General features: G+C 58.8%; 50 protein-coding genes and 1 pseudogene (2 of these 51 cut by a window edge). 25 read left to right on the plus strand and 26 right to left on the minus strand.

The window, feature by feature from the left end:
* The 3 genes from cobN to RYA97_RS10260 all read left to right on the plus strand — a co-directional run.
* Positions 1–3,026 carry the 3' portion of a cobaltochelatase subunit CobN gene (gene cobN / locus RYA97_RS10250; protein ID WP_117139377.1) on the plus strand. Its footprint begins 739 nt before the window's first position, so the window shows 3,026 of its 3,765 coding nt (coding positions 740–3,765); its start codon lies off the left edge, out of view; it ends in the stop codon at positions 3,024–3,026.
* Positions 3,026–4,054 (plus strand): ATP-binding protein, encoded by a 1,029-nt coding sequence (locus tag RYA97_RS10255; RefSeq protein ID WP_117139376.1) that lies wholly within the window; start codon positions 3,026–3,028, stop codon positions 4,052–4,054. The genes cobN and RYA97_RS10255 overlap by 1 nt, the downstream gene beginning before the upstream one ends.
* Positions 4,055–4,131: 77 nt before the next feature.
* The gene (locus tag RYA97_RS10260; protein ID WP_005745170.1) at positions 4,132–4,719 is read left to right on the plus strand and encodes a vWA domain-containing protein; all 588 of its coding nucleotides are present in this window, start codon (positions 4,132–4,134) and stop codon (positions 4,717–4,719) included.
* 95 nt (positions 4,720–4,814) lie between these two features.
* Here the strand turns inward: RYA97_RS10260 and RYA97_RS10265 are convergent, their stop codons facing one another.
* Complete coding sequence (locus RYA97_RS10265) at positions 4,815–5,081, minus strand: hypothetical protein (RefSeq protein WP_003315350.1); 267 nt, start codon at positions 5,079–5,081, stop codon at positions 4,815–4,817.
* 327 nt (positions 5,082–5,408) lie between these two features.
* Here RYA97_RS10265 and RYA97_RS10270 point away from each other — a divergent pair, with 327 nt between their 5' ends.
* Positions 5,409–6,734, plus strand: coding sequence for a sigma-54 dependent transcriptional regulator (locus tag RYA97_RS10270; RefSeq protein ID WP_117139375.1), 1,326 nt, complete (start codon positions 5,409–5,411; stop codon positions 6,732–6,734).
* Here the strand turns inward: RYA97_RS10270 and RYA97_RS10275 are convergent.
* Positions 6,722–7,255: an AAA family ATPase gene (locus tag RYA97_RS10275; RefSeq protein WP_117139374.1), complete on the minus strand. Its 534-nt coding sequence runs from the start codon at positions 7,253–7,255 to the stop codon at positions 6,722–6,724. The two genes, RYA97_RS10270 and RYA97_RS10275, sit on opposite strands and share 13 nt — an antisense overlap.
* On the minus strand, positions 7,252–7,815 hold the full coding sequence (gene pnuC, locus RYA97_RS10280) for a nicotinamide riboside transporter PnuC (RefSeq protein ID WP_005731787.1): 564 nt from the start codon (positions 7,813–7,815) through the stop codon (positions 7,252–7,254). The genes RYA97_RS10275 and pnuC overlap by 4 nt, the downstream gene beginning before the upstream one ends.
* A gap of 251 nt (positions 7,816–8,066) precedes the next feature.
* On the opposite strand from pnuC, the gene RYA97_RS10285 reads away from it, so the two are divergent.
* The gene (locus RYA97_RS10285; protein ID WP_054078925.1) at positions 8,067–8,897 is read left to right on the plus strand and encodes an undecaprenyl-diphosphate phosphatase; all 831 of its coding nucleotides are present in this window, start codon (positions 8,067–8,069) and stop codon (positions 8,895–8,897) included.
* A complete protein-coding gene (locus RYA97_RS10290; RefSeq protein WP_002553267.1) occupies positions 8,894–9,328 on the plus strand; it encodes a DUF1294 domain-containing protein in 435 nt (144 codons plus the stop codon). Before RYA97_RS10285 ends, RYA97_RS10290 begins: the two co-directional genes overlap by 4 nt.
* Here RYA97_RS10290 and RYA97_RS10295 read toward each other — a convergent pair.
* Positions 9,323–9,679: an MmcQ/YjbR family DNA-binding protein gene (locus RYA97_RS10295; RefSeq protein WP_002553268.1), complete on the minus strand. Its 357-nt coding sequence runs from the start codon at positions 9,677–9,679 to the stop codon at positions 9,323–9,325. The two genes, RYA97_RS10290 and RYA97_RS10295, sit on opposite strands and share 6 nt — an antisense overlap.
* 126 nt (positions 9,680–9,805) lie before the next feature.
* Here RYA97_RS10295 and pcaD point away from each other — a divergent pair, with 126 nt between their 5' ends.
* The 4 genes from pcaD to RYA97_RS10315 all read left to right on the plus strand — a co-directional run bounded on the left by pcaD (position 9,806) and on the right by RYA97_RS10315 (position 13,722).
* Positions 9,806–10,597, plus strand: a complete 792-nt coding sequence (gene pcaD, locus RYA97_RS10300; RefSeq protein ID WP_005745164.1) for a 3-oxoadipate enol-lactonase — start codon at positions 9,806–9,808, stop codon at positions 10,595–10,597.
* A gap of 79 nt (positions 10,598–10,676) precedes the next feature.
* Complete coding sequence (locus tag RYA97_RS10305) at positions 10,677–11,636, plus strand: LysR substrate-binding domain-containing protein (protein ID WP_057405060.1); 960 nt, start codon at positions 10,677–10,679, stop codon at positions 11,634–11,636.
* Between the two features lie 74 nt (positions 11,637–11,710).
* Positions 11,711–12,319 carry an FMN-dependent NADH-azoreductase gene (locus tag RYA97_RS10310; RefSeq protein WP_004658567.1) on the plus strand — a complete coding sequence of 203 codons (609 nt, stop codon included), beginning with the start codon at positions 11,711–11,713 and terminating at the stop codon, positions 12,317–12,319.
* 362 nt (positions 12,320–12,681) lie between these two features.
* Positions 12,682–13,722, plus strand: coding sequence for an alpha/beta hydrolase family protein (locus tag RYA97_RS10315; RefSeq protein WP_005745161.1), 1,041 nt, complete (start codon positions 12,682–12,684; stop codon positions 13,720–13,722).
* Positions 13,723–13,729: 7 nt separating this feature from the next.
* Here RYA97_RS10315 and RYA97_RS10320 read toward each other — a convergent pair whose 3' ends face one another.
* The 10 genes from RYA97_RS10320 to glgA all read right to left on the minus strand — a co-directional run bounded on the left by RYA97_RS10320 (position 13,730) and on the right by glgA (position 27,815).
* The gene (locus RYA97_RS10320; protein WP_002553273.1) at positions 13,730–14,383 is read right to left on the minus strand and encodes a glycosyltransferase; all 654 of its coding nucleotides are present in this window, start codon (positions 14,381–14,383) and stop codon (positions 13,730–13,732) included.
* Positions 14,352–14,978 (minus strand): class I SAM-dependent methyltransferase, encoded by a 627-nt coding sequence (locus RYA97_RS10325; RefSeq protein WP_117139371.1) that lies wholly within the window; start codon positions 14,976–14,978, stop codon positions 14,352–14,354. Before RYA97_RS10325 ends, RYA97_RS10320 begins: the two co-directional genes overlap by 32 nt.
* Positions 14,975–15,748, minus strand: coding sequence for a PIG-L deacetylase family protein (locus tag RYA97_RS10330; protein ID WP_117139370.1), 774 nt, complete (start codon positions 15,746–15,748; stop codon positions 14,975–14,977). Before RYA97_RS10330 ends, RYA97_RS10325 begins: the two co-directional genes overlap by 4 nt.
* A gap of 13 nt (positions 15,749–15,761) precedes the next feature.
* Positions 15,762–16,775, minus strand: coding sequence for a hypothetical protein (locus tag RYA97_RS10335; RefSeq protein WP_060407070.1), 1,014 nt, complete (start codon positions 16,773–16,775; stop codon positions 15,762–15,764).
* Positions 16,772–18,955, minus strand: a complete 2,184-nt coding sequence (glgX, locus tag RYA97_RS10340; RefSeq protein WP_004667555.1) for a glycogen debranching protein GlgX — start codon at positions 18,953–18,955, stop codon at positions 16,772–16,774. The genes RYA97_RS10335 and glgX overlap by 4 nt, the downstream gene beginning before the upstream one ends.
* 158 nt (positions 18,956–19,113) lie before the next feature.
* Positions 19,114–19,512, minus strand: coding sequence for a DUF2934 domain-containing protein (locus RYA97_RS10345; protein ID WP_005756649.1), 399 nt, complete (start codon positions 19,510–19,512; stop codon positions 19,114–19,116).
* 17 nt (positions 19,513–19,529) lie between these two features.
* A complete protein-coding gene (locus tag RYA97_RS10350) occupies positions 19,530–22,313 on the minus strand; it encodes a malto-oligosyltrehalose synthase (protein WP_117139369.1) in 2,784 nt (927 codons plus the stop codon).
* On the minus strand, positions 22,310–24,388 hold the full coding sequence (malQ, locus tag RYA97_RS10355; protein ID WP_005780307.1) for a 4-alpha-glucanotransferase: 2,079 nt from the start codon (positions 24,386–24,388) through the stop codon (positions 22,310–22,312). Before malQ ends, RYA97_RS10350 begins: the two co-directional genes overlap by 4 nt.
* Complete coding sequence (gene treZ, locus RYA97_RS10360; RefSeq protein WP_057405055.1) at positions 24,378–26,201, minus strand: malto-oligosyltrehalose trehalohydrolase; 1,824 nt, start codon at positions 26,199–26,201, stop codon at positions 24,378–24,380. The genes malQ and treZ overlap by 11 nt, the downstream gene beginning before the upstream one ends.
* A gap of 15 nt (positions 26,202–26,216) precedes the next feature.
* Positions 26,217–27,815, minus strand: a complete 1,599-nt coding sequence (gene glgA / locus RYA97_RS10365; protein WP_004658556.1) for a glycogen synthase GlgA — start codon at positions 27,813–27,815, stop codon at positions 26,217–26,219.
* A 635-nt stretch (positions 27,816–28,450) separates the two neighbouring features.
* Between glgA and RYA97_RS10370 the strand changes: the two genes are divergently transcribed.
* Positions 28,451–28,942, plus strand: coding sequence for a GNAT family N-acetyltransferase (locus tag RYA97_RS10370; protein WP_004658555.1), 492 nt, complete (start codon positions 28,451–28,453; stop codon positions 28,940–28,942).
* A 158-nt stretch (positions 28,943–29,100) separates the two neighbouring features.
* Here RYA97_RS10370 and RYA97_RS10375 read toward each other — a convergent pair whose 3' ends face one another.
* A complete protein-coding gene (locus RYA97_RS10375; protein ID WP_002553283.1) occupies positions 29,101–29,274 on the minus strand; it encodes a DUF6026 family protein in 174 nt (57 codons plus the stop codon).
* A 315-nt stretch (positions 29,275–29,589) separates the two neighbouring features.
* On the opposite strand from RYA97_RS10375, the gene gnd reads away from it, so the two are divergent.
* The 4 genes from gnd to RYA97_RS10395 are packed head-to-tail and all read left to right on the plus strand — an operon-like array spanning position 29,590 to position 34,767.
* Entirely contained in the window at positions 29,590–30,564 is a 975-nt protein-coding gene (gnd, locus tag RYA97_RS10380) for a phosphogluconate dehydrogenase (NAD(+)-dependent, decarboxylating) (RefSeq protein ID WP_004664947.1), read from the plus strand.
* Positions 30,564–32,096 (plus strand): glucose-6-phosphate dehydrogenase, encoded by a 1,533-nt coding sequence (zwf, locus tag RYA97_RS10385; protein WP_117139368.1) that lies wholly within the window; start codon positions 30,564–30,566, stop codon positions 32,094–32,096. The genes gnd and zwf overlap by 1 nt, the downstream gene beginning before the upstream one ends.
* On the plus strand, positions 32,089–32,898 hold the full coding sequence (locus RYA97_RS10390; protein ID WP_057405053.1) for a Cof-type HAD-IIB family hydrolase: 810 nt from the start codon (positions 32,089–32,091) through the stop codon (positions 32,896–32,898). The genes zwf and RYA97_RS10390 overlap by 8 nt, the downstream gene beginning before the upstream one ends.
* Before the next feature lie 51 nt (positions 32,899–32,949).
* The gene (locus RYA97_RS10395; RefSeq protein ID WP_117139367.1) at positions 32,950–34,767 is read left to right on the plus strand and encodes a glycoside hydrolase family 15 protein; all 1,818 of its coding nucleotides are present in this window, start codon (positions 32,950–32,952) and stop codon (positions 34,765–34,767) included.
* Here the strand turns inward: RYA97_RS10395 and alkB are convergent, their stop codons facing one another.
* Genes alkB through RYA97_RS10410 form a run of 3 tightly spaced genes read right to left on the minus strand, consistent with a single transcriptional unit; the run spans position 34,768 to position 35,981 of the window.
* A complete protein-coding gene (gene alkB, locus RYA97_RS10400; protein ID WP_117139366.1) occupies positions 34,768–35,454 on the minus strand; it encodes a DNA oxidative demethylase AlkB in 687 nt (228 codons plus the stop codon).
* A 24-nt stretch (positions 35,455–35,478) separates the two neighbouring features.
* Entirely contained in the window at positions 35,479–35,661 is a 183-nt protein-coding gene (locus RYA97_RS10405) for a hypothetical protein (RefSeq protein WP_002553289.1), read from the minus strand.
* A 14-nt stretch (positions 35,662–35,675) separates the two neighbouring features.
* Positions 35,676–35,981 (minus strand): DUF1883 domain-containing protein, encoded by a 306-nt coding sequence (locus RYA97_RS10410; RefSeq protein WP_002553290.1) that lies wholly within the window; start codon positions 35,979–35,981, stop codon positions 35,676–35,678.
* Between the two features lie 166 nt (positions 35,982–36,147).
* Between RYA97_RS10410 and RYA97_RS10415 the strand changes: the two genes are divergently transcribed.
* Entirely contained in the window at positions 36,148–36,498 is a 351-nt protein-coding gene (locus tag RYA97_RS10415; RefSeq protein ID WP_002553291.1) for a hypothetical protein, read from the plus strand.
* Between the two features lie 55 nt (positions 36,499–36,553).
* Here the strand turns inward: RYA97_RS10415 and RYA97_RS10420 are convergent, their stop codons facing one another.
* Positions 36,554–36,835, minus strand: coding sequence for a hypothetical protein (locus tag RYA97_RS10420; protein ID WP_029240846.1), 282 nt, complete (start codon positions 36,833–36,835; stop codon positions 36,554–36,556).
* Positions 36,836–37,231: 396 nt separating this feature from the next.
* Here RYA97_RS10420 and galU point away from each other — a divergent pair, with 396 nt between their 5' ends.
* From galU to RYA97_RS10435, 3 genes are all read left to right on the plus strand, one after another.
* Positions 37,232–38,071, plus strand: coding sequence for a UTP--glucose-1-phosphate uridylyltransferase GalU (galU, locus tag RYA97_RS10425; protein ID WP_002553293.1), 840 nt, complete (start codon positions 37,232–37,234; stop codon positions 38,069–38,071).
* Between the two features lie 102 nt (positions 38,072–38,173).
* Positions 38,174–39,532 (plus strand): glutathione-disulfide reductase, encoded by a 1,359-nt coding sequence (gene gorA / locus RYA97_RS10430; protein ID WP_004664951.1) that lies wholly within the window; start codon positions 38,174–38,176, stop codon positions 39,530–39,532.
* A gap of 70 nt (positions 39,533–39,602) precedes the next feature.
* Entirely contained in the window at positions 39,603–40,901 is a 1,299-nt protein-coding gene (locus RYA97_RS10435) for a PAS domain-containing hybrid sensor histidine kinase/response regulator (protein ID WP_162882935.1), read from the plus strand.
* Between the two features lie 10 nt (positions 40,902–40,911).
* Here the strand turns inward: RYA97_RS10435 and RYA97_RS10440 are convergent, their stop codons facing one another.
* The gene (locus tag RYA97_RS10440; protein ID WP_057404621.1) at positions 40,912–41,922 is read right to left on the minus strand and encodes a DNA-binding protein; all 1,011 of its coding nucleotides are present in this window, start codon (positions 41,920–41,922) and stop codon (positions 40,912–40,914) included.
* A 177-nt stretch (positions 41,923–42,099) separates the two neighbouring features.
* Between RYA97_RS10440 and RYA97_RS10445 the strand changes: the two genes are divergently transcribed.
* The 3 genes from RYA97_RS10445 to ahpF all read left to right on the plus strand — a co-directional run bounded on the left by RYA97_RS10445 (position 42,100) and on the right by ahpF (position 45,420).
* The gene (locus RYA97_RS10445; RefSeq protein WP_005780326.1) at positions 42,100–43,059 is read left to right on the plus strand and encodes a site-specific integrase; all 960 of its coding nucleotides are present in this window, start codon (positions 42,100–42,102) and stop codon (positions 43,057–43,059) included.
* A 110-nt stretch (positions 43,060–43,169) separates the two neighbouring features.
* A complete protein-coding gene (gene ahpC / locus RYA97_RS10450) occupies positions 43,170–43,733 on the plus strand; it encodes an alkyl hydroperoxide reductase subunit C (RefSeq protein WP_002553298.1) in 564 nt (187 codons plus the stop codon).
* A gap of 124 nt (positions 43,734–43,857) precedes the next feature.
* On the plus strand, positions 43,858–45,420 hold the full coding sequence (ahpF, locus tag RYA97_RS10455) for an alkyl hydroperoxide reductase subunit F (RefSeq protein WP_004658541.1): 1,563 nt from the start codon (positions 43,858–43,860) through the stop codon (positions 45,418–45,420).
* A gap of 102 nt (positions 45,421–45,522) precedes the next feature.
* Here the strand turns inward: ahpF and gloA are convergent, their stop codons facing one another.
* On the minus strand, positions 45,523–46,044 hold the full coding sequence (gloA, locus tag RYA97_RS10460) for a lactoylglutathione lyase (protein WP_002553300.1): 522 nt from the start codon (positions 46,042–46,044) through the stop codon (positions 45,523–45,525).
* A gap of 101 nt (positions 46,045–46,145) precedes the next feature.
* On the opposite strand from gloA, the gene RYA97_RS10465 reads away from it, so the two are divergent.
* Positions 46,146–46,754 carry a DUF4946 domain-containing protein gene (locus RYA97_RS10465; RefSeq protein WP_316892239.1) on the plus strand — a complete coding sequence of 203 codons (609 nt, stop codon included), beginning with the start codon at positions 46,146–46,148 and terminating at the stop codon, positions 46,752–46,754.
* 485 nt (positions 46,755–47,239) lie between these two features.
* On the opposite strand, the gene RYA97_RS10470 is transcribed toward RYA97_RS10465, so the two are convergent.
* The 5 genes from RYA97_RS10470 to mexE form a co-directional block, all read right to left on the minus strand.
* Entirely contained in the window at positions 47,240–47,602 is a 363-nt protein-coding gene (locus RYA97_RS10470) for a histone-like nucleoid-structuring protein, MvaT/MvaU family (protein WP_002553302.1), read from the minus strand.
* 485 nt (positions 47,603–48,087) lie between these two features.
* On the minus strand, positions 48,088–49,182 hold the full coding sequence (locus tag RYA97_RS10475) for a tetratricopeptide repeat protein (RefSeq protein ID WP_117139365.1): 1,095 nt from the start codon (positions 49,180–49,182) through the stop codon (positions 48,088–48,090).
* A gap of 143 nt (positions 49,183–49,325) precedes the next feature.
* Positions 49,326–50,723: an efflux transporter outer membrane subunit gene (locus RYA97_RS10480; RefSeq protein WP_005780332.1), complete on the minus strand. Its 1,398-nt coding sequence runs from the start codon at positions 50,721–50,723 to the stop codon at positions 49,326–49,328.
* Positions 50,723–53,914 (minus strand): efflux RND transporter permease subunit, encoded by a 3,192-nt coding sequence (locus tag RYA97_RS10485; protein WP_005745134.1) that lies wholly within the window; start codon positions 53,912–53,914, stop codon positions 50,723–50,725. Before RYA97_RS10485 ends, RYA97_RS10480 begins: the two co-directional genes overlap by 1 nt.
* Before the next feature lie 12 nt (positions 53,915–53,926).
* Positions 53,927–55,168, minus strand: a complete 1,242-nt coding sequence (mexE, locus tag RYA97_RS10490; RefSeq protein ID WP_002553305.1) for a multidrug efflux RND transporter periplasmic adaptor subunit MexE — start codon at positions 55,166–55,168, stop codon at positions 53,927–53,929.
* Positions 55,169–55,483: 315 nt separating this feature from the next.
* On the opposite strand from mexE, the pseudogene RYA97_RS26485 reads away from it, so the two are divergent.
* Both RYA97_RS26485 and RYA97_RS26490 read left to right on the plus strand, forming a co-directional pair.
* A pseudogene (locus RYA97_RS26485) lies at positions 55,484–56,506 on the plus strand (methyl-accepting chemotaxis protein); the annotation flags it as partial.
* 201 nt (positions 56,507–56,707) lie between these two features.
* Positions 56,708–56,754, plus strand: the beginning of a protein-coding gene (locus RYA97_RS26490; protein ID WP_369812055.1) for a methyl-accepting chemotaxis protein. It continues 658 nt past the right edge of the window; 47 of the gene's 705 nt are visible here — the first part of the coding sequence; its start codon is at positions 56,708–56,710; its stop codon lies off the right edge, out of view.

The following is a 56,754-nucleotide window of genomic DNA, read 5'->3' on the forward strand; positions in this document are numbered from 1 at the left end:
TCACTCAGGTGGAGAACTGGCTGGACGAGGCTGAAACCGAGCTGATCCTCAACACCACAGGCTTTGCCCAGTCGAGCCCGGAAGCGCCGCATCTGCGCCCGTTTCGGCGCAACGTGCCGGTCATTCAGGCGATCTGCGCGCAGGACAACGAACCTGCCTGGCAGGCCAGTGAACAGGGCCTTGGTGCGCGCGATCTGGCGATGCACATTGCCTTGCCGGAGCTGGACGGGCGGATCATCAGTCGACCGATCAGTTTCAAGGACCTGGCCTGGCGCAGCGAGCGCAGCCAGTCGGACGTGGTGTGTTACCGCGCCCAGCCGGACAGGATGGATTTTGTCGCGCAACTGGCGCGGCGCTGGATCGAACTGGCGCGGCTGCCCAACGGCGACAAGCGTGTGGCGTTGATCCTGGCCAACTATCCGACCCGCGACGGGCGCATCGGCAATGGTGTGGGGCTCGACACGCCTGCTGCGGCGCTGAACATCCTGCGCGCCATGCAGGCCGAGGGTTATCCGCTGGCACAGTTGCCGGACAGCGGCACCGAGCTTATCCAGCAATTGCTGGGTGGCGTGACCAATGATCTGGACAGCATTGACCTGCGGCCCTGCCAGCAAAGCATGGCACTGGAGGAATACCTGGCGGCGTTCAACGAGCTGCCGCAGGAAAACCGTGATGCCGTGAATGCCCGCTGGGGCGCGCCGGACAGCGATCCGATGTTTCGCAGTGGCAGAATGATGATTGCCGGGCTGCGCTTTGGCCTGACCTTCGTTGGCATTCAGCCTGCGCGTGGCTACCAGGTCGACCCCAGCGCGGTGTACCACGACCCGGATCTGGTTCCGCCCCACGGTTATCTGGCGTTTTACTTCTGGCTGCGCAAGGCGTACGGCGCTCATGCCGTGGTGCATGTCGGCAAACACGGCAACCTTGAGTGGCTGCCGGGCAAGGGCGTCGGCCTGTCCCGAACCTGCTGGCCGGACGCCGTACTGGGCGCCATGCCGAACATCTATCCATTCATCGTCAATGATCCGGGCGAGGGCGCACAGGCCAAGCGGCGCACCCAGGCGGTGATCATCGATCACTTGATGCCGCCCCTGACCCGTGCGGAAACCTATGGCCCGCTGCGCAATCTGGAACTGCTCGCCGACGAGTTCTATGAGGCGCAACTGCTGGATCCGCGCCGCGCGCGCGAGCTGCAACGGGATATTCTTGAACTGGTCCGTGAAACCCATATAGATCGCGAGCTGGCTCTGGGCGAAAACCTCGACAGCGACGCCGATGCGGCGCTGTGGCTGCCGCGTCTGGACACTTACCTGTGTGACCTGAAAGAGTCGCAGATTCGCGATGGCCTGCACATCTTCGGTCAGTCGCCGCGAGGCCGCCTGCGCACCGACACCTTGCTGGCCCTGCTGCGCATCCCGCGCGGCGACGGGCGCGGCGCGCAGTCGAGTCTGTTACGGGCGCTGAGCAAAGCGTTCGGTCTGGATTTTGACCCGCTGGATTGCGAACTGGCCGAGCCCTGGACCGGCGCGCGTCCCGCTGCGTTGCTGGTGGTCAGCAGTGACCCGTGGCGCACTGCCGGTGATGCGCGTGAGCGGCTTGAGCTTTACGCCGCTGCCCTCATCGAACGCGTGACCCAAGGCGAAGCGCTGCATGACCTGCCGGTCGACGATGATCTGGCACTGATTCTCGACAGCCTGCGTGAAGTGGTCGCGCCGCGTCTGGACGCCTGCGGCACCGGCGAAATGCAGGGCATGCTGGATGCTCTGAGCGGCCGCTTCGTTCCTGCAGGCCCCAGCGGCGCGCCGAGTCGGGGGCGTCTGGACGTTCTGCCCACGGGGCGCAACTTCTTTACCGTAGATGTCCGCAATCTGCCGACCACCACGGCGTGGCGTATCGGTTTCCAGTCCGCCAGCCTGTTGCTGGAAAGGCATCTTCAGGACCATGGCGACCACCTGCGTCAGTTGGGGCTGTCGGTCTGGGGCACGGCGACCATGCGCACCGGTGGTGACGATATCGCTCAGGCGATGGCGTTGATGGGCGTACGCCCGGTCTGGGCGACGGGCAGCCAGCGGGTCGATGATTTCGAGATTCTGCCGGTCAGCCTGCTGGACCGTCCGCGAGTGGACGTGACATTGCGGGTGTCCGGCTTTTTCCGTGATGCCTTCGCCAACCTTATCAAGCTGTTCGACGCTGCGGTGCAGGCAGTTGCCGCGCTGGACGAGCCGGACGACCTGAACCCGCTGGCGGCCAGGGTGCGAGAAGAACGACAAGGTTTTATCGCAGAAGGGTTGAGCGAAGACGAAGCGGCACGTCAGGCGGGCTGGCGGATCTTCGGCGCCAAGCCCGGTGCCTATGGCGCTGGCGTGCAGGGCGCGATCGACGGCCGTCTGTGGCAGAGCCGTGAGGACCTTGCCGAGGTTTACCTGAACTGGGGCGGCTACGCCTATGGCGCGGCCGATGAAGGTACGCCTGCGCGGCAGCGCTTTGCCCAGCGTCTGTCTCAGGTGCAGGCCGTGCTGCAGAATCAGGACAATCGCGAACACGACCTGCTCGATTCAAACGATTATTACCAGTTCCAAGGCGGCATGCTCGCGGCTTCGGAAACCCTCAGCGGGCAGAAGACCGCCAGTTACCATGGCGATCACAGCCAGCCGGACCTGCCGAAAATCCGCACCCTGAAGGAAGAGCTGAACCGGGTGATACGCTCGCGCGCAGCGAATCCGAAATGGATCGACGGGGCCAGACGTCATGGCTACAAAGGCGCGTTCGAGATGGCCGCCACGGTGGATTTCCTGTTCGCCTTCGATGCGACGACCGAGCTGATCGATGATCACCAGTACGCGCTGCTGGCCGACGCCTATCTGCTTGACCCGGCCACGCGTGATTTCCTCGCCGAGCACAATCCCGATGCCTTGCGCGACATGACCGAGCGCATGCTCGAAGCCCAGCAGCGCGGCCTCTGGCAGGAGCCGGGCGAGTATCAGCAGGCGCTGGAAGACCTGCTCCTGGACATAGAAGAGAACTGATGACCTTGCCTGACCCGAACATCACCGAAACTCCACATTTTCCGCTGGCCGCTGTGGTCGGTGCCGATGACCTGAAGCTGGCGTTGTGCCTGACCGCCATTGACCCGCGCATCGGCGGCGTATTGATCGAAGGGCCTCGGGGCATGGCCAAGTCGACGCTGGCGCGGGGGTTGGCCGATGTGCTGGCCAGTGGTCAGTTCGTCACCTTGCCGCTGGGTGCTACTGAGGAGCGTCTGGTCGGCACGCTGGATCTGGACGCCGCGCTGGCCGAGGGTCGTGCACAATTTTCCCCGGGTGTACTCGCCAAGGCCGACGGCGGTGTGCTGTATGTCGATGAGGTCAATCTGCTCGCCGACCATCTGGTCGACCTGTTGCTGGACGTTGCTGCCAGCGGCGTCAATATGGTCGAGCGGGATGGTATTTCCCATCGCCATGCAGCGCGCTTCGTACTGATCGGCACCATGAACCCGGAAGAAGGCGAATTGCGCCCGCAGTTGTTGGATCGCTTTGGCTTGAACGTCGCATTGAGTGGCCAGACCCAGCCTGCCGAGCGCAGTCAGATCATCCGTCGCCGTCTGGATTTCGACAGCGATCCGGTAATGTTTTGCCAGCAATGGCAAGCGCAGCAGGACGCCTTGAGGCTTCGTTGTGAGCAGGCGCGTCAGCTGCTGGCAGGTATCGAGCTGGATGACCACTCGTTGGCAATGATCACCGAGCGATGCTTTGCTGCAGGTGTCGACGGTATGCGCGCCGATCTGGTCTGGCTGCGCGCCGCGCGCGCCCATGCTGCATGGCGTGGTGCCGGTCGAATTGAAGAACAGGACATCGAAGCGGTCGCCGAGTTTGCCTTGCGTCATCGACGGCGCGAGCCAGCCCCGCCACCACAAAACCCGGAAGCGCCGCCGCCCGGATCGTCCAGCAGGCAGGCCGACCCTGAAAGCGGGCAGGGCAACTGGGGCGAGCTGCCCGCCCAGGCCGTCACTACCGGCGCACGCCGCGAAGTGCCGAGCTGGCCAAAAAAGCCTTAGGCATCCGCCCTCGTATCGCGCAGGGGGCGGATGCCGTTCCCCGTCCTGGTCGACTGGCCACTGGCAGACAAGGGGCCATGCGTGCCGGTGCTGATGGCCCGGTGCAATGGTTGCCCACACTGTTGCGCGGTCGGCCGAAAAGCCGCAAGGACCTGATTCGCCAGCCGCGCAGCAGCCGTCCCAGTGAGTTATTGCTGGTGATTGTCGATGCTTCAGCTTCTACACGGCGCCATCAGGCGTTGAGCCAGGCCAAGGGGCTGTTGTCGCAATTGTTCGACGATGCGTATCGACGCCGCGCGCGTCTTGCCTTGCTGACCGCCAGCGGTGACACGCCACGCTGGCAACATCAGGGCCTGAAAGCGTCCTCGGCATTGAGTCCATGGCTGGATGCACTGGGTGCGGGCGGCGGCACGCCACTGTCTGCAGCGCTTCAGCAGGCCGGTGAATGGCTGGCAAAGCGGCAAAAACGCTATCCGGCCGAGCAGCAGCGGGTTCTGGTGCTGACCGATGGCAGGATCAAGCAGTTACCCGTTCTGCCTGCATTCAATTGCGCGAGTGTGTTGATCGATATCGAGAAAGGCCCGATCCGCTTGGGCAGGGCGCGGGAACTGGCGTCCAGCCTGGGGGCTGATTATCAGCACATTGATGAGCTGAAACCGGTTTGAGCTATCAGGTCTGGCAGTTCTGGAACTGCGTGCCAATGCGCTGAAGCATTGGCACGACAGTCAGTTGCAGTGCACGGGCAACGCTCAAACCTGCGTCAGGCTGGCATGGTCCAAGGCTCAAGGTCGTAGCCTTCGTTGCTGATTTCTGCACGCGCCTGTTCCAGAGCGCTGGCCAGTTGCCGCTTGTCTGAATAGGTGCTGCTCGGGATCTGCTTGCGACCGATACGGTTGCTGGTGCGGTCGATCACCGTCAGGCTCAGTTCGCCGTTACCATCCTGTGGTGCCCAGGCAACACACTGGAAGGGTTCAAAAGCGTGTCCAGCGATCAAAAGTGCATCGTTGAAGCGCAGTGGGGCGTTCATGGTTTTTTCCTCAAGTGCCCATATCAATTCAGTCACGGCGGCGGGCTGACCGTCCGGCTGGTTACTTGTGTTGATGAACGACAAGGGGGCATGAGTCACACCCTTCAACGAAAAATATGCGAATTTTTTTCAAGGGTCGCCCGCGTGACCTTGCAAATAAACATCCTTCAGCAGCGACGGCGTTAGTGACAGAGGGTTATGAGCGTTAGACCCAAACGGTACAACGCTGCGTCAAAAAGTTGCTAGGGTGATAGTTGGGCTCGCCAACATGCTGTTTATGAAAAGCTTTTAAAAATCCAACTCCACGTCGGGCGCCAAGGAAACTTCATGCATGGATCGGCCCCAACGCGACGTCTGCTAATCATCGACGGCGGTGACGACTGTCATCCTCTGATTCCTGCTTTGAGTGATGCCGGATGGACGGTGCAGGAAAGCACCTCAGGTTCTACCTTCAGTCCCGATCATGACGTGGGCCTGATTCGACTGACGTCCGGTCATTTCGAACAATTGCCCAGGCTTCAAGAGCTTGTCGCCCATAGCAACATGCGCTGGGTTGCAGTGCTGTCAGCCAACGATCTGCAACGCGAAAAAATAGGCGATTTCGTTTGCCAGTGGTTTTTCGATTTTCACGCCCTTCCTTTCGATGCAACGCGGTTGCATGGCACGCTGGACAAAGCGTTCGCGGCTGGCCGCCCCGAAGCGCAAGGCGGGCTGGCGCTTTCCGAGGCCGAGCCCGAGCTGCTGGGCGACAGTCGGCCCATTCGTGAGCTGCGCAAGTTGTTGAGCCGGCTGGCACCTATCGATTCACCGGTATTGATTCGGGGCGAGCGAGGTACGGGCAAAGAGCTGATAGCACGCAGCCTGCATGTGCAGTCTCAGCGACGCGGTAAACCGTTTGTTGTCGTGGATTGCGGTGCATTCACCGGGCATTCGATCCAGTCCGAGCTGTTCGGTCATGAGGATGATGCGTTTGATGGTGCTCAAGCGCACAGGATCGGGCTGCTTGAAGCTGCTGACGGCGGCACGCTGCTGCTTGACGAGGTCGGTGATCTGCCGCTGGAAACCCAGACGTCGCTGTTGCGCTTTCTGGAAGACCGGCAAATCGAGCGTCTGGGCGGCGGTGAGTCGATTGCAGTGGATGTGCGGGTGCTGGCCGCGACCCGTGAGGATCTTGAAACGGCTGTGCGGAAAAAGCGCTTTCGTGAAGACCTGTATTACCAGCTCAATGTGCTGCAGGTCGGGGTGGCGCCGTTGCGTGAGCGTCATGGCGATCTGGCGTTGCTGGCCAATCATTTCGCCCATTTTTACAGTCAGGACAGCGGCAGGCGAGCACGCAGTTTCAGCCAGGATGCGCTGGTGGCGCTGGGCAAGCACGACTGGCCGGGTAATGTGCGGGAGCTGGCCGGTCGGGTACGGCGCGGGCTGCTGCTGGCCGAAGGCCGACAGATAGAAGCGGCAAACCTGGGCTTGCTGGGCGAAGAGGACAGTGCTGGCAGCATGGGCACGCTGGAGGAATATAAATCGCGTGCCGAACGTCAGGCATTGTGCGACGTATTGACCCGCCACAGTGACAATCTGAGTGTGGCGGCCAGAGTTCTGGGCATATCGCGACCGACCTTCTATCGGCTGTTACACAAGCATCAGATTCGCTGAACTCCCAGCAACTGGGAGACAGCCGTCATCGCCTGCTCGCGGCGCTGCGGCCAGTCACCGCCCAGCACCTTATAGGCCTGCCGATGGTGGTCCAGCCATTCCCGGCTGCTGTCGAAGAAGGCCTGGCGTTCGCGCAACTGCGGCTGGCAGCGTTGCCCGTCGCTGATCCAGTCCACGCCCTCGGGCGACAGCAGCAGGTGCAGGTCGTAGGAGCGGTTCAGCAGTTGCTGTTCGATCCACGCCGGGCAGTCGCCGAACAGGGTGCGGCTCCAGAGCACATTGCTCAGCAAGTGTGTGTCGAGTATCAGCAAGTGCGGCTCGCTGGCGCGGGCAGTATCCTCCCAGTCCAGCTGGCCCCGAGCAATGGCCGGAATATCGGCGTAGTGGGTATCGCGCCCCTGTTGATCAATGAAATGACGTACATATTCGCCGACCAGCAAGCCGCCGAACCGATTCTGTATTTCGGCCGACAGCCAGCTCTTGCCGCTGGACTCAGGCCCGGTCAGGACCAGGACTTTCATCGCGCCAGCGCCAGATCGTTACGCCACTCGCGCCAGCCCTGCACGGCCAGCAGGGTGAACAGCGCATAGAGTGCAGCGGTCAGGTACAGCTCTTTGTAGATGAACAGGCCGACAAAAATCACATCCAGCACAATCCATAGCGGCCAGCACTGAACGCGTTTGTGTGCCATCCACACTTGTGCCACCAGGCTGAAGCCCGTGAGTGCTGCGTCAAGCCAGGGCTGTGCGGCGTCGGTGAAATGCGCCATGCCAGCGCCCAGCGCGAGGCTGATGACTGCGCCGACAGCCAGCCCTTTAAGCACTGAATGGCTCGGCAGCACAGTGACAGCCTTGACCGGCAGGCCGTCGCCATGGCGAGTCCACTGCAGCCAGCCATAGATCTGCAAGCCTGCATAGATGACCTGCAGCAGCATGTCCGAATACAGCTTCACGTCGAAGAATATCCAGATGTAGATCACCACCATCACCAGCCCGATTGGCCAGCACCAGGGATTCTGCTTCACTGTCAGCCAGACCGCGATAACGCCAATGGCGGCAGCGAAGAGTTCAAGCCCGGACATGGCGGCTCCTTGGTTAGGGTTGTGAGGGTCGGGGGCGGCGATTGTATGCGCTTCTGCGCGCGGCGTGGAGCTTGTGTTGCGTCAGGCTGCACGTCGGCAGGCTTTGTGCGCGGAGGTCTGCTAGCATTCCGCGCCTTGCATTTGCGCGACTTTCTTCAAGCTTCGTTCAGGCAGGCGACGGCATAGTGGCAAGCATTTTTTATACGACAACATTAAACAGCGAGCCTGCGGCATCGCTTCATGGGGGAATGATGGATCTTTGGACCGCTGCTCAGGCGTTGATATTGGGTGTTGTAGAAGGGTTGACGGAGTTCTTGCCGATCTCCAGTACAGGGCATCAGATCATCGTCGCCGACCTGATCGATTTTGGCGGCGAGCGCGCCATGGCCTTCAATATCATCATCCAGCTGGGTGCGATTCTGGCGGTGGTCTGGGAGTTTCGGCGCAAGATTCTCGACGTTGTCGTGGGGTTGCCGAAACAGCAACAGGCGCAGCGTTTCACCCTAAACCTGCTGATCGCCTTCATGCCGGCAGTGGTGCTGGGCGTGATTTTCGCCGATACCATCCACCATTACCTGTTCAATGCCATTACCGTGGCAACGGCGCTGGTCGTGGGTGGTGTGATCATGCTCTGGGCCGAGCGCCGCGAGCACACTGTGCGCACCGAAACCGTCGATGACATGACCTGGAGCGATGCGCTGAAAGTCGGGCTGGTGCAGTGCCTGGCGATGATCCCCGGCACATCGCGCTCGGGCTCGACCATCATTGGCGGCCTGCTGTTCGGCTTGTCACGCAAGGCAGCGACCGAATTTTCGTTCTTTCTGGCCATGCCGACCATGGTCGGTGCAGCCGTGTATTCGGGCTACAAATACCGGGACATGTTTCGCCCGGACGACTTCGCAGTGTTTGCCATCGGTTTCATTACCTCGTTCATCTTCGCGATGATCGCAGTTCGCGCGCTGCTCAAGTTCATCGCAACTCATAGCTATGCAGTGTTCGCCTGGTATCGCATCGCCTTCGGCCTGCTGATTCTGGCGACCTGGCAGTTTGGCTGGATCGACTGGGCATCGGCCAAGGCATGACGCGGGCTCGCGAGCCGCAGCGGCCAGCCGGTCGGGGCAGGGCACCGGTCCGGCAATTGCGCCTGAAGGTCTCGGCGTTCCTGCTGCTGTGTGTGCTACCGGTCTACGGCTCGGCGTCGCTGGGGTTCAGGCAGGTCACGTTGATTCCGGCGCTGGCTTTGATAGTCATGAGCCTGCTGGCGTTTGTGCTCTATAGGCATGACAAGCGACAGGCCGGAAACGGCGGTCAGCGTACGCCGGAGAACGTCCTGCATGCCACCGAGCTGCTCGGTGGCTGGCCCGGAGCATTGCTGGCGCAACAGGTGTTTCGGCACAAGACCCGCAAGGTATCTTTCCAGATCGTGTTCTGGCTGATCGTGCTGGCGCATCAGGTGCTGTGGCTTGACTGGCTGTTTCTGGGCAAGCGGCTTTTACAGCTGTTGCCTTTATAGTTTCAAGCCGATCTGCTGTCGTTTCGGTAGCCTGCCGACTACAAGCTGGTGGGAGCGGGTCAGCAGATCACGCACTTCATCGTCGCTCAGTGTGTGCAGGTCTGCCACGCTGATCCAGTGCGCGCGGGCCAGGTAAGGCGCAGGCCGTATGCCGGGTCGATCCACGTAACCCAGAAACAGTTCCGGATGGACCTTGAATGAAAGGTCCTGGCCGACCAGGTCCATGACCGCGAACATCTTTTTTTCGGCAACGGAAAATACGCGCACACCGCCCCATTTGTAATCCTCTCGGGCGCCTGGCAAGTCCAGGCAGAACCGGGCGATGTCTTCTTTGTGACGGGTCTTGTTCATGGAATGCTCCTTCAATGGGGCGTCGAGCGGTAAGCTGTTCGATAGCCGCACGGATATTCGATCAGCGGATTGTATGCTGCTGCGACACTCATTAGTGTGCAGGTTTGTCCTTCTCCGGAGTCTCGAATGTCTGCCGTGCAACTCGCCGATGGTGAACTGAACTACCTACTCGAAGGCCCGGCCGGTGCGCCGGTGCTGGTGTTGTCCAACTCGCTGGGCACTGATCTGCATATGTGGGACAACCAGATTCCTGCGTTCATTCGTCATTTTCAGGTGTTGCGCTACGACACGCGCGGGCATGGCAAATCGCTGGTCAGCGAGGGCAGTTACAGCATCGAGCAGAATGGTCGCGACGTGCTGGCGTTGCTGGATGCGCTGCACATAGACACGGCTTTTTTCTGTGGTTTGTCCATGGGCGGCTTGATCGGTCAGTGGCTGGCGATCAATGCGCCGCAGCGCCTGCGCAAGGTCGTGCTGTGCAATACGGCAGCCAGAATCGGCAACCCTGATATCTGGAACCCTCGCATCGAAACCGTTCTGCGTGACGGGCAGTCAGCCATGGTTGCATTGCGTGATGCTTCTGTTGCGCGCTGGTTCACGCCTTCATTTGCGCACGCCGAGCCTGCTGTGGTCGACACGGTTGTCGGTATGCTGGCCCGCACATCGCCACAGGGATACGCAGCTAACTGCGCTGCGGTGCGTGATGCCGATTTCCGTGAGCAGATTGCCTCCATCCAGCTGCCGGTATTGGTCGTCTGTGGTACTGAAGATGCGGTAACCACTCCCGCGGATGGGCTTTTTATGGTCGAGCGCATTAAAGGTTCGCAGATGATCGAATTGCACGCGGCTCATCTGTCCAGTGTCGAGGCCGGGGAGTCATTCACGGTGCCGGTGCTGGCATTCCTGACGGCCGAGTGAGCTGACGGGATCTGAAACCCGGTATTGAGAGGCTTGCCATGGCGCTGCATACTCGCGGCTCTGAAAGCGAGGTGGCCGGGTGTTTGATCTCAATGATCTGTTTTATTTCGTTCAGGTGGTCGAATGCCTCGGCTTTGCGCCAGCAAGCCGCAAACTGGGGATTCCCAAGTCCAAGCTCAGCCGTCGTATTGCCGGGCTGGAAGAGCGCCTGGGTGTACGACTGATTCACCGCTCGACGCGCACGTTCGCCGTGACCGAGAGCGGGCGCGATTACTACGCTCACTGCGTGGCAATGCTGGTCGAAGCCGAGGCTGCTGAAGAGGCTATTCTGCGTTCCAAGTCCGAGCCGCAGGGCAGGGTGGCGATCAGCTGTCCTCCAGCACTGGCGGCGATGGGCTTCAACGAGACCATTGCCCGGTTCGCGGCCGATCACCCGAAGGTTCAGGTGCAGGTCGAAAGCACCAACCGCCGCGTCGACCCGCTGACGGAGAACATCGATATCGCATTGCGTGTGCGCTTTCCGCCACTGGAAGACGACGGGCTGGTGGTCAAGTTGCTCGGGCACAGTGCTCAACGTCTGGTCGCACGCCCGGATCTGGCTGCCAGGCTATCCGCAACATCGACACTCGAGGCGCTATCATCACTGCCCAGCCTCGACACGCCGTCTTCAAGCCATGAGCATCGCTGGCTGCTGGAAACTACTTCCGGCCACTATGCTGAAATTCGCCACACGCCGAGGCTGATCAGCTCGGATCTGGACATGATGCTGCAGGCCGCCCTGCAAGGGGTTGGGGTGGCGCAACTGCCTGAACTGATTGTCCGGGAAGCCTTGCAGGACGGGCGTCTGGTCGAACTGTTCAGTCAGCATCGGCCAAAGTGCGGCATCGTGCACGCCGTGTTTGCTTCGCGCCGTGGGCTGCTTCCCGCGGTCAGAGGGCTGCTGGATGTGTTCGAAACCTCGTTCAAAGAGCTAAGCCTTAGTCCCGACTCGCTTTATTGTTCTCTTCATAGAACGAACAGTCGCATTCAAGACCACTAATCATCTATTGCGATCAAGGATAGGATGCTCGCCACTTCATCGCTAAGTGGCGATTTTCTTAAAGGAGCTACGTTATGAATTTATTGCACCTCGATTCCAGCATCCTCGGCGATCATTCCGCTTCGCGTCAGTTGACCCATGAGGTTGTTCAGGCCTATCAGCGCTCGCATGCCGACAGCCAGGTAACCTACCGCGACCTCGCCAGCGAAGCCCTCGGGCATTTCTCTGCTGCCAGTCTTGCCGCAGCGGGTACCCCTGTAGAAGCCCGAGATGCGTCCCAGCAACAGGAAGTCGACACTAATGAAGCCACCTTGCAGCAGTTTCTTGCCGCCGACGTGCTGGTGATCGGTGCACCGATGTACAACTTCACTATCCCGTCCCAGTTGAAAGCCTGGTTTGACCGGATCATGGTTGCCGGCCGCACGTTCCGTTATTCCGAAGCCGGCCCTGAAGGCCTGTGTGGCGGCAAGAAGGTTATTATCGTTTCAACTTCCGGTGGCCTGCACGTCGGGCAGCCAACCGGCGCTGGCCACGAAGAACTGCTCAAGGCGCTGTTCGCCTTCATCGGTATCACCGACCTGCAATTTGTTCGCGCGCACGGCCTGGCCTATGGTGAAGAACCGCGTGCCAACGCCATGACAGCCGCGCAGCAACATATCGAGAGCGAGCTGTTCGCCGCCTGAGTCGGTGATGGTCTGAACAAAACGCCACAACCCGCGCAAGCAACGTGCGCCGGGTTGTGGCGTTTTTTTGTGCGCCGCATAAATGCACGCAGTCTTGAGCGTACTCAACCTTGACAGCTTCCTTACAGGTAAGCGGGCTATTCAAGGACTAAACTGCATCTTCGCGGCACTGTGTTTGCGGTTTTGTGGTGCTTTTCACGATTGCTGAAAAGAGCGGGCGGTTTATGGCCCGGCTTGTGCACTATTTCTGTTTTACACACTCTCATCTGGGTGAGAGCGGCGCGCTGGAGCACGATGCTCGACACAAGCGCTGAATGGACTATCCGGGCGAGCCTCCGGATTTGCAAAGGTTGGGCCTTTCGATGGTACGTCTTTGTGCAGTGATGCTGGTTTGCTTGCTCGACAGCCTGATTGCGGTTCACGCTCAGGCCGATGACGCCTGGAGCGCGGGCTATCACGAGCTGAGTTTCCCCGACCCGCTGGATTCACAGCCGGTGCAGGCCATCGCTTTTTACCCGTCGACCGCCAGTGAGCAGTGGAGCACCCTGCACGGCTATCGCGTCGAGGCCGGCGAAAATGCGCCGATTGCAATGGGCCGGTTCCCGTTGCTGCTGCTGTCTCATGGCAATACCGGTACACCGCTGGCGTTGCATGACCTGGCCACATCATTGGCGCGCCAGGGGTTTGTGGTGGTTGCTGTGGTTCATCCTGGCGACAATGATCGTGATCACAGTCGGTTGGGCAGCCTGAGTAACCTGTATGGTCGCCCGCTGCAGATCTCTGAAGCGATCAGCACGGCCTTGCTCGACCCTATGCTTGCCCCTTATCTCAATGCTCGTCAGGTGGGCGTGATCGGCTATTCGGCGGGTGGCGAAACTGCGCTTATTCTTGCGGGCGCGCAGCCTGATCTACAGCGCCTGCGCCAGTATTGCCTCGAACGCCCCACGGACCGTGACGCCTGCAAGACTCAAGGGGAGCTGGTCGCTGACCGCGATGACCTGCATGCCCAGGCTGACCCCAGGGTCGGTGCGCTGATGTTGATGGCCCCGTTGAGCCTGATGTTCGGCCGTCACACGCTGGGCGATGTGCATGTACCGGTGCTGATGTATGCCGGGGATGACGACCAGTTGCTGGCCATCGACCGCAACGCCGAAGCGCTGGCGCGCAAACTGCCGCAGGCACCGGACTATAAGTTGTTGGCGGGGGCAGGGCACTTTGTCTTTATGGCACCGTGCAGTGACGAACAGCGTTCGAGCGCACCGTTACTGTGCAACGACCCTGACGGAGTGGACCGCGAAGACATTCACCGCAACCTGAGCGCAGAAGCTGTGCGCTTCTTCAGCACGGCGCTCAATTCTGCCGACCCTGACCATTCAGGTATGCAGACAGCGCATCACGAATAAGCGCTTTTCAGGCGTTCAGCGAACTCAGAAAGTCGCCAAACCCGCCTCTGGCTTTTGAGTCCAGGCGGGTACTGGTCGTGACCCGCGGGCGGCAGCTCCAGGCGATCCGCGCGCCGATCAGCTCCAGCTGGCGAACCAGATGCACGTCTTCGTGGCAGGCCAGTGCCGGAAACCCGCCTGCACTGATATAGGCAATTGAGCTGACACCCAGGTTGGCACCATGAATGTGCCGATGGCCGTCCCGGTGCTGGTAATGCTTGAGGTAAGCCGCCTGCGCAGCCGCAGAGATATCCTTGTTCCAATCGCCGGGCATGACGGTCCCGCATACCGCATCGGCATCCAGTGCCAGTTGCTCGGCAAGCCAGTCATTCGCCACGGTGCTGTCGCCATCGGTGCAGGCCAGCCAGCGCGCACCTCGGTCGAGGAGAAAAGCTGCTCCTTCGGCGCGTGCCTGTCCGACGTTGCGGGCCGAGACCTCAAGGACCATCACCCCGTGCGCTCGCGCGATGTCTGCCGAGCTGTCGGTGCAACTGTCGAGAACCACCAGTACCTCTACTCGCTCACCCTTGAGATCCGGGTGTTCAGCCGCCTGCTTTATCGTTTCGAGGCACAAATCGAGTAGCTGCTCTTCATTGTGCACCGGGATCAGAATGCCGATCATCGGAGAATTCCTGTTCTGCTACGGAGGTTCCATCACGACTCCACAGGTCCAGCAGAAAATCCTGTTCGTGATGACTGAAAAGGCGGTGCATGGCCAAGCGTTCGGCAAGGATATCGTGTACAGCCTGCGCGTTCAGCGGGCAGCCCTCGATATCAGGGCGCCAGTGACAGGCGAGCAACTGGCCGTCAGGTGAAAGCGAGGATAGAACGCAGTCGATCAGGCGGTGCAGGTCATCGACGTCGAGGTAGTAACCCAGTTCGCTGAAGACGACCAGATCAAATTGTCCCTGCGGCCATTGCTGTGGCAAACGGGCCTGCAACACGCGCACATGGGGCAGGCCTGCCAGACGCTTGCGTGCCAGATCCACCGCCAGATTTGACGTGTCGCAGCACACCAGTGCGTCACAGCGCCCGGCAAGGTCGGCACTGAGTTCGCCATTGGCACAGCCAGGCTCGAATACCGAGCGATAGTGTTCACGGGGCAGCGCGGCCAGTGTCAGCGCACGCTTGCGCCGCTCATACCAGCGTTGCTTGAACGCCCACGGGTCATCGTTGTTGCGAAACAGCTCATCGAAATAGCCGTCTTCGACGCTCATACCAACACCAGTTCAAACGGTTGCAGCAGTCTTTCCAGCACAACGGCTGGCAGAACGGGCGCAAGACTGATGGCCGGGTCACCCTGCAATTGGCTGACGAACGCCTGAGCGGCATTGCGTTTACGAGCAAGGGTCGCCGGGTCCAGCAGCAACTTGCGTGCGCGGTCCCATGGCAGACGCTCATCTTCAGGGTCAGCCCAGTGCCAGGCCCAGACCGGTACTTCGCAAAGCTGCGCCCCGGTAGACGCACAGGCTCTTGCACTGGCGCGGCCAACGGCTTCGTGGTCGCCATGACCATCTTCTGCCCAGGTGGCGAACACCACGTCGGCAGGGCCCAGATGACGTTCAAGAAACTCTGCCAGCTGATCTTCGGACTCGGCCACGGCACCATCCTGCAAGCCGCAGCGCAGCCACTCAAGACGCTCAAGGGGAATATCGAGACGATTCAAGGCTTCGGCGCTTTCCTGGGGCCGGATTGCAGACAGTCGCTCGACAGGCCAGAGCGTGGAGCCCGGATGGCTGGCAGTGCCGTCAGTGACCGAGATCAACAACAGATTGCGTTCCAGCTGCGCCAACTGGCTCATCAAACCGCCGCATGCCAGTACTTCATCGTCCGGATGCGGGGCGATGATGACCGCCCTGCAATTGTTCGGCACCAGCAGGTCTGCAGTAATCGCAGGTACGCTGCGCAGTTTGCCAGAGGCGTTCCAGGCAGCCAGAGGCGTGCCCTGGCCAGACTCGTCGTCGCTGACTAGAAAGCCTTCGCTCATGATAGATACGCTCTCATAGTGACCACGTGCGTAAAGCTGGCAGCCGTTTACCCGTCAATTGACCCAGTGCAGCAAGGTCTTGCTCGGCATGACTCTGGCGCAGAAAAACCGGCAGGTCGGTGATCAGTCGAGCGAAGTGCGGGTCCTTGCAGTAAGGACCCGCACCTACCGCGCGGCCCACGTGCTGAATGACCAGTTCCGCAGCGTGCTCCACGTAGGCACGACAGCGTCTGGCGAGCACCTCGGCATTTTCAGCCGGGGCCTGATCCAGATGCGCAGCGGCGGCACGCAGTACATCGATTGCTGCGTGCAACGCGACATCTACAGCACCCAGGTGCGCAAGAGCGTGTGGCTCTTCGCGTTTGCCGACCTGTGCCAGCAAGCGTTGGGCGATAGCCCGGGAGGCACCATACCAACACGCCGCGATGCCGATGCCGCCTTGCCAGAAGCCAGGCCGTTCCAGGTAGCCGCCCGGCGCTCCAATCGCCTGCCCGGTAGCGTGCTCGAACACGACTTCGACGCTGCCGGTGGCACCCATCCCAACTGCGCGCCAGCCATCACTGGTCATATGCACGCCGGGCTGGTCGAGTTGCACCGCCACCAGTTGCTGGCGATGTTCTTCATCCCACGTGGTGATCAATGCATGGCTCAAGGCCGTAGCACCGGAACACCACGCTTTTCGGCCATTCAGACGAAGTGAATCGCCAGTGCCGCTGATATTCACCCGTGCCTGCGGCGGCTCTGCCGCCCACATGCCCCAGGTGCTGAATTGTTCGGGGGGCGGGGCACCCAGTTCCGCCATGATCGCCAAGGCGTCGGTATGCCCCTCGTACAACTTGCACAACCCCAGATCATGGCCTGCAATGCAGGCCAGCGCCCGCCAGCGCTCAAGTGTCTGACCGCTGGCAGGCAGGGGGAGCTTATCCAGACCTTCGTTGACCAATGCCTGCAAGCACTCGCCCAGCGCACGCGTATCGGCATAACCGTGCTTGCGCCAGTCGAGAAACTCACTCAAGGCATCAATCATTGCTGGTCTTCGCGCTTCAGTTCGAACAGCAGCAGCGAGCGCGGCGTGACGGTATATTGCGAACCGAACGCAAAGTGCTCCTTGCTGCGTGCATCATCCTGATTGGTGTCGATCAGGCACTCATAATGGGTGCCTTCAGGCACTTCCGGCAGGGTGAAGTTGACCCCGTCGTGGTGCGCGTTGACGACCAGCAGCAGCGTAGCGTCGGCACCTGGACGACGGATACCGGTTTCCTGTGCACGGCCATCCATCAACATGCCCAGGCAACGACCATTGGCATCGTGCCATTGCTCGACACTCATCTCGTTGCCATCCGGAGCGAGCCAGGTTACGTCCTTGACGCCGATTTCTTCGTTGTAATCGCCCACCAGGAAGCGACTGCGGCGCAGGATCGGGTAGGTCTGACGCAGCTTGATCACGCGGGTCACGAACTTGAGCAACGCAGCGCCGTCCTCGTCCAGATCCCAGTTGATCCAGCCAATTTCGCTGTCCTGACAGTAGGCATTGTTATTGCCGTGCTGGGTACGGGCGAACTCGTCACCGGCGACGATCATCGGCGTACCTTGCGCCAGCAGCAAAGTAGCGAAGAAGTTACGCATTTGACGCAGACGCAGGGTGTTGATTTCCGCGTCTTCGGTCGGGCCTTCGACGCCGTGGTTCCAGGACAGGTTGTTGTTGCTGCCGTCCTGGTTGTTTTCGTCGTTGGCTTCGTTGTGCTTGTCGTTGTACGACACAAGGTCGTGCAGCGTGAAACCATCGTGCGCGGTGATGAAGTTCACCGACGCCTGTGGACGCCGACCGCGTTGGTTGAACATGTTGCCGGAGGCGGTCATGCGTGCCGCGAAGTCTGCCAATTGGCCTTCGTCGCCTTTCCAGAAGGCACGTACGGTGTCACGAAACTTGTCGTTCCACTCCATCCAGCCTGGTGGGAAACCGCCGACCTGATAGCCACCTGGGCCACAGTCCCAAGGCTCGGCGACCAGTTTGACCTGACGCAGCACCGGGTCCTGACGGCAGGCGACCAGGAAGCTGTGACGTTCGTCGAAACCATCGTGGTAGCGACCCAGAATAGTTGCCAGGTCGAAGCGGAACCCGTCGACATGCATTTCCGAAGCCCAGTAACGCAGGGAGTCAGTGACCATCTGCAGTACGCACGGGTGGCTCAGGTCGAGGGTGTTGCCGGTGCCTGAGTCATTGATGTAATAACGCTTGTCGTCCGGCATCAGCCTGTAATAGGAGGCGTTGTCGATACCGCGCATGGACAGGGTAGGGCCAAGCTCGTTGCCTTCGGCCGTGTGGTTGTAGACCACATCAAGAATGACCTCCAGCCCGGCATGATGCAGGTGCGCAACCATTTCCTTGAACTCGGCAATCTTGCCACTCGCCAGATAACGCGGGTCTGGCGCAAAGAACGCAATACTGTTGTAGCCCCAGTAGTTGGTCATTCCTTTTTGCAGCAGATGCTGGTCGTTGACGAATGCGTGGATCGGCAGCAGCTCGACGGAGGTCACACCCAGCTTGCGGATGTGGTCGACAACGGGAGCTGATCCCAGACCGGCAAACGTGCCGCGCAGCTCTTCGGCAACTTCCGGGTGGCGCATGGTGATGCCGCGCACGTGGGTTTCATAAAAAATGGTCTTGTCCCAAGGCGTACCGACGCGCTGATCGCGGCCCCAGGTGTAAGCCTCGTCGATCACCTTGCTCTTCGGTACAAAGGGCGCGCTGTCACGTTCATCGAAGCTCAGGTCGCCGTCAGGATGACCAATGGTGTAACCGAACAATGCTTCAGACCACTTCAGTTCGCCGACCAGTTGCTTGGCATACGGGTCGATCAACAGTTTGTTGTGGTTGAAGCGATGACCGTTTTTAGGGTCATAAGGGCCGTAGACGCGATAGCCATAGATCAGGCCCGGGTGCGCATCGGGCAGGTAGCCGTGATACGTCTCATCGGTGTATTCCGGAAGTTCGATGCGTTCCAGTTCGATTTCACCGGTCGAGTCAAACAGACACAACTCTACTTTGGTGGCGTTGGCCGAAAACAGGGCAAAGTTGACACCCAGGCCGTCCCAGCTGGCGCCGAGAGGAAAGGGAAGTCCTTCACGAATGCGAGACGGGGTGCTGCCTGGATTGTCTTGCGGGGCTGAATTATCTTCTGCCGTTGTAGTGGACTTCGTATTCATGATGACTTCCTGACGTCGAATGATTTTCTGAGCGGCCAAAGCCGCTATCGAAGCCACAAAGGCTTCAATATTGACGATAAAGTATGGGGGTGTAGCAGGCCTCATCTCCGATCAGAGTGCGACCTGCAACAATGGACTGGCGCCCGGCCAGAAGAGTTTCAAGAATTCGACGGTTTGCGTGGCTTCTTGGCAGCAGGCTTGGCTGGGGCATCAGTTGGCGCGGCGGTAGCCGGCTTGGCTTTGGAAGCAGGCTTGGGAGCCGCCTTGGCCGCTGGCTTTGGCTTGGCTTCAGCTGCGGGCTTGGCCGCTGGCTTTGCTGCTGGTGCTGACTTCGCCACAGGTTTGGCCGCGCCCTTGGCAGGCGCCTTGGCGCTGTCTACTTCAGGCAGCTTGGGCTTGCTTGACTTGCGCACGCTGGACTTGTCAGGTGCCAGGGCTTCTGCTTCTGCAAGCTTGCGCGCCATCTCCCAGTGACGCTCGTCGTGTCCGGAGGGCTTACCCTCGGACTCCCAGATTTGGTAAGCAAAATCGCGAATTCTTTTTTCGTCGGCACTCATCTTGAGACTCCCAGCTATTACATAGTTTGAATAAGCAAATTGACGGAAAATCTTTCAAGCGCTGCACTGAGCGGTATCTCCCGAACGTGTGTTGCGACACCGTCGGAAAAGAGTCCTTTCCAGTCAGATCCAGAATCGGCAAACGGAAGCATAATCCGTGTGTCGCCCCAATTGGCAGCATTAATCAATGGAGTTTGCGCAGTACCCAATAGTTCACTGCTTGTGCGTGGGACTACGATGACAGCGCGCACTCCTTGTGTCTCCCGGGCAAAAGCCATCACGTGCCCGGCGTGGCTACCCTTTATTTCCAGAGGCTGATAACGCCCCTCGCTGAACAGCGTTGGGTGCTCGGCACGCAGGTTCAAAACCTTCGCAATCAGCGCCTGTTTGATGCGGCCATCCTGCCAGTTATCGAGCAGGTCGGCAGCGCTTGCATCTTCTGCCAGCGCTTTCTGTCGGGCTGCATAATCAACCGGTCGCCGGTTGTCCGGATCCACCAGGCTGAAATCCCAGAACTCGGTGCCCTGATACAAATCGGGAACACCGGGTACGGTCAAGCGTAGCAAGGTTTGCGCCAGACTGTTGAGTGCCCCGGCGGTCGCGATACGATTGGCCGTTGCACTCAGTGACTGGCGCAACGCGAGCGCTTCAGGAGCCAGCAGCAAACGTTCAAGAAATTCGCGGCAAGCCGTTTCGTAAGGCTGATTCGGCGCGCTCCAGCTGCTTTGCAGCTTGGCTTCGCGCAGGGCTTTCTCTTGCCACTGCACCATGCGCTTCGCGTATTCCTGGTGAGCTTCTTCGCCCTCCAGGCTCAGCGGCCAGCTGCCCAGCAAGGCCTGATAAAGCATCAGCTCGTCACCCGCACTGATGGCCGGTTCTTCGCCTTTCAGGGGCACTGCCAGCTGTCTCCAGCGTTCTACCTGTTCGGCGTACCACGGCGCACATTCACTCAGGACCGCAAGGCGTGTACGTGTGTCCTCGCCACGCTTGTGATCGTGCGTTGCAGTGGTCAGCAGGTTGTCGGGGAATTTTTCCAGACGCTCCAGGCAGACCTGATGGAAGTCTTCCACCGGCGCACTGAAATGCTGCGGATGAAAGCCTACGTCGTTGCGCGACAACAGCACTGCAGAGCGATAGAACGAGGTGTCCTCAACCGACTTGGCGGCAACCGGGGAGGTCAGTTGCTGGAACCGTACACACGCATTCTTGTACAGCTTGCGCAACGGTCCGCGTGGCAGTTTGCGCCACGCTTCGCCACCCAGCCAGCGTGCCAGATAATCCAGCACTGGCCAGTCGCCTTCGTTCAAAGTGGTGCGAGCGCCTTCCATTGCCTGCTGGAAATACTTGTCGTCCTGCGCCGAGCGGCCGCATACCGAGATATAGGTGCGATAAATCGGAAAATTGACGATCAGCGCGAGCAGGGCACGGCGAATTGCACCCAGCGTGAGGTCACGACTCATCAGGTCGCTGCGTGCAACTTGCAGCAACGACTGCGCGACGTTCTCGAAATCGCCCGCCAGCGTGCCGTGCAGGACCAGATCCCGGGCCACCAGCACTTCTTGATCGAAGTCAGCGGTACGTTCTGTCAGTCGACTCCACAGCTCTCCAAGTGGCTCTTTGCCCTTGGGATCGTGTTGCAGGAGCGAGACCTGATTCATGAACTCGTAGCCGGTCGTGCCGTCCACGCTCCAGTCTTCACGCAACGGCTCATCCGGCCCTAGAATTTTCTCGACGAAAATAGGCAGATGATCAATGCGCGCCTCGGCAGGACGCAGCTTGAGCAGGCTTTTTACCCGGCGATGCAGCTTGCGGCCGTAGCCGCGCGGGTTGGCCAGCCCATCGATATGATCGATCCGCAACCCGTCAACCAGGCCGTCGGCAATCAGCTGGAATATCTTGCCGTGGGTGGCTTCAAATACCTGCGGCCGTTCGACACGCAAACCACCTAGCTCGTTGATGTCGAAGAAGCGCCGCCAATTGATGTCATCACCGGCAGTACGCCAGCTGGCCAGACGATAGTGCTGACGTTCCAGCAACTGATGCAGACGCTGAAAGCCTTCCGGCTTGCTGGAGTCGAAGTGCGCAAGGATCTGCTCGATGCCTTTGAGCACCTGCGGATCTTTCGCCAGCTCGGCCAGCTCGGTTCTGGCCTGACGTGCACGTTCGTAGGCTTGCGGGTATTGAGCAAGCGCAGTGAAGCGCTGGCCCATTTCCTTCAATTGCGGGTGTTCGACTGCCTGAAGCAATGAATCATAGGTCAGCGGGCAGATCGGGAAATGATGCTGGTAGTGCTCGATATAAAACATGCCGCGCTCGGCGTCGAAGCGCAGCGGGATTTCTCCGGCCTGCAGGACGGTGCCGTAATCGCTGCTCAGAAACGGCAGCAGCAACTGGCCTTCCAGCAAGGGATCCGGCGAATTCCACTGAATGTCGAAGAACTCGGCATACGGGCTGCGCCGACCCCATTCGAGCAGGTCCAGCCACCAGGGATTGTCTGCACCACCGACGGCCATGTGGTTGGAGACGATGTCGAGGATCAGCCCCATGCCGTGTTCGCGCAAGGCCGATACCAGACGCAGCAGGGCAGGCTCGCCACCCAGTTCCGGGTTGATTACGGTCGGGTCGACGACGTCGTAACCATGCATTGAGCCAGCACGCGCCTTGAGCAGCGGCGAGGCATAGACATGGCTGATCCCCAGGCTGGCGAAGTAGGGCACCAGTGGCACCGCATCGTCGAGCGTGAAATCTTTATGAAATTGTAAACGCTGGGTAGCGCGCAAAGGCTGTAATGGACGGGTCATTGGTCACGCTCCGCAGCTTGCAGCCGGGATTGGGAGAGCAATTCCAGTCGTCGAGCAGCATTCGGGTTATCAAGCAAGGAGGCCGCATCGCCGGGGAGGCGTCTGCGCCAGTTCGGGTGGCTGTCAATGGTGCCGGGCAGGTTGGCCTGCTCCTTGACACCCAGCGCATCTTCCATCGGTAGCAGCACCAGTGGAGCGCGCGTGTGACCCAGATAGCGGATGCTCGCGTCGATGATCTGCTCAGGGTCTTCGCTGTCGGACGGCAGGCTGTCGACGTTCTGACTCAAGGCTCGGCACAGGCTTGCATATTCGCGCCCGCGTTCTTCACGCCATTGCGATTCATGTTGCTCGTCGATGTGACCAAGCTGTGCATTCCACTCGATATCCAGCTCGCTGAGCCAGCCTGCCAGTGTCGGCAAATCGTGGGTACTGGTGGTGGCCAGTGCCTGGTCCGACCAGTCAAGGATGGGCTTGAACTGACCGTTGTTCTGTTCGAAGAGCAGAACACGCATGCCCAGAATCGCCCGAGCGCTGAGTTTGTCGCTGAGACCTTCGGGCACAGTCCCAAGGTCTTCACCGAGCACGATCGCCTTGTGCCGCCAGGATTCCAGACTCAGCAGGCGAAGCATGTCGTCCAACGGGAAATTCAGATACGCGCCTTCACTTGGAGGCGCCCCCTGAGGGATGACCCATAGCCGCTGCAAGCCCATGACATGGTCGATACGCAACCCGCCGGCATGGGCGAAGTTGGCCCGCAGCATCTCGATGAACGCGCGAAAACCGTTACGCTTGAGGCCGTCCGGTGAAAACGCGGAAATCCCCCAGCTCTGGCCGGCTCGGTTGAGAATGTCGGGTGGTGCGCCAACAGTCAGAGCAGACAGCAACTCGTCCTGACGACTCCAGGCCTGACTTCCGGCACCATCGGCACCCACTGCCAGGTCGGCGATCAGGCCGATGCGCATGCCACTGCTGCGTGCGGCAGACTGCGCACGCTCCAGGCCGCGCGCGATGAGCCATTGAGCGAATGCATGAAAACTGATGTGCTCGCTGTGCGCTTCGGCAAATGCTGCGACGGCGTCACTACGAGGGTCTTTGAACTCTTCCGGCCATTCATGCCAATTGCTGCCGATATTCAACGTTTCGGATTCGGCACACAGCGCTTCGAAGCGGCAGTGGTTCTCCAGGGCCTCGCCACCGCTGTGGCGGAAGCTGTTGAAGTCTTCGTGCAAGGGGTGATCACCCGCACTGAACCCTTCGTACAGCTTGTGCAGCGCTTTCCACTTGGCTTGGGCAGCAGCAGGCCAGTCAATCAACTGCTGTGCTTCCAGTTGCTTCATTTCGTCGCCGACGCGCGCATCTTCTATCGCCTGACGCCATGCATGTTCACCCAGAATGGCACCGGGCGACGCATACAGGCTATTTAGAAACAGTCGGCTGGACGGCGAATAAGGGCTGTAACGGTGTGGATCATTGGCGAACATTGCATGGATCGGGCTGATGCCCAGCGCGTCGGCACCGCGCTCTCCGGCAGCGCGAACAACCTTCTCCAGTGCTTCCGTATCGCCAAAACCGCCATCGCCCTCGCGGCGCAGGCTGTAAAGCTGAGCAGTCAGACCCCAGCCATGCGGCTTCGGCGCATCGGTGGCCATTGCCATGCTGAAACAGGTTTTAGGGGCGACAGCGATGGTCAGATGTTGACCGGCAATCTCCAACTGTTGATAGCCGGGCGGTGCCAGCGCTGGAAGTTCGCCGGACGCGGTGAGCCTGGCGTCCAGCGATGAACCGTCTTCTAGGTGCAGCGTGAATGGCGTTTGCGGCGCAAACCACTCGGACAGATCCAGATTACTGTCCGTGTCGACCGTCAGCAGCGGCGGGGCGCTTTTGCCGTGGCTGGCGTTTTGCAGACTTAACAGGCTGGCATCGATAGCCTCGCCGTTTTCGGCCGGATAGCCCAGCGCCTCCAGAACCTTGCGCAGTACATCAGGGCTGACAGTCTGCGGCCGAGCGTTGGCATCGACCCAATGCACCGATAGCCCTGCCTCGGTCGCAAGCCTCTCCAGTTGCTCATTGTTCATCCTGTTCCTCCAGAACGTCACTTGCTGTCAGGCTGACAATGGCCGTGTAAGGATTGAGGATGGCCTGCGGGGAAAGTTCGGACGATTTTGCGGCGCTGGAGAATATCTGCCGGGCATTTTGCTGCGGCGGAGCATCGACAGCCTGTTCGCTCAGGTTCAGGTCGATACGCAGTTCGCTGCCATCGCCAAGCGCCCAGCGTGCACTGACTGCCTTGTCGCCGAGAATATCGGTTTTCAGGAAGCGTGCACCGGGCAGGCGCGGCATGATTTCTTTGTGCCGCAAAGCCAGCAACTGTGTATAAAAGTCGACCCAGCTGCGGTGATCCAGGCCTTTGTCGGTCTCCAGATCAACTGCCGAAAACGCCGGACGCGATGCCTCGAATGTCTTGATGTCGTTCGGGTCGGGAATGTGCTCGCGCTTTTCCGGGTCGGCGAATGCGGCAAAGTCGGCAAACTCCTTGCGACGTCCTTCGCGCACCGCATCGGCCAGTTCGCCGTGGTGGCTGGTGAAGAACAGAAACGGTTCGCTGGCCGCCCACTCATCGCCCATGAACATCAGCGGAATCATCGGCGAAAGCAGCAACAGGGCGGTTGCGGCCTTCAGCGCAGCAGGCGTGCACAGCTGCGGCAAACGTTCACCGAGTGCGCGGTTGCCGATCTGGTCATGGTTCTGCAGAAACAACACAAAGGCTGTTGGCGCAAGGTGGCCGCTGGGCTCGCCTCGCGTGTGTCCATGCCGCGTCTGTTCGCCCTGATAGACAAACCCTTCGCTGAGCAGGCGCGCAAGCTTTTGCGTAGGCTCCTGAGCGAAGTCGGAATAATAGGCGTCGGTTTCACCGGTCAGCAGCACGTGCAAAGTGTTGTGCCCGTCGTCGTCCCATTGTGCATCGAAGCCTTTCTCCAGAAGACCGGCCTGGTTGAACTCGTTCTCAAGGTTCAGCCACACGTGCCTGCCCGGCTCGATCTGGCCGCGTACGCGAGTTGCGAATTCTGGCAGGAACGTTTCATCGCGAATGGCATGCACAGCGTCCATGCGCAAGCCGTCGATGCGGTATTCCAGCAGCCACATCAGCGCATTGTCGACGAAGAAGTCGCGCACCTGCGGGCGGCGAAAATCAATGGCATCGCCCCACGGGGTATGCAGATCGCTGCGGAAAAACTCCTTGGCGTAACTTCCCAGGTAGTTGCCGTCCGGGCCGAAGTGGTTGTACACCACGTCCAGAATTACCATCAGGCCAAGACCGTGAGCTGTATCGATCAGGTGCTTGAGCTCTTCCGGAGTGCCATAGGAAGATTGCGGGGCGTAGTGCAGAACGCCGTCGTAGCCCCAGTTGCGATCACCGGGAAACTGCGCAAGCGGCATCAGCTCGATCGCGGTAACGCCCATTTGCGCAAGGCGCGGCAGGTGTTTTTCCACCGCAGCATAGCCGCCCATCGCACCTACGTGCAGCTCATAGATCACCGCCTCATGCCACGGCCGACCTTGCCATGAGGTGTTTTGCCATGAATAGGCCAGAGGGTCCACTACGAAGCTTTGAGAATGGACATCGTCGACCTGCGCGCGGGAGGCGGGGTCAGGCACTTCCAGTTCATGGTCGATTTTGAAGCTGTATCGAGTGCCCGCTTCGCAGCGGGCCTCAAGGACGAACCAGCCGTCCGGCTGGGGCAGCATGGCCAGTGACTGAACACCCTGGCCATCCTGGAGTTCGACATTTACGTAGTTGGCATCCGGTGCCCAGAGGGCAAACCGGGTGTGTTCGAGGTCTAGCAAGACGGCGCCGTGGCGCCAGTTATCGTCTGTACGCAGTGGCATCCATTGATCCTTAAACTAGTAGTTGCTGGAAATGCTCACGTTTTTCTTCAACAGGTCACGGTAGAGATCTGCGTAGGGCTCTACTGCCTGATGCCAGTTGAAGGGAGCCGCCATTGCACGGCAGCGCATGGCGTTGAGCAGCTCACGGTGGGCGAATACCTGAAACGTGCGGTTCAGGGCTTCGGTGTAGCTTTCGATGGTTGATTCTTTGAACAGGAAGCCGGTCACGCCGTCCTCGATTGTGTCCGCCAGGCCGCCGGTGTTGCGTGCGACAGGCAGGGAGCCGAAGCGTTGCGCGTACATCTGGCTCAGACCGCAGGGTTCATAGCGCGATGGCATCAACAGAAAATCACTGCCGGCGAACATGCGTCGAGCGTCGGTTTCATTGAAGCCGATACGCACACCAATGCGCCCCGGGAAGCGTGCGGCCAGCTCGCGCATGGCATCTTCTTCCTCGGGCTCGCCGCGACCGATAATTGCGATTTGTCCGCCGTTGTTGACGATGTGCTCGGCAACCCCGATGGTCAGGTCCAGGCCTTTTTGATACACAAGGCGCGAAACCACTGCATACAGGGGCCCGGTCGAGGCATCCAGCTCAAACAGCTCACGCACATAGTCGGCGTTGATTTCCTTGCGCGTCCATTCGTTGGGCGCAAAGTGGCAGATCAGGTGTTCGTCGGTCGCTGCATCCCAGCTTTCGTCGATTCCGTTAGGGATGCCGCTGAGCTGACCCTTGTTAGCCTTGCTCTGCAGAAAACCTTCCAGGCCGCAACCAAACTCTGGCGTGGTGATTTCCCGAGCATAGGTGGCACTCACGGTCGTAATGTGGCTCGCGAAGGCCATGCCTGCCTTGATGAAGGACAGCTTGCCGTAGAACTCCATGCCTTCCGGGGTGATCGCTTCATCCGGAATGCCCAGTTCACGACTCGAAGCGGTACTCACGGTCCCCTGATAGGCCAGATTGTGAATAGTAAAGATGCTTGGCGTGGACTGCCCGCGCCAGCGCATGTAGGCAGGCGCCAGGCCGGCAGGCCAGTCATGGGCATGGACCAGCTCGGGGCACCATTGGCTTTTCACTTCGCCAGCCGCAAATTCGGCAGCCGCGAGCCCCAGACGGGCAAAACGAATATGGTTATCGGACCAGTCGCGGCCATCGCTGTCGGCGTAAGGCGTGCCTTCACGCTCGTAAAGCTCAGGGCATATCAACACATAGATCACAAGGCCATCTTTCATGTCCATGCGACCCACCTTGCAAGGTGGCAGTGCAGCATGCCCGCCCAGCTGGCTGATGATATGGATCGGGTTTCCGCTGTTGATGACCTGCGGATAACCTGGAATAAGAACCCGCACGTCATGCAGGTGGCGCATTGCTCGTGGCAATGCGGCGGATACGTCGCCCAGCCCACCGGTTTTCACCAGGTCGGCCAATTCCGAGGTCACGAACAACACTTTGCGTCTGCTGACCTGAGACATGGTCGGCGTAGGCTGAATTGTCGAGGTTGGTAATTGCAGCAAAGGAACGCTCTTGGTAGAGAAGACTGGCAGATGAGTCAGCTCGCCGACAGGCTGGTTAAAACTCTCTCCCTTCTGGGTTTTGACAGCGGCGCTAATCATCGATTTTTCCCCTTAAAACAGTCTTGGTGCATCACTTGATTTTTATTGGCCATTTCCTATGGCCGGGTACACATACGTGCACTACGCAAGATCAATACCCGTTTGGACCATGCGTAGTGACAAAGCCGCGTGATGTCGCCATTACCGGATGTCAGCCAATAGCATAGATGCTCCATTCACCTGACCGGGGCGTTTTGGAGAAGTTTCGACTTTTTTCTGCGCGAATGTCTGGCAAGGGCTTTGAAGCCGCGCTTGTTGGCACGCTGCAAGGGCCAGCCCGGCAGTCGTTGCGCTTTTTTATGGGTTAAATTCGAGTCCCGAGGGCGCATGACCGGTCGTCGGATCGTTCGACAATCGAGGTCATGCGTTTCTTTTTTATCGAAAAAAACGGGTGAGTGGAGGTGCTCATGATCCCCATCGGTGCGTCGCGCCTTTTGTGGGTGCGTCTGGCGGTCAATCTGTGGGCGTGGCGAGAAAATTCCTACCTCCGCGCTGGAACATTTTGCAGCGAGGCAGGATAGAATCGGGCTGGACGCTCTAGTCACAGAGCTGGCTTGAAATAACGTGCTGGTCTGAAAGAGTTACCCTTTGACTGATTTTACAGAATCACTTTTATTGAATTGACGAGGATGGAAATGGAAGCCCCCGAGGTATTGGTACTGCAAGCGAGTTACACGAATCCCGTGCACGCTGATGCAATTGGATTTGTGCTGAACGAATATTCGATGGATGTCATGGGTACAGGTCGGCCGCTGTCGAGCGATGCGCGTCAGCAGTTGGCTATCGAGCTGGCCAAACGTCCCTACGCTTTCAGTGTGCTGGCGTTCATTTCCGGAGAGCCGGTAGGGCTGGTCAATTGCTTTGAGGGTTTTTCAACCTTTGCCTGTCGTCCGCTGGTCAATATTCACGACGTTGCGGTCGTCGCTCAATACCGCGGCATGGGCATCAGCCAGAAAATGTTGCTCAAGGTGGAAGAGATTGCACGCCAGCGAGGTTGCTGCAAACTGACACTTGAGGTTCTGGAGGGCAATGAGGTAGCTCAAGGTGCCTACAGGAAGCTCGGTTTCGACAATTACCAGTTGAGCCCTGAAATGGGGCGTGCCATGTTTTGGCAGAAGGCGCTATAAAGTACGCAGCAGGTTTGTGTGCAGCCGTGTCGGGTGCAAGGGAAAACTGTTCAGCAGAATCGGACAGGGAAGGGGTGCAGGTTGTGAGGGCAGATCAGGTGGGCAAGCCAGAATATCGGGCTTGCCCTGAAGCGTTTTAAGGGGTGATGCAATGGCAGTCAGGCTTGAAGCATCTTGCCGGGTGCAGACAAGTGGGGTTGCTGCAGCATCGAGCTCAAATGAGCGACCTTTTTCTGCAACTGCTCGCGCTCTTCTTTCAATGCACGCAATTCGTCGCGGCGGATCGTGACATACAGGGTTTGTGGTGCAAGTGCTGGTAGTACAGTGCCCATTGCTCACCTCGCAAATGGCGGATTCAACCTCAGAAAGGTCCGTGGCAATGACTTTCAATCCATGAGCGCCGCTGCTTACCCTCTCTATCGGCACCGATTTTGATTTCTTTTGCATGATTTTGGAACTTTTTTATTTTTAATTGTCGCGAATGTTTATTAATCGCGACAAAATGCACCACAGGAGGGCGTAGACGCCTTCATCTTCTCGCAAGGGAACCGACGTTCCGCCTCGCTTGACTAACCAGCATGCTCGTAACCTGTCGATGCGCTGGACAGCAAGTGCGGCACCTTTTTTACGATTTAAGGAGCACCTTCATGCAACTTGGGATTATTGGACTGGGCCGCATGGGCGGCAACATCGCACGCCGCTTGATGTTGAACGGCCACACGACTGTTGTGTATGACCGCGATGAGGCATCACGCAACGCCCTGGCCAATGACGGTTCGGTTGCAGTCGCAGGCCTGAAGGAAATGGTCGATGCGCTCGACAAGCCCCGCGCCATCTGGGTAATGCTCCCGGCAGGTGCGCCGACCGAAGAGACCATTCAGACCCTCAGCCAGTTGCTTGACGCCGATGATGTGATCATCGACGGCGGTAATACCTTCTACAAGGATGACATTCGGCGCGCTCAGGAGCTCACCGAAAAAGGCTTGCATTACGTCGATGTCGGCACGTCAGGCGGGGTCTGGGGGCTTGAGCGCGGCTATTGCATGATGATTGGAGGCGAGGCTGCTGTTGTCGAGCGCCTGGATCCGCTGTTTGCAACTCTGGCACCAGGTCTTGGCTCGATCGAGCGCACCAAAGGCCGTACCTCGACCGACGATCGCGCCGAACGTGGCTATATCCATTCCGGCCCTGCGGGTTCCGGTCATTTCGTGAAGATGATCCATAACGGTATCGAGTACGGAATGATGCAGGCCTTCGCTGAGGGCTTCGATCTTCTCAAGCAGAAAAACTCCGAGCATTTGCCGGCTGAGCAGCGGTTTGATCTGAACACGGCTGATATCGCCGAGGTCTGGCGTCGTGGCAGTGTGGTGTCTTCCTGGCTGCTGGACCTTACCGCTGATGCCCTGGCGACGGACCCGCAACTGGATGCGTTTTCCGGTTCGGTTGCCGACAGTGGCGAAGGGCGCTGGACCATCGAAGCCGCCATCGAGCAGGCGGTTCCGGTTCCTGTACTGTCCAGTGCGTTGTTTGCGCGCTTCCGCTCACGTCAGGCGAGTTCCTACGCAGATAAAATGCTGTCGGCCATGCGCTTCGGATTTGGTGGCCACAAGGAACCCAAGTAATGGGCCTGTCGCGCGACAGCGCCGAGCAAAAAGCCGAAGTGGCGCCCCCCACGACCCTGTTTCTGTTTGGTGCCCATGGAGATCTGGTCAAGCGCCTGCTGATGCCGGCACTCTATAACCTGTCACGCGACGGTCTGGTGGATGAAGGGCTGCACATCGTCGGCGTCGATCACAATGCGATCAGCGATGCCGACTTTGCGAAAAAGCTCGAGAACTTCATTCGCGACGAAGCCGCCGGGAAGGTTGCCGGTGGCGGCAAGGATCCACTCGATCCTGCGCTGTGGAGCAATCTGGCTGAGCGTATCAGTTATGTGCAGGGTGATTTCCTCGACGACTCCACCTATCAGGACATCGCCAGCAAGATCGAGAGCACCGGCTCCGCGAACGCGGTGTTTTATCTGGCCACCGCACCCCGGTTTTTCAGCGAAGTAGCCAAGCGGCTGGGCTCGTCAGGTTTGTTGCAGGAAAACGGCGACGGGTTTCGCCGGGTAGTGATCGAGAAACCGTTCGGTTCCGATCTGGCCAGTGCGGTCGAGCTCAATGGCTGCCTGCTCAAGGTCATGAGCGAGAAGCAGATCTACCGCATCGACCACTACCTGGGCAAGGAAACGGTACAGAACATTCTGGTCAGCCGTTTCTCCAATGGTCTGTTCGAATCGTTCTGGAACAACCACTACATCGACCACGTACAGATCACGGCGGCGGAGACCGTAGGCGTCGAAACCCGTGGCAGTTTTTACGAACACACCGGCGCATTGCGTGACATGGTGCCCAATCACCTGTTCCAGTTGCTGGCTATGGTTGCCATGGAGCCGCCGGCCGCTTTCGGTGCCGATGCTGTTCGCGGCGAGAAGGCCAAGGTGGTTGGAGCGATCCGGCCCTGGAGTCAGGAGGAGGCTCTGGCCAACTCGGTGCGTGGCCAGTATGCGAAAGGCGCGATGGGTGACAAGGAGGTTGTCGGTTATCGTCAGGAGGATCGCGTGGAGCCCGACAGCACGACCGAAACCTATGTCGCGCTCAAGGTCATGGTCGACAATTGGCGTTGGGTCGGGGTGCCGTTCTACCTGCGCACCGGCAAGCGCATGAGTGCTCGCAGCACGGAAATCGCCATCTGCTTCAAGCCCGCGCCGTATGCGCAATTTCGCGACACCGAAGTCGACCGCCTCAAGCCCAACTACCTGAGGATTCAGATTCAGCCCAACGAAGGCATGTGGTTCGATCTGTTTGCCAAGCGTCCTGGCCCGGAACTGAAAATGGAAGATATCGCGCTGGGCTTCGCCTACAAGGATTTCTTCGAAATGCAGCCCTCCACAGGTTACGAAACCCTTATTTATGACTGCCTGACCGGTGATCAGACGCTCTTCCAGCGGGCCGACAACATCGAGAACGGCTGGCGTGCCGTGCAGCCGTTCCTCGACGCCTGGGCCGCGCAGCCGCAAGTGCAGCTTTACGAAGCTGGCAAGGATGGCCCGCAAGCGGGTGAAGAGCTGCTGAGCCGTGATGGCCGCGAATGGAGAGAATTGAATGTCTGAACTGCCCGTACAGTTCCTGTTGTCCGACATCGACGGCACGTTACTGCGCCGTGATCACAGCCTTAGCCAGGCCAATATCGACGCGATCAGGCGCTTGCGCGAGGTGGGTATTCACTTCACGCTTGCCAGCAGTCGCCCGCCCAGGGCCATGCGCCAGGTGATCGAAGCGCTGGGTGTGGATCTGCCCACCGTGGCATTCAATGGCGGCACCATCACTCATCCCGATGGCAGCCTGCTGGTGGCTCATCGCATTGACCCTAAAGCGGTCAGGATGTGTCTTGAGCTGTTCACCGGCCAGAACGTTGCGATCTGGGTGTTTGCCGACGATCAATGGCTGTTGCTCGATCCTCACGCCGATTACGTTGATCATGAGCTCGACGCATTGGGGTACCGCTATGTTCAGGTCGAGAGTTTCGAGCCATACCTTGATCGCGTCGACAAGATCGTTGCGGCCAGCGCTGATTTTGAGCTGCTGAAGACTCTGGAAGCTCGCATCAACCCGCAGATCGAAGGATTGGCCCTGGCTGCGCGTTCGCAAAAATACTACCTCGACGTGACTGCGCTGGAGGCCAACAAGGGCTCCGCGCTGGTTACATTGGCGAAGTACCTGGGAGTCGATCTTTCTCGCACGGCGGCCATTGGCGACGGTGGTAACGACGTGGCGATGTTCCATAAGGCTGGCTTGTCGATTGCGATGGGGCAGGGCGAGCAGACAGTCAAGGGACAGGCTGATCATGTTACAGATAGCAATGAGCAGGACGGCGTTGCTGTCGCCATCGAGCGTTACATTCTTCCAGCTTGATCGAGCAGTTTGCGCATGCGGACGAATCATCATCACGACGGGCATTTCTGAATGGCTGCACTGATCGAAGACTATGCATTGCTGGGCAACTGTCAGACAGCGGCGCTAGTCGCCCGTGATGGTTCGCTGGACTGGTTGTGTTTCCCCCGTTTCGACTCGACTGCCTGTTTCGCCGCGTTGCTGGGTAACGACGATCAGGGCCGCTGGAAGATTGCGCCGACTGCAGAGGTCATCGCTGTCGAGCGCCGTTACCGCGACGGCACCCTGATTCTTGAAACTGTTTTCGAAACCCGTGACGGTCGCGCCATGCTGATCGATTTCATGCCCATGAAGACGACTGGTCATGTGGTGCGCATCGTGGTCGGGCTGTCCGGGCGTGTCGAGTTCGGCGTGGACCTCGCCATTCGCTTCGATTACGGCAGCAGTGTGCCTTGGGTCGAGCGCAAGGATGAACATACCCTGACTGCCGTGGCCGGGCCGGAAATGCTGGTGCTGCGCAGCCCTGTGGCCTTGCACCCGCAGGATCATCACACCGCCAGCCGTTTTCACGTCGATGAGGGCGAGCGCAAGGTTTTCACGCTGGCGTATCAGGCTTCGTTCGAGCCGCTGGCTGCGCAGATTGATGCCGATCAGGCGCTGGAGGTTACAGCAGCTTATTGGCGGGAGTTTTCTGATCGCTGCCCTGACGTCGGGCCGTGGACGGCTCAGGTAAAGCGCTCGCTGATCACTCTCAAAGCCATGACTTACGCTCCTACCGGTGGCATTGTTGCCGCCGTGACCACTTCATTGCCCGAGCAGTTGGGTGGCGAGCGCAATTGGGACTACCGCTATTGCTGGCTGCGCGATGCCACCATGACATTGCTGGCGTTCATGAATCTGGGCTATTTCGAGGAGGCGACCGCCTGGCGAGACTGGCTGCTGCGCTCGGTTGCCGGCAACCCGGAACAGATACAGATCATGTACGGCGTAGGCGGTGAGCGACGTTTGCAGGAGTACGAGCTGCCGTGGCTGAGTGGCTACGAGAACTCGCTGCCGGTGCGTGTCGGCAACGGCGCAGCGACTCAGGTGCAACTGGACGTTTATGGCGAGGTTGCCGATGCCATGATCCAGGCGCTGAGAGGCGGCATGCCGCAGCATCCGCGCAGCGTGGCGATCTCCAAGGTGGTCATGCCCTATCTGGAAAAGATCTGGCACCTGCCGGATGCGGGCATCTGGGAGATTCGTTCAGAACCACGTCACTTTACCCATTCAAAAGTCATGGCCTGGGTGGCCTTCGACCGAAACGCCACTCAGATCGCCAAGGCTGCCGAAAACGATGAGGATCGTGCATTGGCGAGCCACTACCGGCGTGTGGCAGATGAAATCCATGCTGATGTCTGTCGCAGCGGTTTCGATGCTGATCTTGGCAGTTTCGTGCAGACGTATGGCTCCAAAGAGGTCGACGCCAGTCTGCTGCAAATTGTGTTGACCGGTTTTCTTGCGCCGGAAGATCCTCGTGTCACCGGCACTGTCGCGCAAATAGAGCGCACGCTGATGCAGGATGGCCTGCTGCTGCGTTACGACAACGAGCGCAGTGTTGATGGCGTTGCCGGTCGGGAGGGGACGTTTCTGGTGTGTTCGTTCTGGCTGGCTGACGCTTACGTGCTGCTGGGGCGGGCTGATGATGCTGCACGGCTGTTTGAGAGGCTGTGTGATCTGTGCAACGACGTCGGCCTGCTGGCGGAGCAATATGATCCGAAAGATGGCCGCATGCTGGGCAATTTCCCTCAGGCGTTCAGTCACATCGGCATTATCAACACCGCATTGAATCTGCATCGAGCGATGTGTCCCGCACTGGCTCGCACATCGAGCGAGCTTGAAGGCGCATGATCAGTCGTCGCGGCCAGCCTTGCGAAACGTCAGGTTGATCCGCTGTTCGCCGAGCAGAGGGTGCTCGGCCTGTTTGACGGGCAGGATGCCGTGAAAGCGCAACCGGTCCTCGCCGCCCCAGACCACCACGTCTCCATGAAACAGTGATATGCGTTGGGTCTTGTCGCTGCGCAGCAGGCCGCCGAACTGGAAGGTGGCCGGTATACCCAGTGACACTGATACCACTGGCCAGCGATGGTCGTACTCGTTTTTGTCCTGATGCAGAGACATCTTCGCCCCAGGGATGTATCGATTGATCAAACAGGCGTCAGGCATAAAGTCGGCATAGCCTGCCGCGTGCGCAGCATCCTTTGCCAGTTGCATGAAGGCGTCCGGCATCGCAGGCCATATCAGGCCTGTTTGTGGGTCGGTTGCGGTGTATCGATAACCATGACGGTCGGTTATCCAGCCCAGTTGTCCGCAACTGCTCAGCGCTGCAGACATGCTCAAGCCACTGGGGGTCTGCATGTGCCTGAATGGAGACAGGGCCAGTGTCGCCTCAAGAGAGTCCAGCAGTTGTGGCATGACAGGCAGCGCAAAGCCTCTGAGCAGCCATGACCCAGGCCCGATCAACTCATTGCTTGCAGGCTGGGTCGTCTGGTCGGCAAACAGATCCAGATTGGCGGGAGTTTCACCTTTGCGTTGCATGGTCGGATCGAGCTCCTGCGGGTATCAGAGCGCCTTGCTGACCTTCACGTCAGTGATTTGATCGTCGCTCTGGCCGTGCATTTTTTTCAAGGCGGCTTCGGCCTCTTCGGTTGAGGCCGATTGCAGTTGGGCGAACTCGAAGCGGCGTTCGCCGTTGAGCTTGTAGCTGACAGCAAATTTAGTGGTGCGCGGGACTGGATTGTTCACGGTGACTCCTTGCATCATCCCAGGCGTGAGGTAGAGCGCCGGACGATCTTGATCTTGTGAGTGAAAGGCGGTTTGCGGCCTGCATTGGTATCTATCTTGCGGCCTGCGGTATCGATGGTGATGTTCCAGAAACCGGTGCTCGGCGCAGCGATCTTGGCCGGAAACGTGTCAAATGCACCGCCATGATAGGTGTGTCGACCGCCATTTTTGAAGCTGCGAAAATTCGCATCGTTCATCAGACGAATATTGCAGGTTTGCGAGCACTCGATAACGACCAGGTCGTCCTCGTTGAGATGCTCACGCTGGTGTACGAATTTCATGACGGGCTCCGAATGAGGGTTTTTCTGAAAAATCAAAACGATAGCATGTGATGCCCGCAATTTGACGTCGGTGGGCACTAATTTGCCGTGTTTCTGGCAAATATTGCCTTAGTGGGGATTTAATTGCGCGCGAGCTTGTCGTAGCACCTTTATTTGGAGGCTTTGTATGAAACTGGCTGTAGTAGTCCTGGCTCTGGCAATGACTGGCTGTGCCACAGTAAATGACATCGAACATACACCCCCCACCATGAACGTGATGTCGGGCAAGAACCCCAAGGAGTATGCCGATTGCTTCGTCGGCAAGATCGCCAGCAGTCGCAAGCCGCCGCTTATCGAGCCTCGCCATGATGGCCTGCGGGTAATTGTGGCGCAAAAGCTCAGCAAATCGCCTGCGGCGGTCGTCGATGTCGAGAGCCGCTCGGGTGGCAGTACGATCAAGGTCTATGAACGGCTTTCCAACGTGCCGATCCGCTTCAGGGATGTTCAGAACGCTGCCGAAGCGTGCATTTCAGGCTGATCGCTCTGGCGGGCTCAACCGGCCCTGTCCGCTTCGGACAGGGCGGCAGGCTTGATTATTTGCACACTACAAGCACGCTGCGGCTCTTGTAGTTGCCTACGTCCACACCGAGTGTTTTCTCGCTTTCCGCAGGCTGCGGAGTGCCGTCCGTACCGACAATTTCATAACCTGTACCCGCGCAGGAGGCGTCCGCTTTTTCGTAGCAGCTGGCCCAGGACATCGCCTCGCCGGAGCAGTCGATGCTCAAGCCCTGTCTGCCGTTTTTCAGGTAAGTGTTGGAGGCGGTTGCGCAGCCGGTCAGGCCCAGCGCAACAATAATGGACAGTAGGGAAAGGATTCTGATCATGTTTTTCGCTTCAAGATAAGGTCAGAGAATTGACAAATGCGAACGTTGGACTGGTAACAAGTGCCATCGTTCCGCCATGTTTTTCATCATAAATAGCTCGATAAATAGCTCGTCGTTTGCTGGCCACTGTTGCAGCTTTCTGGGAGCAGAGCATAAATGCTTCGGTCGTCCAAAGAGCGTGCACAAGGCTGTTACGCCGGGCTTTGGCGGTGACTTGAGCGTGGTCCGGTCTGCAATTGGCTGTAGGCAATATCCAGGAAGTGCGGAACTATCTGCCTGAGGATTCCTCTATCATGGCATCGTACGGCCAAAGGCGGGGCATTGTAAGGTGACCGCCTCCTGATTAGACTGCGCCGTTAACACCAACAGCCCTTACCAAGGACTTTTATGATCAAGAAATGCTTGTTCCCAGCAGCCGGTTACGGCACTCGCTTCCTGCCAGCGACCAAGGCCATGCCCAAGGAAATGCTGCCGGTGGTCAACAAGCCACTGATCCAATACGGTGTTGAGGAAGCCCTCGCGGCAGGCCTGACCGAAATTTCCATCGTGACCGGTCGTGGCAAGCGTGCTCTTGAAGATCACTTTGATATCAGCTACGAGCTTGAGCATCAGATCAAGGGCACGGACAAGGAAAAGTACCTGGTTGGTATTCGCAAACTGATCGACGAGTGCAGCTTTTCCTACACTCGCCAGACTGAAATGAAAGGTCTGGGTCATGCCATTCTCAGCGGTCGTCCGCTGATTGGTAATGAAGCATTCGCCGTGGTTCTGGCGGATGACTTGTGCGTAAATCCTGATGGTGATGGCGTGCTGGCGCAGATGGTCAAACTGCACAAGCATTATGGCTGCTCGATCATTGCCATTCAGGAAGTCGATCCGCAGGAAACCAACAAGTATGGCGTGATCGCCGGTGAAGAAATCAAGCCGGGCCTGTTTCGCGTGACCAACATGGTTGAAAAACCGAAGCCTGAAGATGCGCCTTCCAACCTGGCGATCATCGGCCGCTACATCCTGACTCCGGATATTTTCGAGAAGATCGAACAGACTGAGCCAGGCAAGGGTGGGGAGATCCAGATCACCGACGCGCTGATGAAGCAGGCTGCAGAAGGCAATGTACTGGCCTACAAGTTCAAGGGCGAGCGCTTTGACTGCGGTGGCGCTGAAGGCTACATCCAGGCTACCAACTTCTGCTTCGAACACTTTTACAAAACCGGTAAAGCGCATTGATTTTCGATTGATGACGCTCGGGACAAGGCCACCTTCGGGTGGCTTTGTCATTTCTGACTGGCCGCCAAGCGGTTATGCTGTGCCTCTGCCAAGGAGATATCGATGGCCTTTGATTTTGATCTGTTTGTAATTGGCGCCGGCTCCGGCGGCGTCAGGGCGGCACGTTTTGCTGCCGGTTTCGGTGCCAAGGTTGCCGTGGCCGAGAGCCGCTATCTGGGTGGAACCTGCGTCAACGTGGGTTGCGTGCCCAAAAAGCTGTTGGTCTACGGAGCGCATTTTTCCGAAGATTTCGATCATGCCAAAGGGTTCGGCTGGTCGCTGGGTGAGGCCAGTTTTGACTGGTCCACACTGATCGCCAACAAGGATCGCGAAATCAATCGCCTCAATGGCATCTACCGCAAACTGCTGGTCGACAGCGGCGTTACCCTGCTCGAAGGCCACGCCAGGCTGGTCGGCCCGCAGCGGGTCGAGATCAACGGCCAGTCCTACAGCGCCGAGCGCATTCTGATCGCAACCGGCGGCTGGCCACAGGTGCCTGATGTGCCAGGACGCGAGCATGCCATTACGTCCAATGAGGCGTTTTACCTCAAGACGTTGCCAAAGCGAGTTGTGGTCGTAGGGGGTGGTTACATTGCCGTGGAATTTGCCTCGATCTTCAATGGATTGGGCGCAGATACCACGCTGGTCTATCGTCGCGAGCTGTTTTTGCGCGGTTTCGATGGCGGGGTCCGTACTCATCTTCATGAGGAACTGCTCAAGCGTCACATGACGATTCGCTTCAATAGCGATATCGAGCGTATCGACAAGCAGGCCGACGGCAGCCTGCTATTGTCCATGAAAGGCGGCGGCACACTCGAGACCGATTGCGTGTTCTACGCAACTGGCCGTCGGCCGATGCTCGACAACCTCGGGCTGGACAGTGTCGACATCAAGCTCGATGAGCATGGCTATATCAAGGTTGATGAGCATTATCAGAGCAGCGAGCCTTCCATTCTGGCCATCGGCGATGTCATCGGTGGCGTGCAACTGACTCCGGTTGCGCTGGCTGAGGGCATGGCCGTCGCACGTCGGCTGTTCAAGCCGGAGCAGTATCGCCCGGTAGACTACAATCACATTCCGACGGCGGTTTTCAGTCTGCCGAACATCGGTACAGTCGGGCTGACTGAAGAGGACGCGATCAAGGCTGGTCACGATGTGCAGGTGTTCGAAAGCCGTTTTCGGCCGATGAAGCTGACCCTGACTGACGATCAGGAACGCACCTTGATGAAACTGGTTGTGGATGCGAAAACCGACCGCGTGCTGGGCTGCCATATGGTAGGGCCGGATGCGGGCGAAATCGTCCAGAGTCTGGCAATTGCCATCAAGGCTGGCGCGACCAAACAGGTGTTCGATGACACTATCGGCGTACACCCGACTGCTGCAGAAGAGTTTGTAACCATGCGCACGCCTGCCAAACGCTAACGTCAGGCAGCGCAATACCCGGAGGTCAGGAAGAGCTCCGGGACAAGGCTTGAAAAGGACGGATCCCGACGTGAACAGAGAAAAACCATCGGCCGGAATGCGCCTGCATCTGGCCGTTCAGAATCGTAAAATCGCGCTGCACATTGATGCATTGCGTGAAAGCGAGCATCAGTTCAGAACCCTGGCTGACAACATGAGTCAGCTGGCCTGGACTGCAAGTCCTCGCGGGCAGGCCCATTGGTATAACGAGCGCTGGTACGCATACACCGGGACGTCGCTCGAGGCGATGAAGGCTCTGGGCTGGCGTTCGTTACTGCATCCCGAGCATCGCGAGCGTGTGCTGGCGCGTTTGCAGTACTGCTTTTCGACGGGCTCGATCTGGGAAGATACCTTTCCACTGCGCGGCAAGGACGGTGCCTTCAACTGGTTTCTGTCGCGTGCACTGCCCATGCGCGACGCGCAGGGCCACATCACCCACTGGCTGGGCACTCATACCGATATTACGGCTCAGGTCAGCGCTGAAGAGGCGCTGCGCGAACTCAATGAAAGTCTGGAGTTGCGCGTTGCCGAGCGCACTCGTGAGCTGGCAACTGCCAATGAATTGTTGCAGGCCGAGATCGTCGAGCGAGCAATGGCTGAAGAGGTCTTGCGCCATGCGCAAAAAATGGACGCGATTGGCCAGTTGACGGGCGGCATCGCCCACGACTTCAACAATGTGCTTTCCGGCGTAATGGGTGCTCTGGACATGATCAGGCTTCGTGTGGCGGCAGGCCGGGTGGAGGAAGTTGATCGTTATCTGGACGCTGCGACCAGTTCCGCAAATCGTGCGGCTGCGCTGACCCGGAGGCTGCTGACATTTGCTCGCCGTCAGTCGCTGAATGTCACGGCAGTGGATATCAATCGCATGGTCCGATCTATGGAAGAGCTGCTGCGAGGTACGGTGGGCGCTCGCGCGCAATTGCATATCGAGCTGGAGGAGGGGTTGAGCAGTGTGTGCACGGACGAGCATCAGCTGGAAAATGCCTTGTTGAACCTGGTGATCAACGCGCGTGACGCTGTTGCGGTCGGAGGGCGGCTCCGGGTGCGCAGCCAGCTGTTAACGCTTGCCGCTCAGAAAGACGGGCTGGCACCTGGCGATTACGTACGGCTCAGTGTAGAAGATAACGGCTGTGGAATGGCTCAAGACGTCATCGACCGGGCGTTCGACCCGTTTTTCACCACCAAACCCGCAGGACAGGGCACGGGTCTGGGTTTGTCCATGGTCTACGGTTTCATCAAGCAGGCGGGCGGGCATGTGCAGATAAAAAGCCATGAAGGTCAGGGCACTCAGGTTCACCTGCTCTTGCCTTGTGCGATGACGACTGCCTGAGTGTTGCTTGTCATGCCTTGCCTTTTGGCTTGTTTCTGGGGGTAGTGGGTTTATCTGGCTGGATGAGGCCGTTCTGCAGGTTTTCCAATGCTGCTTCCTTTTTGGTCAGCAGCAGTTCCAGCATCCGGTTCTGTTGCCGAACCTCTGTCATGGCTTGTTTGAGCGTGGAGCTCTCTTCCTGCAGGCTGCCTAACCGTTCTTCCAGCAGAGCGCACTGGGTGCGGGCGTGATGCTGTTGTTCTGCCAGGGCGGCAGCCTGAGTAGTGGCCTGGTTCAGCAGGTCTTTTCGTTCGTGCAGCTCACGCAGTGTGCTGCGGTTTTCAGCCAGTAATCTCTCGTTGTCACGGTTCAGCTGTGTGATGTCTTCCTGGCGCATGGCGATGCCTTGCTGTGCCTGTCGAAGCTCCATTTGCAGTTGCTGAACCTGACCTTCGTGGCGTTGCTGTTCCTGCTCGCGCTGCTCTCTGATCGAGTTGCGGTAGTGCTCCAGGGCTTCGCGAGCGTGCTGATGTTTTTCTTCAAGCGAGTGGATCTGGCCGTCCTTGTCGTGCAGGCGCGACTCCAGATCCCGGTTGGCCTGAGACAGTCTGGCGTGCTCGGTCTGTGCGGTTTGCAGGTCATTTTGCGTGCGAAGCAGGGCGGCAGCCTGCTGTTCCAGAGTCTCGTTACGTTGCTGCGCATGTTCCTGCAGTTCGCTGATCTGTTGCTGAGTCGTCGCCAATTGTTGCTGCAGGGTGGCGCGATCAGCCTGATACGTGTCGCAGGCCTGATCAATGCGTTCCTGAGCCTGTTCCTGAAGACGCTGGGCAAGATGAGCTACCAGACCGCTCAACTCCTCGTTGATGTCCGGCGCTGGCGTATGCGTGGCGTCCAGCTCTTTGAGGTACCGGTGAATCGTGGTTTTTGAGCCTGTATTACCCATTTCGATACGTACTGCATCAATGCTGGGATTTTCACCTCTGGACAGCAGGGAAACCCTTGCTTTCTGCACCAACGCCTTGTTTACGCCGCCCCGAGCCATGTGTCCCCCTACGATTTCGTACTGTGGTATGTACCCTGTAATTACATACTATATTATTAGAAATAATTTGCCATTTTTTTGAATTAATTAACCCGGGATATTGGCGTATTATCCCGTATCAGGCGTTGTCAGTTCATTTTTCGGCGCTCTTTCCGGTACACCGCGCAGGTTCGAGCCATGAATGACGTTGATCGCTATATCGATGCCGCAACCCGTGACAACACACGCCGCAGTTATCGGGCGGCCATCGAGCATTTCGAAGTGACATGGGGCGGGTTTCTGCCGGCGACCAGCGAAAGCGTGGCGCGTTACCTGGCCAGCCATGCCGGAAAGCTATCGGTCAACACGTTGAAACTGCGCCTGTCAGCACTGGCGCAATGGCATGCCAGTCAGGGTTTTGCCGATCCCACCAAGGCGCCCATGGTGCGTAAGGTCATCAAGGGCATTCGTGCATTGCATCCGGCACAAGAGAAGCAGGCCGAGCCTTTGCAGTTGCAGGACCTGGAGAAAGTCATTGCCTGGCTGGAGATCGAGATAGGTGATGCAGAGGCGCGACACGACCAGCCGCGGCTATTGCGTTGTCGTCGTGACTCGGCGCTGATCCTCTTGGGGTTCTGGCGCGGCTTTCGCAGCGACGAGCTGTGTCGCCTGCAAGTGCAGGACGTCAAGGCCACTGCCCACTCGGGCATCAGCCTTTATCTGCCGCGCAGCAAGGGCGATCGCGATAACCTGGGCAGAACGTATCAGACGCCCGCCTTGCAGCGGCTGTGCCCGGTGCAGGCTTATATAGAGTGGATCAATTGCGCGGCGCTGGTGAGCGGTCCGGTGTTTCGGGCGGTGGATCGATGGGGTAATCTTGGCGAGGAGGGGCTGCACGCCAACAGCGTTATCCCGTTGCTGCGTCAGGCTCTCCAGCGTGCAGGCATTGCCGCCGAGCACTACACCAGTCACTCGCTACGCCGCGGCTTCGCCAGTTGGGCGCACAGCAACGGCTGGGACCTCAAGTCACTGATGTCTTATGTAGGCTGGAGGGACATCAAGTCGGCGATGCGCTACATTGACGCCGCGCCGTTCCCGGGCAACCTGGAGACAGGGAGCGGGTCGAAGGTTTCTTCTATCGATAAGCTGCCTTCATAGTGAAAAGCAATCAGTGACATCAGGTTTGCCAATGAGCGATTGTCACTGATCATGCGTAAGCTTCACTCCATCGAATTAACAACCCATCCAACCCATCAGGAGATATACCGATGCCTATCATCAACAGCCAAGTAAAACCGTTCAAGGCTACCGCGTTCAAGAACGGCGCTTTCGTTGACGTTTCGGACGCCGACTTCAAAGGCAAGTGGTCTGTCGTATTCTTCTACCCGGCCGACTTCACCTTCGTTTGCCCGACCGAGCTGGAAGACCTGGCTGACAACTACGAAGAGTTCAAGAAGCTGGGCGTCGAGATCTACAGCGTTTCGACCGACACCCACTTTGCCCACGCTGCATGGCACAACACTTCGCCTGCAATCGGCAAGATCCAGTACACCATGATCGGTGACCCGACCCTGACTATCTCGCGCAACTTCGACGTGCTGATCGAAGAAGCCGGTCTGGCGGATCGCGGTACGTTCGTGATCAACCCTGAAGGTCAGATCAAAATCGTCGAGCTGAACGACGGTGGTGTTGGCCGTGACGCTTCCGAGCTGCTGCGCAAGATCAAGGCTGCTCAGTACGTTGCTGCTCACCCGGGCGAAGTCTGCCCAGCCAAGTGGAAAGAAGGCGAAGCTACTCTGGCTCCGTCCCTGGATCTGGTTGGCAAGATCTGAGTCGCATGAATCGGCTGGGGGCGTTGAGCTCTTGAGCAAGTAAACCGCATCGCCCCAAAAAACGCCCGGGCGGTAATCGCCTGGGCGTTGTTATTTCTACCCTTTGTAAACAGGAAGCCGCCACATGTTGGACGCCAATCTTAAAGCCCAGTTGAAATCCTATCTGGAGCGGGTTACTCGCCCCATCGAGATCGTCGCGTCCCTTGATGACGGCGCGAAGTCTCAGGAAATGCTTGCACTGCTCAATGATGTGATCAGTGTCTCCAAAGATGTCACCCTGAATGACAGTGGCAACGATGCGCGTACTCCGTCGTTCTCTCTGAGCAGCCCTGGCCACGATATCAGCCTGCGTTTCGCCGGTATCCCCATGGGCCATGAATTCACCTCGCTGGTCCTGGCGCTGCTGCAAGTTGGCGGCTACCCACCCAAGGTCAGTGCGGAAACCATCGAACAGGTTCGCGCTCTTCAAGGCGAATTCCATTTCGAAACCTATTTCTCGCAGTCCTGCCAGAACTGCCCGGACGTTGTCCAGGCATTGAACCTGATGGCAGTACTGAACCCTGGCATCAAGCATGTCGCTATCGACGGTGCACTGTTCCAGGACGAAGTCACAGATCGCAAGATCATGTCGGTGCCCAGCATCTATCTAAATGGTGAGCTGTTCGGTCAGGGCCGCATGGGCCTGGAAGAAATTCTCGCCAAGATCGACACCGGTGCCGGTGCGCGTCAGGCAGAAAAACTCAACGCCAAACAGGCTTTTGATGTGCTGGTAGTCGGCGGCGGCCCTGCTGGTTCGGCGGCTGCGGTCTACGCAGCCCGCAAAGGCATTCGTACCGGCGTTGCAGCCGAACGTTTCGGCGGTCAGGTGCTCGACACCATGGCGATCGAAAACTTCATTTCGGTACAGCACACCGAGGGCCCAAAACTGGCCGTTGCGCTGGAAGAGCACGTCAAACAGTACGAAGTCGACATCATGAACCTGCAACGCGCCGACAAGCTGATTCCGGGCGCGGCCGGTGAGCTGCACGAAGTTAAATTCGCCAGCGGTGCCAGCCTCAAGGCCAAGACCGTCATTCTTGCCACCGGCGCACGCTGGAGGGAGATGAACGTACCGGGCGAACAGCAGTACCGTAACAAGGGCGTGGCTTATTGCCCGCACTGCGACGGTCCATTGTTCAAGGGCAAGCGCGTCGCCGTGATTGGTGGCGGTAACTCGGGTGTCGAGGCGGCAATCGATCTGGCGGGTATCGTGTCACACGTGACGCTGCTGGAGTTCGATGTGCAACTGCGTGCCGATGCCGTCTTGCAGCGCAAACTGCACAGCCTGCCCAACGTTACCGTGATCACCAGTGCGCAAACCACTGAGGTGACCGGCGATGAGCAGAAGGTCAACGGCCTGCGTTACAAGAACCGCACCACCGGCGAAGAAATCACCGTGCCGCTGGAAGGTATCTTCGTGCAGATCGGCCTGCTGCCTAACAGCGAATGGCTCAAAGGCTCCATCGAGCTGTCGCCGCGTGGTGAGATCGTGGTCGATGCACGTGGTGAAACCTCGGTGCCGGGCATCTTCGCTGCCGGTGACGTGACGGTAACTCCGTACAAGCAGATCATCATCGCCCTGGGCGAGGGTGCCAAAGCCTCCCTGAGTGCCTTTGACCACCTGATCCGTACCTCCGCACCGGCCTGATCGGGCAGCGCTAAACAAAAAGCCCCGTGAGCGATCACGGGGCTTTTTGTTATCTGGGTGATCGTTCCCGAGCGGGAGCAATCACTCAGGGCAACCAAGGCCTCAGAGCGGGGTTGGCTGGATAATCTCTACCCAGTAGCCATCCGGGTCCTTGATGAAGGCCAGGCTGTTCATGCGGCCATCGGACAGACGCTTTTGAAAGTCGACGCCCAAAGTCTCGAATCGCTCGCAGGCAACCTTCACGTCTGGTACCGAGACGCAAATGTGACCAAAGCCACGCGGGTCGCTGTTGCCGTTGTGGTACGAAGCTGTCGCATCGCTCTCGGTGCCGTGATTGTGGGTCAGCTCGAGAATGCCGGGGATCGATTTCATCCACTCGTTGCGGGCTTTGTCGTCTTCCGGGATCTGCGCCTTATCCACCAGTGCGAGGAAGTAGAGGCTGAATTCGGCTTCCGGGAAATCACGCTTTTCAACCAGGCTGAAGCCGAGCACGCGGGTGTAGAAATCCAGCGATTTTGTGATGTCCTTGACGCGCAGCATGGTGTGGTTGAACACAAACTGCCGGGTAGCCGCTTCAGGGTCGGCCGTAACGCCCGGTAGTGTGTTGAGTTCGTGCAAGCTCATCAATGTGTCTCCAACAGAATGTACAAATAATGCCAAATGATACGGGGCAGGGCGGGCAGTGCCAAACCCTCGTTCGGATAACGTCGCTTCGGTCTTGCTCGATGCCGGCAACAGGCTCAGAATTTCCGGTCAACTGTTCTGGCGACCTGACCATGATCCTTTCGCAATACCGATGCGCCTTGCCAGGTCTGTGCCTGTTCCTGCTGCTGGGCGCCGCACAGACTCACGCCGCCGACGCAATGATCATCTGGCCCGCAGGCTGGGAGGTAGAGTCGCTGCCGACCGAGTCGGGCAAGCCCGTGCAACCGTCCGTGCAAGTCAGACAGCGCGCGGTGAAAAACGATCAAAGTGGAAACCCGCTGATGGTCATGGAGCTGACTCAGACACGCCTGACGCCCGGGCATGAGGTTAATGTCCCGGGTGTGCTGCTGGAGATGCGCAAGTCGGTTCAGGTCAATTTTGCCCGCAGCGGCCTGCAGAGCGTCTGCACGCATGTGCGTGAGAGCCGGCTCAGCGTCGTGCCGGCACTGGAAACCACCTGCACGATCACCCAGAACGGCGTACATGTGTTGACCCAGACACTGGTAGCGGCTGCCAGTAAAGAGATGGCCTGGTCGCTTTCCTACGCAGGATCGGCAGATGGGTACACGGCCAACAAGGAAGAGGCGTTGCGTATCCGCGAGAGTTTGCGTCTGGACGATGCGCAGTGATACCTGCTTTTTCGCAGACAAAAAGAAGCCCGCCGAGGCGGGCATGGGGCGCTATTCCTTTAGCGGTCTTCATCATCCGAGAATCCATGTGAAAAAAGTGTGAAGCTGCGCGGTGTCAGCCATCCGCCGATTTTCGATCCGGCGAAGCACGCAGTAACAAATTCTCTTATCGCTCACTAGACCGAATAAACTGAACAATTACTCTACACATTTCAGCAACTGTTCAGGTTTGTAACTGTGCGCTGAATCGAATAATCGATGAATTTTTATTGGCGTCATTATTTCAACGGTATTAATACCTGACGCGCTGGAAGTACATGTACCGAGCAGTTCACTTAATCATATATATGAATGTCGGCGGCGGGCAGACAGTCAACTGTGTATGGGCGTTTGATCAGGCGGATGCAGTGTGCAGACGCTCAGTTGACGTATGGGTCGATAAAAAAAGCCCTGCAAGTGCAGGGCTTCAATTGACAAAGTTTTAATCAGGCGCGAAGCCACGAATCAACAGTGTCTACACCGTACTGCTCTTTCCACGCTTTGAGACCGCGGTGGTTACCACCCTTGGTTTCAATCAGCTCACCGGTGTGGGGGTTCTGGTAAACCTTGACCACGCGTGCACGACGACGCTTTGGTCCGGCGGGTGCGACCAGCGACGTGGCGCTTGAAGGATCAAGGATTGCGATGATGTCACGCAGGCTTTTGCCGTAGGTGCCCATCAGGTCCTGGAGCTTTTGCTCGAACTCGATTTCCTTCTTCAACCCGGCGTCATTCTTCAAGGATTCCAGCTGTGCAAGCTGTTCTTGAAGGGCTTTCTCTGCTGCTCGAAACTCGGCAAGTCTGGACAAGTAATACACTCCAACAATGTAATGGCTGTTGTCAGCCCTATAAAGCGATGAGACAAAACTGATTGGCCGATTCGCTCACTCGATGCTGCCCTGTACCTGCGGTTTCTATGCTGAAACATGGCCTTTGCGGCTTGTCATTGCGCAGACAGAGGATAGTTATAACTCAGTAGCCCGCAAATGATGCACCTTTTTTTTCAGTTAGAAAATAGCCTTTTTCAAATTCGTTAAATAGTCGTGGTGGAGGGTGTTGGATATAGGCGATGAAGCCGGCGTTATCAGGCGAGCTGTTGTGTAAGTTATTTCCGACATTAGTCGCAGATGGAAAACGAGCCATGCGACACTGGACGGCTTAAAAGGAGAAACATCTGACAGACATGAAGGCTGGCGGATGCGGAAAGAGCAGAAGTGTCTGAAGGCAGCGGATGAAAGGGCGTGTAGCGGCATAAAAGATGGCCCTTGGCCCGCCTTTTTTTGCCTTTCTGACCCTACAGTCCCTGTTGCAGCACCGGGTCGTCGGGGTTCTGCTGCTCGAGCTCTGCCAGCAGAATCTGCACGTTTTGCAACTGACCATTTTCTTTCCAGTATTGAATCAGCAGCACTCTGGCCTTTCGGTTCGCAGGCTGGCTCTGAACAATCTGCGTCAACTGCCTCTGCGCCGCCTCAAGCTCGTGCAACGAATGCAGGGCAACCGCCAGGTCGTAGCGGTAGTCGGTGTTATCGGGCGCCAGCTCTGTAGCCTTCGCCAGGCTGAGCACAGCGAACTCTGCTTGTCCGTGGTTAAGCAGCCACATGCCCAGCGCGTGCTGAAGCATGGATGAACCAGGATTATGTTCCAGCAACTGTGCAAAAAGGCTGCGTGCCTGCTCGGCCTGGCCCTTGCGGTCCAGCAGCTCGATGTGCGCCAGCGCCGCTTCGATATTGCCCGGGTCCAGTGCTGTGGCCCTCTGCAGCGCGGCGACTGCCGGCTCCAGGTCGCCGGTCTGCAGGTACAGTCTGGCCAGTTGCAACTGATTTTGTGCGTTTTGCGGCTGGCTCTTTAGCGACTCCTGAAACGCCTCGGCACTTTGCTGCAGCACGGCAAAGTACAGGCCCAGCTCATCAGGTGACAGGCCGAGCAGGGCACTGGTGGCGCGGAATCTGACGGATTGTTCGTCGTCGTCCAGCAATGGGCCCAGCAGCAGGCTGCGCTGGCTGTTGGAGACCAGTCTGACGCTGACATCGATAGCCGCTTCACGCACCTGTGCGGATCGGTCACCCAGCGCGGCATCGAGCAATTTGAGGGCCTGAGGGCTGGGGTAGTCGCTCAATTCGGCGAGCAGGTTGATGCGCTGCTCGTCAGACAGGTCGGTTCGTGCCAGTTGCTGGTACAGCACGCGTGCAGCGCCGGGCTTGCCATCGTGTGCCTGTTCCAGTGCCTGAGCGTAGGTGTGGCTCAACCTGGCGGGAGCTGTCTGAACAGGCAAGCGCCACCACCAGAAAGCCAGTGATAGCGCCAGCATTGCCGCAGCCGCTGCGCCGATCAGCCAGTGATGTCGAGTAGTGGGTTGAGGCGATAACCCCTTGGTAGAAAGTCTGGGCATATCGATTTCCAATGCTTGACGGGTTGCAGCTTCGGGGAGTGGGTGGCAGCTGTCAAACGACAATCATGATGCCGTCGGCGTTCGGACAAAAAAAGCCCCGCGTCCTGAATGGGCGCGGGGCGGGTTTACGGCCTGTTGGCGTATCAGGCCTGAGGTTGCCAGCCGCCACCCAGTGCCTTGTAAATGGCCACGATGCCACGGTACAGCTCGATTTCTGCCTGTGCCTGAGAGTCTTCAGCGGCCAGACGCTCGCGCTCGGCATCCAGCAGGACCAGGAAGTCCGCTGTGCCTTCGCGGTACTGCACTGAAGCCAGCCTGGCTGCGGAGCGACTCGCATCGCTTTGGCGCATCAGCGAGACCAGCCGTTGCTGGCGTTTGTCATAATCGCTGAAAGCGTTCTCCGACTCTTCCAGGGCCAGCAATACCTGCTGCTCATAGTTGGCCAGCGCGCCCTCGGCATCGGCATCGGCGCTGCGAATCTGCGCCCGGACGCTGCCCAGATCGAAAGCCGCCCAGGTGATGCTGGGGCCGAGTGACCAGGCTTTGGCCGCTGACGAACCGATCTGCGACCCGCGGCCAGCGGTAAAGCCCAGGAAGCCGCTCAGACTGACCCGCGGAAACAGGTCGGCGGTCGCCACGCCGATGCGTGCGGTCGAGGCGGCCAGTTGGCGTTCGGCGGCGCGGATGTCGGGCCGATTGCGCAGCACCTGCGTTGGATCGCCAATCGGCAGAGCCTTGGCGATAGCAGGCAGTTTGCTCGGGCTCAGGTCGACGCTGAGGTTTTCCGGGCGCTCGCCCAGCAACGTGGCGATACGATTGCGTTGGCGAACCTGTTCGGCTTGCAACTGCGGCACGGTCGCTTCAACGGCTGCCAGTCGTGCCTCGGCACGCACCACGTCCAGTTCATTACCCACGCCGGCATCACGCAACTGGGTGGTCACGTCCTGAGAGCTCTGCTGGTTTTTCAGGTTGTCGCGGGCAATGGCTTCACGCAGCTGTGCGCCGCGTAGCTGTCCGTAGGCGTCGACCACCTCGGCAATCAGAGTCACCTGAAGCTGATACAGGTTGGCTTCGGCGGCTTCCTGATCGGCATCGCTGGCTTCCAGTTGGCGCTGAATACGTCCGAACAGGTCGACCTCCCAGGCCATATCCAGGCCAAGGTCATACCGCTCGCTATTGACGCGCCGCTCGGTAACACCAGGTTGCTGACCCTTGCCCAGGTCACTGCTGGCCCGGCTGGTGATCACCGGCATGGCGTCGTTGGCAACGTCATCGCGAATCGCCCGTGCGGCTTTCAGGCGGGCAAAGGCAACACGCAGATCGCGGTTGCCGTCCAGCGACCTGGCTACCAGTTTATTGAGGGTAGGGTCCTCAAACTGCTGCCACCAGACGGTGTCCACTTTGCTACGGTCATAGTTGCCCTGGGCTGCGGACGCCAGTTGTGCTGGCGCCGTAACCGGTGCCTTGTAGTCCGGGCCGACGGCGCAGGCCGCCAGCGCCATGACCAGCAGGCTCGGGAGGAAAAGTTTGAACGCGCTCATCAATGCATCTCCGCAGGCAGGTTTTGCAGTCTTTGTGCCCTGGCGGCCTTGCGGGCCTCCTGGCGTTCGACGTAATTACGGATAAGCACGTAGAATACCGGCGTCAGCAGCAGGCCGAAGAACGTGACCCCCAGCATCCCGGAGAACACGGCGACCCCCATGGCATGGCGCATTTCCGCACCTGCACCGCTGGAAAGCACCAGTGGTACCACGCCCATGATGAACGCGAAGGACGTCATCAGAATCGGACGCAGGCGCAGTCGGCATGCCTCCAGCACTGCATCCAGCGGGCTCATTCCCTCGGCCTGTTTGTCCTTGGCGAACTCGACGATCAGAATCGCGTTCTTGCACGCCAGGCCCACCAGTACGATCAGCCCGATCTGGGTGAAGATGTTGTTATCGCTACCGGCAATCATCACCCCGGCAATCGCCGAAAGCAGGGTCATTGGTACGATCAGGATCACCGCCAGTGGCAGGCTCCAGCTTTCGTACTGAGCCGCCAGTACCAAAAATGCCAGCAGAACACACAGCGGGAAGACGAACAGCGCCGTGTTGCCTGAAAGAATCTGTTGGTACGTAAGGTCAGTCCACTCGTAAACCATGCCGTTGGGCAGCTCTTCACGCAGCAGTTTCTCGACCGCCGCCTGCGCCTGACCAGAGCTGAAGCCCGGACCGGCAGCACCGTTGATTTCTGCCGTGATGAAGCCGTTGTAGTGCATTACGCGGTCGGGACCTGCGGTGTCACTGACTTTGACGAAGGTTGCCAGCGGGATCATTTCTCCCAGATTGTTGCGCACCTTAAGCTGACCGATCTGGTCGGCATCCTGACGGAACTGCTGCTCTGCCTGGACATTGACCTGATACGTGCGGCCAAAACGGTTGAAGTCGTTGGCATACAGCGAGCCCAGATAAACCTGCAGGGTGTCAAAGATGTCGCTGACCGCAACGCCATGCGTCTTGGCCTTCTCGCGGTCGATGGCGGCATCAACCTGCGGCACGTTCACGGTATAGCTGGTGAACAACCCGGCCAGTTCCGGCACGCTGCGGCTCTTGGCAATGATGTTCTGGGTTTCCTTGTACAGCTCGTCGTAACCCAGGTTGCCACGGTCCTCTATCTGCAGGCGGAAACCGCCGATGGTGCCCAGCCCCTGTACCGGAGGTGGCGGGAAGATCGCCATGTACGCTTCCTGGATCGACGCGAACTGGCCGTTCAGGGCGCCGGCAATGGCGTTGGCCGACAGGCTGGGGTCCTTGCGCTCCTCAAACGGTTTGAGGGCGACGAATACCACACCGTTGTTCGGGCTGTTGGTGAAGCCGTTGATCGACAGGCCGGGGAAGGCAATCGCGTTTTCCACGCCCGGCTGTTTAAGTGCCAGCTCGGACATGCGCTTGATGACGTCTTCGGTACGGTCGAGGCTGGCAGCGTCCGGCAGTTGGGCGAATGCCACCAGGTACTGCTTGTCCTGGCTGGGTACAAAACCGGTCGGCGTGCTGGCGAAACCCAGCCAGGTCAGGACCATCAGGCCTGCATACACCAACAGCGCGATACCACTGCTGCGAATAACCCGGGCGACGGTGCCGACGTAGCCATGGCTGGCTTTTTCGAAGAAACGGTTGAACGGGCGGAACAGCCAGCCGCCAAGGATTCTGTCGAGGAAACGCGAGAAACGATCCTTGGGCGCATCGTGGCCTTTGAGCAGTACCGCGGCCAGCGCAGGCGACAGGGTCAGCGAGTTGAAGGCCGAAATCACTGTCGAGATGGCGATGGTCAGTGCGAACTGCTTGTAGAACTGTCCGGTCAGGCCGGAAATGAACGCTGCCGGTACGAATACCGCGCACAGCACCAGCGCGGTGGCGATGATCGGTCCGGTCACTTCGGCCATCGCCTTGTGCGTGGCCTGAACCGGTTCAAGCCCCAGCTCGATGTTTCGTTCGACGTTCTCCACCACCACGATGGCGTCGTCCACCACGATGCCGATTGCCAGCACCAGCCCGAACAATGACAGCGCGTTCAGAGAGAAGCCGAACATGTGCATGACTGCAAAGGTGCCGATCAGCGACACCGGTACGGCCACCAGCGGGATGATCGAAGCGCGCCAGGTCTGCAGGAACAGGATCACCACCAGCACGACCAGAATCAGTGCTTCAAACAGGGTGTGAATCACCGCCTCGATGGAGCCGCGCACGAAGATCGTCGGGTCATAGACGATGCTGTAGTCCATGCCTTCCGGGAAGCTCTTTTTCAGCTCGGCCATTCTGGCCCGTACATCGTTGGAGATGTCGATGGCGTTGGAGCCGGGCCGCTGGAAAATAGGGATGGCCACGGCAGGCTGATTGTTCAGCAGCGAGCGCAGCGCATACTGGCTGGAGCCCAGCTCGATGCGCGCAACGTCTTTCAGGCGAGTGATTTCACCATCAGCGCCTGCACGAACCACAACGTTCTCGAACTCCTCCTCGGTGACCAGACGGCCCTGGGTGTTGATCGACATCTGAAAACTGGTGGCATTCGGCGAGGGCGGGGAGCCCAGCTGACCTGCTGCAACCTGACGGTTCTGCTCGCGAATCGCATTGACCACATCGGTGGCGGTCAGGTTGCGTGAGGCCGTCTTGTTCGGGTCCAGCCAGACCCGCAGCGAATAGTCGCCCATACCAAACAGTTGCACGTCACCGACACCACCCAGTCGCGCGAGCTCATCCTTGATGTTGAGCACGGCGTAGTTGGACAGGTACAGCATGTCGTAGCGCTGATCCGGCGAGGTCAAGTGCACAACCATGGTCAGGTCGGGGGAGGCCTTGTCCACGGTAATGCCGATGCGCGTCACTTCTTCCGGCAGCTTGGGCTCGGTACGCGTCACACGGTTCTGCACCTGCACCTGCGCGTTGTCCAGTTCAGTGCCCAGCGCAAAGGTGATGGTCAGGGTCAGCTTGCCGTCGGCAGTGGCCTGGGACGACATATAGAGCATGCCCTCCACACCGGTGATGGCCTGTTCCAGAGGAGAGGCTACGGTTTCGCCGATCACCTTGGGGTTGGCGCCGGGAAAGTTGGCGCGCACGACTACCGTGGGCGGCACTACTTCCGGGTATTCACTGATCGGCAGCTGGAACAGTGAGATAGCACCGGCGATCAGGATCAGCAGCGACAGCACTGCGGCAAAGATCGGCCGGGAAATAAAGAATTTGGAGAAGTTCATCGGACAAGTCCCTTAGCCGCGCGGTGCAGTGGCGCTGGCGATTTTGACGGCCGCTTTGGGCGCCACTTGTGGCAGGTTGCTGGCTTCAAGAGCCTGGCGTTGTTTGAGCAATGCTGCGAGGGTGTCGGCGCTGGCCATCGGTGTCACTTCAGGGTCTACAGGCTGGCCCGGACGCACGCGCTGCAAGCCTTTGACGACGATGGTGTCGTCCTTGCCCAGACCGTTGCGCACAATGCGCAGGCCTTCGATTTTCGGGCCCAGCTCGACAGCTCTGTAGGCAGGCTTGTTGTCCTTGTCCATGACCAGCACAAACTTCTTGCCCAGGTCGGTGCCCACCGCTTCGTCATTGATCAGCACCGCCGAGTAAGTGCCGCTGCCCACCAGTTTCAGACGGGCATACAGGCCGGGGGTGAAATCACCGTCGGCGTTATCGAACACCGCACGACCGCGAATGGTGCCGGTCCTGGGGTTGACCTGGTTGTCGACAAAGTTCATCTGGCCCAGGTGCGGGTTACCGGTTTCGTTGGACAGGCCCAGGTACACCGGAGTGGTCTGGCCGCGCTGGCCTTTGCGGGCCAGCTCGGTGTACTTGAGGAACACGCGTTCGTCAGCGTCGAAGTAGGCGTAGACCTTGTCGGTGGAGACCACGCTGGTCAGCGCGGTGACATCTGCGGTCACAATGTTGCCAGCGGTGATCTCTGCACGGCTGACACGACCTGTAATCGGTGCAGTAACACGGGTAAAACTGAGGTTCAGTCGAGCCAGATCCAGCTGCGCCTGAATGGCCGCGACACCGGCCTTGGCTTCCTGCGCCGAGGTGGTGCGCGAGTCGGCCAGCTCGGCGGAAATCGCGTTGTTGGTACGCAGACGCTCGCCGCGCTGGGCTTCATTGTCGCTGCGCAGTGCAACGGCACGGGCCTGCTGCAGCTGTGCCTCAAGACGACGAACTTCGGACTGGAACGGGCGCGGGTCGATCTGGAAAAGAAGGTCGCCTTTCTTGACCAGCGAACCGTCGGTGAACGCTACCTGATCGATCTGACCAGACACCCTTGGGCGAACCTCGACGGTTTCCGGCGCTTCAAGACGACCTGTGAATTCATCCCATTCGTTGATCGGCTGCTCCAGCACCTTGGCCACGCTGACCTTGGCTGCGCCAGGCGCACTGGTGGCTTCCGGCGCGCGGCCGCAAGCACTGATAACGATAAGGGCGAGGGCGGTGAGGGGGTAGCGCAGATGGCTGAGTGTCTGGTGCATGGGAAGTTCCGCCGATAGTAAGGAATGGGCGGATTCTGTTGCGCACAGGGTGTTATTAACGAATCGAATAAACCGAAGGTTACTATCACTGGCAATGATGAGTACCCATAGGTCTTCGAAAACCTGCCTCCGAGTGACCCGCAAGGTGAATGGTGGCCAGGAATTCGGGGCTGAGAATGCTCCCCTTATGGCGAGCCAAAAAGCTCATGTCATATTGCTATCTCTTCGATCAATCTTTGCAATCGCCGCCGCTATCAAGTTGTCCAGCGAACAGTCGATCCTTGAGTATTACGATAAATCCCGAGGAAAAATTTGATGAAGTCGACATGGCTGGACAATTTGAAGGTCAGCAAAAAGCTGAGTATAGGCTTCGGTCTGATACTACTGGGTGTGCTGACGGTCACCGCGATCGGCTACCTCAGCACCAACCTGCTGATCGAACGGCTGGGCAAGGCAGCCAAAGTTTCTGAAGTAAAGGCCGATGCGCTAAGCCTCAGGATCGCTGCGCAGGCCTATACTGCCAAGCCTGACGCGAGCAATTCGCAGGGCTACACGGTCGCTCTGGACAACCTGGGCAAGACCATCGAGGACGGCCTGAAGCTTCTGACTGTTCCGGCCAATGCCGATATTCTCAGAGGTATTCGTGATCAGGTGGGTGGCTTGAGACAAACGTTCAGCCAGTTGGTCGATAATAATCGGCAAATTGATCAGGCCATGCAGCCGTTGATCACCATTTCCGAGCAGGTGAGCGGAAGCTTCGAGACACTCCTGCAAAAGACCTTCGACGACGTTTCCCGCTCGCTGGATCAAAGCGGTATCGACCAGGTAAAGATTGCCGGCGACCTGCGCAATGGCATGACCAGTTTTCGCCTGGTGTTTCGCCGTTATATCAGTATCCCGACCGCTGAAAACAGGCAGATCACCTTCGATGCTGCCGACTCACTGATCGCTCAGGTGAGCAGTGCGCGCAACCAATTGCCGAACAAGGCCGGCCCGGCAGTGGATGAGGCGCTCAGGGCACTGCAACAGTACAAATCGTTGATGGTCTCCATCTCGCAGTTGATGCAACAGAGCGATCAGATTCGCGACAGCCTTCGCCAGCAGTCAATGGACATCGTCACCAGTACCGAAAAGCTGATGGCGGGCCAGGTAGTCAGTGCCAATAAAGAAAAAGACAGTGCGGTCACCCAGTTGCTCACGGTGGCGGTGATCGTATTGCTGCTGGGCATATTCGCGGCGATTCTGATTACCCGTCAGATTACTCGTCCGCTCGATTCCACGGTGATCGCTGCGCGTCGAATTGCCGACGGCGATCTGACCAATGACCTCAGCACCACTCGCCAGGATGAGCTGGGCCTGCTGCAAAACACCATGCACCAGATGACCGTATCGTTGCGCACCCTGATTGGCGGTATCAGTAATGGTGTGACACAGATCGCCACGGCGGCCGAGGAGCTTTCAGCCGTCAGCGAACAGACCAGCGCGGGCGTCACTCAGCAGAAACTGGAAGTCGATCAGGTAGCGACCGCCATGAACCAGATGGCGTCCACCGTTCAGGAAGTGGCGCAGAACACTGAAGATGCATC

Origin of the sequence: Pseudomonas syringae group sp. 26L6, from assembly GCF_032587815.1 — a bacterium.
Taxonomy (GTDB): Bacteria; Pseudomonadota; Gammaproteobacteria; order Pseudomonadales; family Pseudomonadaceae; genus Aquipseudomonas; species Aquipseudomonas amygdali.

What these genes read in the sequence shown, in the direction of transcription:
- RYA97_RS10310 (WP_004658567.1), top strand. Translation starts at nt 11,711, where the DNA reads ATGAATTTATTGCACCTCGATTCCAGCATCCTCGGCGATCATTCCGCT.
- RYA97_RS10480 (WP_005780332.1), bottom strand. Translation starts at nt 50,723, where the DNA reads ATGAGCGCGTTCAAACTTTTCCTCCCGAGCCTGCTGGTCATGGCGCTG.
- RYA97_RS10415 (WP_002553291.1), top strand. Translation starts at nt 36,148, where the DNA reads ATGAAACTGGCTGTAGTAGTCCTGGCTCTGGCAATGACTGGCTGTGCC.
- malQ (WP_005780307.1), bottom strand. Translation starts at nt 24,388, where the DNA reads ATGAACAATGAGCAACTGGAGAGGCTTGCGACCGAGGCAGGGCTATCG.
- zwf (WP_117139368.1), top strand. Translation starts at nt 30,564, where the DNA reads ATGGGCCTGTCGCGCGACAGCGCCGAGCAAAAAGCCGAAGTGGCGCCC.
- RYA97_RS10370 (WP_004658555.1), top strand. Translation starts at nt 28,451, where the DNA reads ATGGAAGCCCCCGAGGTATTGGTACTGCAAGCGAGTTACACGAATCCC.
- RYA97_RS10255 (WP_117139376.1), top strand. Translation starts at nt 3,026, where the DNA reads ATGACCTTGCCTGACCCGAACATCACCGAAACTCCACATTTTCCGCTG.
- pnuC (WP_005731787.1), bottom strand. Translation starts at nt 7,815, where the DNA reads ATGTCCGGGCTTGAACTCTTCGCTGCCGCCATTGGCGTTATCGCGGTC.
- RYA97_RS10485 (WP_005745134.1), bottom strand. Translation starts at nt 53,914, where the DNA reads ATGAACTTCTCCAAATTCTTTATTTCCCGGCCGATCTTTGCCGCAGTG.
- RYA97_RS10395 (WP_117139367.1), top strand. Translation starts at nt 32,950, where the DNA reads ATGGCTGCACTGATCGAAGACTATGCATTGCTGGGCAACTGTCAGACA.
- RYA97_RS10320 (WP_002553273.1), bottom strand. Translation starts at nt 14,383, where the DNA reads ATGATCGGCATTCTGATCCCGGTGCACAATGAAGAGCAGCTACTCGAT.
- RYA97_RS10345 (WP_005756649.1), bottom strand. Translation starts at nt 19,512, where the DNA reads ATGAGTGCCGACGAAAAAAGAATTCGCGATTTTGCTTACCAAATCTGG.
- alkB (WP_117139366.1), bottom strand. Translation starts at nt 35,454, where the DNA reads ATGCAACGCAAAGGTGAAACTCCCGCCAATCTGGATCTGTTTGCCGAC.
- RYA97_RS10350 (WP_117139369.1), bottom strand. Translation starts at nt 22,313, where the DNA reads ATGACCCGTCCATTACAGCCTTTGCGCGCTACCCAGCGTTTACAATTT.
- RYA97_RS10285 (WP_054078925.1), top strand. Translation starts at nt 8,067, where the DNA reads ATGGATCTTTGGACCGCTGCTCAGGCGTTGATATTGGGTGTTGTAGAA.
- pcaD (WP_005745164.1), top strand. Translation starts at nt 9,806, where the DNA reads ATGTCTGCCGTGCAACTCGCCGATGGTGAACTGAACTACCTACTCGAA.
- gnd (WP_004664947.1), top strand. Translation starts at nt 29,590, where the DNA reads ATGCAACTTGGGATTATTGGACTGGGCCGCATGGGCGGCAACATCGCA.
- mexE (WP_002553305.1), bottom strand. Translation starts at nt 55,168, where the DNA reads ATGCACCAGACACTCAGCCATCTGCGCTACCCCCTCACCGCCCTCGCC.
- ahpF (WP_004658541.1), top strand. Translation starts at nt 43,858, where the DNA reads ATGTTGGACGCCAATCTTAAAGCCCAGTTGAAATCCTATCTGGAGCGG.
- gloA (WP_002553300.1), bottom strand. Translation starts at nt 46,044, where the DNA reads ATGAGCTTGCACGAACTCAACACACTACCGGGCGTTACGGCCGACCCT.
- RYA97_RS10390 (WP_057405053.1), top strand. Translation starts at nt 32,089, where the DNA reads ATGTCTGAACTGCCCGTACAGTTCCTGTTGTCCGACATCGACGGCACG.
- RYA97_RS10465 (WP_316892239.1), top strand. Translation starts at nt 46,146, where the DNA reads ATGCCGGCAACAGGCTCAGAATTTCCGGTCAACTGTTCTGGCGACCTG.
- RYA97_RS10410 (WP_002553290.1), bottom strand. Translation starts at nt 35,981, where the DNA reads ATGAAATTCGTACACCAGCGTGAGCATCTCAACGAGGACGACCTGGTC.
- RYA97_RS10275 (WP_117139374.1), bottom strand. Translation starts at nt 7,255, where the DNA reads ATGAAAGTCCTGGTCCTGACCGGGCCTGAGTCCAGCGGCAAGAGCTGG.
- glgX (WP_004667555.1), bottom strand. Translation starts at nt 18,955, where the DNA reads ATGAATACGAAGTCCACTACAACGGCAGAAGATAATTCAGCCCCGCAA.
- ahpC (WP_002553298.1), top strand. Translation starts at nt 43,170, where the DNA reads ATGCCTATCATCAACAGCCAAGTAAAACCGTTCAAGGCTACCGCGTTC.
- RYA97_RS10335 (WP_060407070.1), bottom strand. Translation starts at nt 16,775, where the DNA reads ATGATTGATGCCTTGAGTGAGTTTCTCGACTGGCGCAAGCACGGTTAT.
- RYA97_RS10270 (WP_117139375.1), top strand. Translation starts at nt 5,409, where the DNA reads ATGCATGGATCGGCCCCAACGCGACGTCTGCTAATCATCGACGGCGGT.
- RYA97_RS10315 (WP_005745161.1), top strand. Translation starts at nt 12,682, where the DNA reads ATGGTACGTCTTTGTGCAGTGATGCTGGTTTGCTTGCTCGACAGCCTG.
- RYA97_RS10325 (WP_117139371.1), bottom strand. Translation starts at nt 14,978, where the DNA reads ATGAGCGTCGAAGACGGCTATTTCGATGAGCTGTTTCGCAACAACGAT.
- gorA (WP_004664951.1), top strand. Translation starts at nt 38,174, where the DNA reads ATGGCCTTTGATTTTGATCTGTTTGTAATTGGCGCCGGCTCCGGCGGC.
- RYA97_RS10475 (WP_117139365.1), bottom strand. Translation starts at nt 49,182, where the DNA reads ATGCCCAGACTTTCTACCAAGGGGTTATCGCCTCAACCCACTACTCGA.
- RYA97_RS10440 (WP_057404621.1), bottom strand. Translation starts at nt 41,922, where the DNA reads ATGGCTCGGGGCGGCGTAAACAAGGCGTTGGTGCAGAAAGCAAGGGTT.
- RYA97_RS10295 (WP_002553268.1), bottom strand. Translation starts at nt 9,679, where the DNA reads ATGAACAAGACCCGTCACAAAGAAGACATCGCCCGGTTCTGCCTGGAC.
- glgA (WP_004658556.1), bottom strand. Translation starts at nt 27,815, where the DNA reads ATGATTAGCGCCGCTGTCAAAACCCAGAAGGGAGAGAGTTTTAACCAG.
- RYA97_RS10330 (WP_117139370.1), bottom strand. Translation starts at nt 15,748, where the DNA reads ATGAGCGAAGGCTTTCTAGTCAGCGACGACGAGTCTGGCCAGGGCACG.
- RYA97_RS10445 (WP_005780326.1), top strand. Translation starts at nt 42,100, where the DNA reads ATGAATGACGTTGATCGCTATATCGATGCCGCAACCCGTGACAACACA.
- treZ (WP_057405055.1), bottom strand. Translation starts at nt 26,201, where the DNA reads ATGCCACTGCGTACAGACGATAACTGGCGCCACGGCGCCGTCTTGCTA.
- RYA97_RS10375 (WP_002553283.1), bottom strand. Translation starts at nt 29,274, where the DNA reads ATGGGCACTGTACTACCAGCACTTGCACCACAAACCCTGTATGTCACG.
- RYA97_RS10265 (WP_003315350.1), bottom strand. Translation starts at nt 5,081, where the DNA reads ATGAACGCCCCACTGCGCTTCAACGATGCACTTTTGATCGCTGGACAC.
- RYA97_RS10290 (WP_002553267.1), top strand. Translation starts at nt 8,894, where the DNA reads ATGACGCGGGCTCGCGAGCCGCAGCGGCCAGCCGGTCGGGGCAGGGCA.
- galU (WP_002553293.1), top strand. Translation starts at nt 37,232, where the DNA reads ATGATCAAGAAATGCTTGTTCCCAGCAGCCGGTTACGGCACTCGCTTC.
- RYA97_RS10260 (WP_005745170.1), top strand. Translation starts at nt 4,132, where the DNA reads ATGCGTGCCGGTGCTGATGGCCCGGTGCAATGGTTGCCCACACTGTTG.